The 57,373-nt window shown below is 55.9% G+C and carries 53 protein-coding genes and 1 tRNA gene (2 of these 54 cut by a window edge); 30 read left to right on the top strand and 24 right to left on the bottom strand.

From position 1 onward, the window contains the following. Both ACXAET_RS05215 and ACXAET_RS05210 read right to left on the bottom strand, forming a co-directional pair. Positions 1-958 carry the beginning of an ABC transporter permease gene (locus tag ACXAET_RS05215; protein ID WP_475182132.1) on the bottom strand. It extends 1,457 nt beyond the left edge of the window, so 958 of the gene's 2,415 nt are visible here — the first part of the coding sequence; the start codon lies at positions 956-958; the stop codon falls past the left edge of the window. Further along, positions 955-1,602 (bottom strand): ABC transporter ATP-binding protein, encoded by a 648-nt coding sequence (locus ACXAET_RS05210; protein ID WP_475182130.1) that lies wholly within the window; start codon positions 1,600-1,602, stop codon positions 955-957. Before ACXAET_RS05210 ends, ACXAET_RS05215 begins: the two co-directional genes overlap by 4 nt. Before the next feature lie 255 nt (positions 1,603-1,857). Between ACXAET_RS05210 and ACXAET_RS05205 the strand changes: the two genes are divergently transcribed. Beyond that, the gene (locus ACXAET_RS05205) at positions 1,858-2,190 is read left to right on the top strand and encodes an ion channel (RefSeq protein ID WP_475182128.1); all 333 of its coding nucleotides are present in this window, start codon (positions 1,858-1,860) and stop codon (positions 2,188-2,190) included. On the opposite strand, the gene cls is transcribed toward ACXAET_RS05205, so the two are convergent. From cls to ACXAET_RS05190, 3 genes are all read right to left on the bottom strand, one after another. Beyond that, on the bottom strand, positions 2,187-3,599 hold the full coding sequence (cls, locus tag ACXAET_RS05200; RefSeq protein WP_475182126.1) for a cardiolipin synthase: 1,413 nt from the start codon (positions 3,597-3,599) through the stop codon (positions 2,187-2,189). The two genes, ACXAET_RS05205 and cls, sit on opposite strands and share 4 nt — an antisense overlap. 23 nt (positions 3,600-3,622) lie before the next feature. Continuing rightward, positions 3,623-4,597, bottom strand: coding sequence for an HAD family hydrolase (locus ACXAET_RS05195; protein ID WP_475182123.1), 975 nt, complete (start codon positions 4,595-4,597; stop codon positions 3,623-3,625). Between the two features lie 68 nt (positions 4,598-4,665). Continuing rightward, positions 4,666-6,303, bottom strand: a complete 1,638-nt coding sequence (locus ACXAET_RS05190; RefSeq protein ID WP_475182121.1) for an arylsulfatase — start codon at positions 6,301-6,303, stop codon at positions 4,666-4,668. 196 nt (positions 6,304-6,499) lie between these two features. Between ACXAET_RS05190 and ACXAET_RS05185 the strand changes: the two genes are divergently transcribed. Next, positions 6,500-7,180 (top strand): Crp/Fnr family transcriptional regulator, encoded by a 681-nt coding sequence (locus ACXAET_RS05185; protein ID WP_475182119.1) that lies wholly within the window; start codon positions 6,500-6,502, stop codon positions 7,178-7,180. Positions 7,181-7,230: 50 nt separating this feature from the next. Here ACXAET_RS05185 and ACXAET_RS05180 read toward each other — a convergent pair whose 3' ends face one another. Together ACXAET_RS05180 and ACXAET_RS05175 are read right to left on the bottom strand one after the other, a co-directional pair. Continuing rightward, entirely contained in the window at positions 7,231-8,337 is a 1,107-nt protein-coding gene (locus ACXAET_RS05180; RefSeq protein WP_475182116.1) for an acetoin utilization protein AcuC, read from the bottom strand. Between the two features lie 3 nt (positions 8,338-8,340). Then, entirely contained in the window at positions 8,341-9,456 is a 1,116-nt protein-coding gene (locus tag ACXAET_RS05175) for an AI-2E family transporter (protein ID WP_475182114.1), read from the bottom strand. Positions 9,457-9,582: 126 nt separating this feature from the next. Between ACXAET_RS05175 and ACXAET_RS05170 the strand changes: the two genes are divergently transcribed. From ACXAET_RS05170 to ACXAET_RS05160, 3 genes are all read left to right on the top strand, one after another. Further along, positions 9,583-10,449 (top strand): YihY/virulence factor BrkB family protein, encoded by an 867-nt coding sequence (locus ACXAET_RS05170; RefSeq protein WP_475182113.1) that lies wholly within the window; start codon positions 9,583-9,585, stop codon positions 10,447-10,449. Positions 10,450-10,457: 8 nt separating this feature from the next. Further along, positions 10,458-12,347: a cytochrome c3 family protein gene (locus ACXAET_RS05165; protein WP_475182110.1), complete on the top strand. Its 1,890-nt coding sequence runs from the start codon at positions 10,458-10,460 to the stop codon at positions 12,345-12,347. A 96-nt stretch (positions 12,348-12,443) separates the two neighbouring features. After that, positions 12,444-12,632 carry a hypothetical protein gene (locus ACXAET_RS05160; protein WP_068331352.1) on the top strand — a complete coding sequence of 63 codons (189 nt, stop codon included), beginning with the start codon at positions 12,444-12,446 and terminating at the stop codon, positions 12,630-12,632. Position 12,633: 1 nt separating this feature from the next. On the opposite strand, the gene ACXAET_RS05155 is transcribed toward ACXAET_RS05160, so the two are convergent. Next, the gene (locus ACXAET_RS05155) at positions 12,634-13,350 is read right to left on the bottom strand and encodes an RlmE family RNA methyltransferase (protein ID WP_475182107.1); all 717 of its coding nucleotides are present in this window, start codon (positions 13,348-13,350) and stop codon (positions 12,634-12,636) included. Then, positions 13,350-14,462, bottom strand: coding sequence for a Ppx/GppA phosphatase family protein (locus tag ACXAET_RS05150; protein WP_068331347.1), 1,113 nt, complete (start codon positions 14,460-14,462; stop codon positions 13,350-13,352). Before ACXAET_RS05150 ends, ACXAET_RS05155 begins: the two co-directional genes overlap by 1 nt. 240 nt (positions 14,463-14,702) lie before the next feature. On the opposite strand from ACXAET_RS05150, the gene ACXAET_RS05145 reads away from it, so the two are divergent. The 4 genes from ACXAET_RS05145 (at position 14,703) to ACXAET_RS05130 (ending at position 17,977) form a co-directional block, all read left to right on the top strand. After that, positions 14,703-14,999 carry a virulence factor gene (locus ACXAET_RS05145; RefSeq protein WP_475182104.1) on the top strand — a complete coding sequence of 99 codons (297 nt, stop codon included), beginning with the start codon at positions 14,703-14,705 and terminating at the stop codon, positions 14,997-14,999. 26 nt (positions 15,000-15,025) lie between these two features. Next, a complete protein-coding gene (locus ACXAET_RS05140) occupies positions 15,026-15,952 on the top strand; it encodes a methylenetetrahydrofolate reductase (RefSeq protein WP_475182102.1) in 927 nt (308 codons plus the stop codon). A 9-nt stretch (positions 15,953-15,961) separates the two neighbouring features. Further along, positions 15,962-17,023, top strand: coding sequence for a methyltetrahydrofolate cobalamin methyltransferase (locus tag ACXAET_RS05135; RefSeq protein ID WP_475182100.1), 1,062 nt, complete (start codon positions 15,962-15,964; stop codon positions 17,021-17,023). Between the two features lie 126 nt (positions 17,024-17,149). Beyond that, positions 17,150-17,977, top strand: coding sequence for a polyphosphate kinase 2 family protein (locus ACXAET_RS05130; RefSeq protein ID WP_475182098.1), 828 nt, complete (start codon positions 17,150-17,152; stop codon positions 17,975-17,977). 48 nt (positions 17,978-18,025) lie between these two features. Here ACXAET_RS05130 and ACXAET_RS05125 read toward each other — a convergent pair whose 3' ends face one another. Beyond that, positions 18,026-18,889, bottom strand: coding sequence for a class I SAM-dependent methyltransferase (locus ACXAET_RS05125; protein WP_475182095.1), 864 nt, complete (start codon positions 18,887-18,889; stop codon positions 18,026-18,028). A gap of 24 nt (positions 18,890-18,913) precedes the next feature. Beyond that, entirely contained in the window at positions 18,914-20,959 is a 2,046-nt protein-coding gene (locus tag ACXAET_RS05120; protein WP_475182094.1) for an ASKHA domain-containing protein, read from the bottom strand. A 218-nt stretch (positions 20,960-21,177) separates the two neighbouring features. Between ACXAET_RS05120 and guaB the strand changes: the two genes are divergently transcribed. The 3 genes from guaB (at position 21,178) to ACXAET_RS05105 (ending at position 26,276) form a co-directional block, all read left to right on the top strand. After that, positions 21,178-22,626: an IMP dehydrogenase gene (gene guaB, locus ACXAET_RS05115; RefSeq protein WP_475182091.1), complete on the top strand. Its 1,449-nt coding sequence runs from the start codon at positions 21,178-21,180 to the stop codon at positions 22,624-22,626. A 96-nt stretch (positions 22,627-22,722) separates the two neighbouring features. Then, positions 22,723-23,880, top strand: coding sequence for an RsmB/NOP family class I SAM-dependent RNA methyltransferase (locus ACXAET_RS05110; RefSeq protein ID WP_475182088.1), 1,158 nt, complete (start codon positions 22,723-22,725; stop codon positions 23,878-23,880). A gap of 104 nt (positions 23,881-23,984) precedes the next feature. Next, positions 23,985-26,276 carry an ATP-binding protein gene (locus tag ACXAET_RS05105; RefSeq protein WP_475182087.1) on the top strand — a complete coding sequence of 764 codons (2,292 nt, stop codon included), beginning with the start codon at positions 23,985-23,987 and terminating at the stop codon, positions 26,274-26,276. Here ACXAET_RS05105 and ACXAET_RS05100 read toward each other — a convergent pair. Further along, on the bottom strand, positions 26,273-26,866 hold the full coding sequence (locus ACXAET_RS05100) for a gamma-glutamyl kinase (RefSeq protein ID WP_475182085.1): 594 nt from the start codon (positions 26,864-26,866) through the stop codon (positions 26,273-26,275). The two genes, ACXAET_RS05105 and ACXAET_RS05100, sit on opposite strands and share 4 nt — an antisense overlap. 192 nt (positions 26,867-27,058) lie before the next feature. Between ACXAET_RS05100 and recA the strand changes: the two genes are divergently transcribed. From recA to ACXAET_RS05080, 4 genes are all read left to right on the top strand, one after another. After that, positions 27,059-28,126 (top strand): recombinase RecA, encoded by a 1,068-nt coding sequence (gene recA / locus ACXAET_RS05095; protein ID WP_475182082.1) that lies wholly within the window; start codon positions 27,059-27,061, stop codon positions 28,124-28,126. Positions 28,127-28,264: 138 nt separating this feature from the next. Continuing rightward, positions 28,265-30,934, top strand: coding sequence for an alanine--tRNA ligase (gene alaS / locus ACXAET_RS05090; RefSeq protein WP_475182080.1), 2,670 nt, complete (start codon positions 28,265-28,267; stop codon positions 30,932-30,934). 1 nt (position 30,935) lies between these two features. Then, entirely contained in the window at positions 30,936-31,223 is a 288-nt protein-coding gene (locus ACXAET_RS05085; RefSeq protein ID WP_475182078.1) for a DUF1330 domain-containing protein, read from the top strand. A gap of 355 nt (positions 31,224-31,578) precedes the next feature. Continuing rightward, positions 31,579-32,202 (top strand): transglutaminase-like cysteine peptidase, encoded by a 624-nt coding sequence (locus tag ACXAET_RS05080; RefSeq protein ID WP_475182075.1) that lies wholly within the window; start codon positions 31,579-31,581, stop codon positions 32,200-32,202. 460 nt (positions 32,203-32,662) lie between these two features. On the opposite strand, the gene ACXAET_RS05075 is transcribed toward ACXAET_RS05080, so the two are convergent. The 6 genes from ACXAET_RS05075 to ACXAET_RS05050 all read right to left on the bottom strand — a co-directional run bounded on the left by ACXAET_RS05075 (position 32,663) and on the right by ACXAET_RS05050 (position 38,510). Continuing rightward, positions 32,663-33,400, bottom strand: coding sequence for a hypothetical protein (locus tag ACXAET_RS05075; protein WP_475182072.1), 738 nt, complete (start codon positions 33,398-33,400; stop codon positions 32,663-32,665). Positions 33,401-33,857: 457 nt separating this feature from the next. Next, a complete protein-coding gene (gene typA, locus ACXAET_RS05070) occupies positions 33,858-35,675 on the bottom strand; it encodes a translational GTPase TypA (protein ID WP_475182070.1) in 1,818 nt (605 codons plus the stop codon). A gap of 76 nt (positions 35,676-35,751) precedes the next feature. Further along, on the bottom strand, positions 35,752-36,087 hold the full coding sequence (locus tag ACXAET_RS05065; protein WP_475182067.1) for a DMT family transporter: 336 nt from the start codon (positions 36,085-36,087) through the stop codon (positions 35,752-35,754). A gap of 370 nt (positions 36,088-36,457) precedes the next feature. Next, positions 36,458-37,615 carry an HD domain-containing protein gene (locus ACXAET_RS05060; RefSeq protein WP_475182061.1) on the bottom strand — a complete coding sequence of 386 codons (1,158 nt, stop codon included), beginning with the start codon at positions 37,613-37,615 and terminating at the stop codon, positions 36,458-36,460. Then, a complete protein-coding gene (locus ACXAET_RS05055) occupies positions 37,612-37,857 on the bottom strand; it encodes a hypothetical protein (RefSeq protein ID WP_068331313.1) in 246 nt (81 codons plus the stop codon). The genes ACXAET_RS05060 and ACXAET_RS05055 overlap by 4 nt, the downstream gene beginning before the upstream one ends. Continuing rightward, positions 37,857-38,510, bottom strand: coding sequence for an alpha/beta hydrolase (locus ACXAET_RS05050; protein WP_475182052.1), 654 nt, complete (start codon positions 38,508-38,510; stop codon positions 37,857-37,859). Before ACXAET_RS05050 ends, ACXAET_RS05055 begins: the two co-directional genes overlap by 1 nt. Before the next feature lie 176 nt (positions 38,511-38,686). Here ACXAET_RS05050 and iscR point away from each other — a divergent pair, with 176 nt between their 5' ends. The 9 genes from iscR to ACXAET_RS05005 all read left to right on the top strand — a co-directional run bounded on the left by iscR (position 38,687) and on the right by ACXAET_RS05005 (position 46,319). Then, a complete protein-coding gene (gene iscR, locus ACXAET_RS05045; protein WP_475182047.1) occupies positions 38,687-39,145 on the top strand; it encodes a Fe-S cluster assembly transcriptional regulator IscR in 459 nt (152 codons plus the stop codon). A 59-nt stretch (positions 39,146-39,204) separates the two neighbouring features. Then, positions 39,205-40,248 (top strand): cysteine desulfurase family protein, encoded by a 1,044-nt coding sequence (locus ACXAET_RS05040; protein ID WP_475182045.1) that lies wholly within the window; start codon positions 39,205-39,207, stop codon positions 40,246-40,248. A gap of 18 nt (positions 40,249-40,266) precedes the next feature. After that, entirely contained in the window at positions 40,267-41,787 is a 1,521-nt protein-coding gene (gene sufB, locus ACXAET_RS05035; protein WP_475182042.1) for a Fe-S cluster assembly protein SufB, read from the top strand. Between the two features lie 71 nt (positions 41,788-41,858). Continuing rightward, the gene (sufC, locus tag ACXAET_RS05030; protein ID WP_475182040.1) at positions 41,859-42,614 is read left to right on the top strand and encodes a Fe-S cluster assembly ATPase SufC; all 756 of its coding nucleotides are present in this window, start codon (positions 41,859-41,861) and stop codon (positions 42,612-42,614) included. After that, on the top strand, positions 42,614-43,894 hold the full coding sequence (locus ACXAET_RS05025; protein WP_475182036.1) for a SufB/SufD family protein: 1,281 nt from the start codon (positions 42,614-42,616) through the stop codon (positions 43,892-43,894). The genes sufC and ACXAET_RS05025 overlap by 1 nt, the downstream gene beginning before the upstream one ends. Then, complete coding sequence (locus tag ACXAET_RS05020) at positions 43,894-44,379, top strand: YIP1 family protein (protein WP_475182031.1); 486 nt, start codon at positions 43,894-43,896, stop codon at positions 44,377-44,379. The genes ACXAET_RS05025 and ACXAET_RS05020 overlap by 1 nt, the downstream gene beginning before the upstream one ends. Next, positions 44,376-44,942 carry a YIP1 family protein gene (locus tag ACXAET_RS05015; RefSeq protein WP_475182028.1) on the top strand — a complete coding sequence of 189 codons (567 nt, stop codon included), beginning with the start codon at positions 44,376-44,378 and terminating at the stop codon, positions 44,940-44,942. The genes ACXAET_RS05020 and ACXAET_RS05015 overlap by 4 nt, the downstream gene beginning before the upstream one ends. Before the next feature lie 13 nt (positions 44,943-44,955). Then, positions 44,956-46,176 carry a cysteine desulfurase gene (locus ACXAET_RS05010; protein WP_475182025.1) on the top strand — a complete coding sequence of 407 codons (1,221 nt, stop codon included), beginning with the start codon at positions 44,956-44,958 and terminating at the stop codon, positions 46,174-46,176. Positions 46,177-46,242: 66 nt separating this feature from the next. Then, a tRNA-Arg gene (locus ACXAET_RS05005) sits at positions 46,243-46,319 on the top strand. Between the two features lie 133 nt (positions 46,320-46,452). Here ACXAET_RS05005 and mepK read toward each other — a convergent pair. Then, positions 46,453-47,022, bottom strand: a complete 570-nt coding sequence (mepK, locus tag ACXAET_RS05000) for a peptidoglycan L,D-endopeptidase MepK (protein ID WP_475182024.1) — start codon at positions 47,020-47,022, stop codon at positions 46,453-46,455. A 354-nt stretch (positions 47,023-47,376) separates the two neighbouring features. On the opposite strand from mepK, the gene ACXAET_RS04995 reads away from it, so the two are divergent. Genes ACXAET_RS04995 through ACXAET_RS04980 form a run of 4 tightly spaced genes read left to right on the top strand, consistent with a single transcriptional unit; the run spans position 47,377 to position 51,614 of the window. Beyond that, positions 47,377-48,981 (top strand): L,D-transpeptidase family protein, encoded by a 1,605-nt coding sequence (locus ACXAET_RS04995; protein ID WP_475187100.1) that lies wholly within the window; start codon positions 47,377-47,379, stop codon positions 48,979-48,981. 33 nt (positions 48,982-49,014) lie between these two features. Beyond that, on the top strand, positions 49,015-50,106 hold the full coding sequence (lpxD, locus tag ACXAET_RS04990; RefSeq protein WP_475182020.1) for a UDP-3-O-(3-hydroxymyristoyl)glucosamine N-acyltransferase: 1,092 nt from the start codon (positions 49,015-49,017) through the stop codon (positions 50,104-50,106). 32 nt (positions 50,107-50,138) lie between these two features. Beyond that, a complete protein-coding gene (locus ACXAET_RS04985) occupies positions 50,139-50,396 on the top strand; it encodes an acyl carrier protein (RefSeq protein ID WP_475182017.1) in 258 nt (85 codons plus the stop codon). A 9-nt stretch (positions 50,397-50,405) separates the two neighbouring features. Continuing rightward, entirely contained in the window at positions 50,406-51,614 is a 1,209-nt protein-coding gene (locus ACXAET_RS04980; RefSeq protein ID WP_475182015.1) for a beta-ketoacyl-[acyl-carrier-protein] synthase family protein, read from the top strand. A 57-nt stretch (positions 51,615-51,671) separates the two neighbouring features. Here the strand turns inward: ACXAET_RS04980 and ACXAET_RS04975 are convergent, their stop codons facing one another. Continuing rightward, on the bottom strand, positions 51,672-52,265 hold the full coding sequence (locus tag ACXAET_RS04975) for an invasion associated locus B family protein (RefSeq protein WP_475182012.1): 594 nt from the start codon (positions 52,263-52,265) through the stop codon (positions 51,672-51,674). 437 nt (positions 52,266-52,702) lie between these two features. Between ACXAET_RS04975 and ACXAET_RS04970 the strand changes: the two genes are divergently transcribed. Next, positions 52,703-54,244 (top strand): helicase HerA-like domain-containing protein, encoded by a 1,542-nt coding sequence (locus tag ACXAET_RS04970; RefSeq protein ID WP_475182009.1) that lies wholly within the window; start codon positions 52,703-52,705, stop codon positions 54,242-54,244. Positions 54,245-54,285: 41 nt separating this feature from the next. Here ACXAET_RS04970 and ACXAET_RS04965 read toward each other — a convergent pair whose 3' ends face one another. The 4 genes from ACXAET_RS04965 to ACXAET_RS04950 all read right to left on the bottom strand — a co-directional run. Beyond that, positions 54,286-54,540, bottom strand: coding sequence for a hypothetical protein (locus ACXAET_RS04965; protein ID WP_224888972.1), 255 nt, complete (start codon positions 54,538-54,540; stop codon positions 54,286-54,288). A gap of 188 nt (positions 54,541-54,728) precedes the next feature. Then, a complete protein-coding gene (locus ACXAET_RS04960) occupies positions 54,729-56,042 on the bottom strand; it encodes a branched-chain amino acid ABC transporter permease (RefSeq protein ID WP_475182003.1) in 1,314 nt (437 codons plus the stop codon). Next, positions 56,039-57,049, bottom strand: coding sequence for a branched-chain amino acid ABC transporter permease (locus ACXAET_RS04955; protein WP_475181997.1), 1,011 nt, complete (start codon positions 57,047-57,049; stop codon positions 56,039-56,041). Before ACXAET_RS04955 ends, ACXAET_RS04960 begins: the two co-directional genes overlap by 4 nt. Next, positions 57,049-57,373 carry the 3' portion of a hypothetical protein gene (locus ACXAET_RS04950; protein WP_475181994.1) on the bottom strand. The gene runs 152 nt beyond the window's last position, so 325 of the gene's 477 nt are visible here — the last part of the coding sequence; the start codon falls outside the window, past its right edge — the gene reads right to left on this strand; it ends in the stop codon at positions 57,049-57,051. Before ACXAET_RS04950 ends, ACXAET_RS04955 begins: the two co-directional genes overlap by 1 nt.

Here is a 57,373-nt window from a genome sequence, read left to right as displayed (position 1 = left end):
CCACCGGCGCGCCGTACAACCCGCGCAGAGTTGCGGCGACGTCAGGCAAAAGCGCTCCGGCCAAAAAGAACCCAAGGACCAACCCCAACGCACCGCCGATCAAGGCTAGCAAGGTCAGCTCTCCCGTGATCATCCAAACCAGCCGTCGCATCGAGACACCCAGCGCCCGCAGCGTGCGGATCATCGCGCGCCGCTGTGCGAAGGCCAGTCCGACCGTGCCGTTGACGATGAACAGCCCCACGGCAAAAGACAGAAGGCCAAAGGCCGTGAGGTTCAAATGAAAGCTGTCGGTAAGGCGCTGTGTATCCAGTTGGGCCGAGGCTTCGACCCTTTGCAGGTCTGGCGCGATCTCGGACAGCGCAGGCACGCCGCGCGGCTGATCCGGCAAAATAACAAGCCGCGAGATCTGTCGGGGCCTGTTCAGCAGGGTCTCGGCCACGCCGATATCTGTTAAGATTAAGTCGGGCGGAACCGCGTCTGACACAACGATGGGCGGTAATTCAGTCTGCGATTTCAGGTGCTCAGCCAATTCCGGTGTAGCCAGCAAGCGTCCGGGTGCAGTCAACATATCGGATGGGTCTGGGGGCGCGTCGCTTTGCTCAGTCTGCGTCATGGCGGGAAGCGCAGGATAGGTCACCATGTCGACCCCCATCACCTGAACCGTGCGCCCGGCAATCCGTACCGGCCCTTCCAGAACCGCGGAAACCTGCCATCCAGCCCGGCGAAGCGCAACATACCGGTCAACCGCAATTGTTCCGGACGGATCGCGCAAGGTGTCATAAAGGCCAAGGGCAAGCTGATCGCTTGCCCGCTGATAACTGGCACGAGCTTCCGCATTGATGGCCTGAACAGCCGACCACAAACCGGTCGCCAGTGCGATGCCAATCAACAACGTCGCCAATTGCAGCCGATGCCGCCGCCAATGCGATAGCAGAGCCTGTACTATGGCAAAGGTCATACGATATGTCCGCCAGCCAAATGTGCCTGCCGATCCAGACGCGCCGCGATGTCTTGTGAATGGGTGACCAGCAGTAAAGCAGCCCCCGTTTCCGCAACAAGCGAGAGCATCAGGTCCAGTACATTCGCACTGGCCATTTCCTCCAGATTGCCGGTTGGCTCATCCGCCAACAGAAGTTTCGGTCGCACGGCCATCGCGCGCCCGATGGCGACGCGTTGCTGCTGTCCGCCGGACAGATTTTCAGGATAGCGGGTCAACAAGTCGGCTAAGCCGAGCCTTTCGGCCAGCTGTGCGCTCCAACCTGTGTCTTCGCGGTTTGCCAGTCGTGCGTGGAATGACAGGTTCTGTCCAACAGTCAGCGACGGGATCAAGTTGAACTGCTGAAAGACCAACGACACGCTTTGCCGTCGCAAGGCAGCGCGTCCTCGATCATCCAGCGGCGATAGGGCAGTTCCGTCCAAGGTGATCTCGCCGCCGTCAGCGCTGTCTAAGGCGGCAGCAAGGTTCAAAAGCGTGCTTTTGCCACTGCCGCTTTCGCCGGTCAGCGCAAGCGTCTGCCCATGGTCCAGCGTCAACGACACATCCCGAAGAACCGGACGCCCGCCGGGATAGGATTTCTGGACCTTGTCGATATTCAGCAGCATTCAAAACCCCTTGCACGGTGCAAGCCACAATGTGCAGCGCCGCAGCGCAGAGTCCAGCACCAACGCGTTCACGTTTCGCTTTGTCACAGCCTTGTTCTTTTGCGGACAAATCGCCATTGTGACCGCACTTTTTTGGAACCGGGGTACAGCTTTATGACATTAACGCAGCAGATTGTATGGGGGAGTATTTATCTCGGGATCTGCTTTCTGATTGAGATTGCCCTTTTGACGTGGTGCACCCAGGTGGTCCGTCAAATGTCCATTCGATTAGAGAACAGCAAGCGGTTCCTTACCATCGCTGGGCCGATCAGTATGGCCTTGGGCTTCATCGTAGCGATCCATACATTCCAGGTCTGGCTCTGGGCCATTGTCTGGGTGCTGAGAGACGTTCTGCCGGATTGGAATACAGCCCTGTATTTCTCGTTGGTGACGTTCACGACGCTGGGCTACGGTGACGTCGTGCTGGGCGAAGATCTTCGCATATTTGGGGCATTCGCGTCGGTCACCGGGCTTTTGGCCTTTGGGCTGTCTACTGCATTCATGGTTGCGCTGTTTACCCAGGTGTTCAAGGAAGAGTTGATCTCTTAAAGGATCGGCGCAAATAGCCGCGCCAGTGGCGAGCCGAACCGGATGTATGCGGGTTGCTCGGGCAGGTTGCGCGTCAGTTCATAACTCTTCTCAAAATCAGCGCGCAGCATTTTGTCCACGGCATCAGCCGCGCGCTTATCGAAAAACAATGCCATGGCTTCGAAATTCAACCGAAATGAGCGGTTGTCCAAATTGGTTGTGCCCACCGCAGCCAAGGTATCGTCGACGACGAAAACCTTTTGATGCAAAAAGCCATCGGTGTATCGAAACACCCGGGCTCCGCATTCGCGGATTTCGTCGAAATAGGCATAGGCGGCCAGCCAGGGCAGGCGATGATCAATCACATCCGGCACCAGAAGGCGCACATCGACACCGCGCAGCGCGGCATGTTGTAAGGCTGTCATGACGTCGATATCGGGCACGAAATAAGGCGACGCGATCCAAATTCGGTTTTTGGCCGCAGTGATGGCCGAGAAAAACATCATCGCGCCGGTTTCCGTGTCATCTCCGGGACCCGTTGCGACCAACAGTGCATTCATGTCCTGCTCGGATTCATCCCCGGCCCAATCAAGCAGGTCGATCAGATCCTCTTCGTGTGCCCAGTGCCAGTCTTCGACAAATATCAACTGCAATTGCCGGACGATATGGCCGGTCATTTTCAGGTGTGTATCGCGCCAATGCCCGAAATGGCTGTTCTGACCCAGATATTCGACGCCGACATTGTGACCCCCGATAAACCCGATTTCGCCATCTATGATCACGGTTTTGCGGTGATTGCGGTAATTGAGTTGAAAGCGATGCTGTGGGCCACGCCGGTCGCGCGGGTTGGCAACCTCGACCCCGGCTGTGCGCAAAGTGTCCAGATAGGCTGTTGGAAGGCCATAGCTGCCCACCGCATCGGTCATGAAACGAACAGAGACGTTGCGCTTGGCCGCCGCGATCAGCTTGGACTGAAGCTTTTTGCCCAGTGCATCGTCGCGGACAATATAGAATTGGATCAGGACATAGCTTTTTGCGGCGTCGATGGCATCAAATATGGCGTCAAACGTGGCCTGTCCGTCGATCAACAGTTCAGCCCCGTTGCCACGGGATACGGGCAAATGCGCCAGCGCTTCGAACGGGCGGGGGTTGATGGACATCTTTGTAAGATCAGGCTGTGAGAAATCCGCAAAACTCTTGATACCTTCGACAACCCGTTCGCTTTGCTTTCGCGCGATCCGGTACCCCCGGAATCTGTGATGTCCGAGAAACAGGTAGAAAGGTACCGCAAAGAACGGCGCCGAGATCAGGAACACCACCCAGCCAACCGCACCCTGAGGCGTGCGCGCTGTCTGAGCCGCCCGGATCGCAAAGACCGCGGCCGTCAGGTACAGGAAGAAGACGGCTGCGGAAACTAGCAATGTCCACATGAAGTTATCAGTCTCTGAGTGTCTTATTCGCCCCCAGTGTAGATGCGATCCCAGTCTTGCGCCATATCAACTATGACCCAGCCCATTTCAGGGCCTTTGTCCAACCCGTCGACAAGTTTTCCGATCGGGCTTTCGCGGTCATAGGCCCATTCACGCTGGGCGTCTGTGTGGTGAACCAGAATGCCCAGACGCGGCCCAGAGCCCGCGGTCGTCCATTCAAGCATTGCAAAATCGCCATCGGAATTTCCGCCAGCCAGAATAGGACGACGTCCGATTGTACGCTCGATATTGATCGGCTTACCTTCCTTGTCGTCGATAAATGCAATTCCTGGTGCCTTGATAATTGCGGGGGCTCCGTCACCGGTTTCATATGTGGTGTCCGTATAAGTGCCAAGTATCTGTTCCGGGGGGATGCCATAGGCTTCCTCGGCGAACACTCTCATGAAATGCAGCCCACCGCCTGAGACTATATAGGTGCGAAACCCTTCGTCTCTGAGATAGCGCAGCAGCTCGACCATTGGCTGATACGTCATCTGGTCATAGGGCAGACCAGTATCGGGATGCCGCGCGGTGTCGAGCCAGTTCGCGACCGAGTCCTGAAACTGCTCGACACTGACACCGGCGTGAGAGGCGTTGACAACCTCGATCAGCGCGTCATGACCGCCGTCGACGATGGCCTGCAGGTTCCCCTTAGCCGCCGCTTCCAGTGTCGGGCTGGACAGGATTGAAGGGTCGGCCTGAGCCAACTCGGCCAAACGGTCCATCGCGAAGGTCAGCTGAAAATACACCGGCTGTTCTGCCCATAGCGTTCCGTCATTGTCGAACACAGAGATACGGTCTGCCGGTGTCACATAATCGGGACTATCCGGATCAGTGACCGCGTTTACGAACTCGATAATGCGGGTTTTCGTGTCCGATTCAGTCCAGCTAGGCAACGGGTCGGCCAAGACAGCGAACGGAGCCATGAAAACGGCAGTGGCGAGAAGGGCGACCTTCATGAGGGACTCCTTTTATCAATCTAGAAAGGGCCACCTTTTGACGGGCGGCCCTTTGTTCTCAAAAGTTGTTAGTTGCTGGTTGGGGAGCTCAGTTTTTCCATCACCTTGTCGAGGCTGAAGCTCGCTGCTTCCTGCCGTGGCGGATACTCCGCAAAGGTGGCAAGGAATTGTGCGACGTACTGCTGCGCGGGCACCAGCATGAAGGCGCGGTCGAGCAGCCAGTCATTGTAGGTGTTTGACGTCCGGTAGCCGCGCTCATAGGGATCGCGACGCAGGTGGAAGATCAGTGGTACACGCAGCGGCGTGAGCGGCTCCTGCCAGGCGCGCAGGGTTGCCCATGCTTTCTGCTCGAGAAAGGTGATCTTCCAGTTACGATACCGCAGCGCCGCCAGATCTCCATCATCGGTGAAGTAGAAGATCTCGTCACGCCCGCTTTCGTCGGTTTCGCCGGTCAGCATCGGCAGGATGTTGTAGCCGTCGAGATGCACGCGGTATTCGCGCCCCGCCATCTCATCAACCGTGACGCCCTCTAACAGATCCTCCTTGATCGTTTCGTTGCCGGCGGCAGCGAGGAAGGTCGGAAGCCAGTCCATGTGATGGACGATCTCATTGGTGACAGCACCCTCTGCGATCTGACCGGGCCACCGGACAAAGGCCGGGACACGCCATCCACCTTCCCACTGAGTGTTCTTCTCGCCCCAGAACGGTGTCATGCCCGCATCGGGCCAAGTGTTCATGTGCGGCCCGTTGTCCGTAGAGTAGAAGACAATGGTGTTGTCGGCGATGCCAAGTTCGTCCAACACGTTGAGGAAGTCGCCGATGTGCATGTCATGCTCGATCATGCCGGCGGTGTATTCATCGGCGTTTTCCCCATTGTAGAGGCCATTCGCCACTTCCCGCATCTCGTCTTTAACGTGGGTACGGAAGTGCATCCGAGTGCCCGACCACCAAACGAACCATGGTGTACCGGCCGCAGTCTGCTCGCGAATGAAGGCAATGGCCGCCTCGGAGGTTTCATCATCGACAATCTTTTGCCGTTCTATGTCGAGCGGACCGGTGTCTTCGATATTCTGCGCAATCTCTGTTTCAGAATAGCTGGCCGAGGACCGGATCACGCCACGCGGTCCAAAGCGCTCGACAAAGGTTTCGCCGTCTGGCAGCACCAGGTCACGCGGATAATCCTCGTTCTCGGGCTCTTCCTCTGCGTTGAGGTGATAAAGGTTGCCAAAAAACTGATCAAAGCCGTGGTTCGTGGGCAAATGCTCATCCCGGTCGCCAAGATGGTTCTTGCCGAACTGTCCCGTCGCATACCCTTCGGCCTTGAGAAGGCCCGCGATGGTCGGATCTTCGACCTGCATGCCTTCTTCCGCACCGGGCAGGCCTACCTTCGAAAGACCTGTGCGGAACACCGACTGACCCATGATGAAGGACGACCGCCCCGCGGTGCAGGATTGCTCACCGTAGTAGTCAGTAAACATCATGCCTTCTGCGGCGATTCGGTCGATGTTGGGTGTCCTGTAACCCATCATGCCCATCGTGAAGGCCGAGATATTGGACTGCCCAATGTCGTCACCCCAGATAACAAGAATGTTGGGCTTTTGATCTTGCGCCCAAGCGGGAATTGCCAGCGTAACGGCGATTGTAGCCACAGCAAAGCGACGCAGGTTTGTACGCCAACTGTCTGCAAACGGACGTGGTGGTGACATGATGTGCTCCTGTTCTGGAATGGGCTTGATGAGCCCGGAACATTGATTTGTTTGATGGCTGGCAAAGTCAGCCCAAAAGCTCTCTGAAAATCGAAAACTAAACGGCACGGTCTCAGCTTGCCGGGAATCGAACACTAATAGCTTAGGATATCAGCGGGATTGAAAACCAATCATATGATGATATTGAAAGATACAAATGTTAGAAAAATCGAATAACAAAAAGCTTTTGCAAGAGAGCCGGTGGTTCAGTCGTCGCCCTGAGGGTTTCCAAAGGGACTTGCTGGATTGTGGGGTTCCAAAGACGTTTGACGCTTGGGAAACGCTCTACCATTATGGTGATCCTGCAAACGGTATATTTGCCGTTCTCAACGGCGGCGTTCAGATCACCGCTCCGGCTGATGACGGGCAGGAGTTTGTGTTGCACCGCGAAGGAGCGGGGTTCTGGATTGGTGACTTGGCCTTGTTCGCCGATGCCCCACGCCTTGTCAGCATCGTAACAACACAGGAAACAGACACCCTGTTTTTTCCCAACTCGCGGGTGGCAAAAATTGTTAAAGCTAATCCGCACTATGTCCGAGAGTTCTATGCGCTCACTCAGGAAAACATGCAGACAGCGCTGCGAATAATGGCAAATCTGGCCGTCACCGGCAGTGAAAAAAGGCTTGTGTTGCGGCTGCTCCATCTTGATGAAGGAACCAGCAAACAAGGCGATTGGATCGTGGTGAGCCAGGAAGAGCTGGCCGGAATGATTGCCGTGTCACAACCCACATTACATCGCAGTTTGCACCGTCTTGCGGATTTGGGTCTGATCGAACTTGGCTACGGGCGCGTGCGTCTGAAAGACAGGCAAGCGCTGATCGCCAATTGTCAGACCTGATAGGCGGAGGGTCAGAGGTGGACGTGCTTGCGATCGGTGCAATCCAACAATCAAATGCGGTCTGCAAGAGATTTTAGATCGTTCCGCAGCTCAGAGCGTATCTCCCCGTGGTTGGGCGCATCACGCAAGGTTTCGAACCAGTGCCGCGGCGGCTGTTTCCCGGCCACGCGGTCCCATGTCAGTTCACGCAGCACAGCCTGAGCACTGGGGTTCAGGACGTCTGGAATATCGATCCTGTTCAGTGTCGCCCACACGCCCGTCCATAGCCGCGCGACCGACCAAGGGTTATACCCGCCGCCGCCCAGGACAAGCAGACGGGGTGCCACATCACGGAGTTGGGTGACAGCATGCCAGTGGGCGTTGTTCGACAGCGTCAAACGTGACAGCGGGTCTTCTGCCACGGCATCAGCACCGCATTGCAAAACTATGGCCTGAGGGGCGAACGACGTCGTGGCCGGTAGGATCAACTGGTCGAGTATCGCATAGAACTCATCGTCATTTAGATTGCGCCCGACGGGCAGATTGAAAGCAGCCCCGCCGGCGTCATTGTCCAGAGTTCCGCTAAACGGCCAACGATACGCCTCATGAACCGAAATCATCCGAACTTTTGTCGACCCGTGAAAGGCGGCCTCGACCCCGTCACAATGATGGGCGTCGATATCGATGTAGACAATGCGGTCGAGCCCGGCATTCAGCAGGGTCAGGATGGCCAGCACCGGGTCATTGAGATAGCAAAAGCCATTTGCCCGGTTTGCAAGGCCATGATGCGTACCACCTGCTGGGTTGTAGACGATGCCTTTGTCACGGATCAGTTCGGCACCCAGCATCGAGCCGCCTGCAGCGGTCGCGGGGCGCCGGTACATTTCAGGAAAAACAGGATTCGATAGGGTGCCCAGCGCGTATTTCTGCCGCGTTTCGTGCGACACTGCCTGCTCTCTCTCGGCCTGTTGCAAGGCGGCGATATAGTCTGGCGTGTGAAATGCCATGAGCGCAGAGGGCTTTGCGCAAGGACTGACACGATAGTTCGAAGACGTTAGCCATCCCTGCGCCCTGCACAGGTCAATAACGGTCGACACGCGCGGGATCGCCAAGGGGTGCTTGGATCCGTAGGTCGAGCTGCGATAAATCTCTGATCCGATGAACAGGGGCGCGTGCATCGTCTAACCGGAAGGTTCCGAGTGGGTCTCATCACCCAGTCTTCCGTCCAGAGACATCATGATTGCGACCGGGCGGAGCGCTGGAATGTGACTGAATACGATCAGGATACAAACGGTCAGCGGCACGCTTAGAAAAGCTCCGATCAGCCCCCAGATCGTGGTCCAGAACATAAGCGCCAGAATGACCAGGAAGGTCGACATGTTCAGCGAACGACCCAACAGGGCAGGGTCCAGAAAATTACCGATCACAAATTGAATGGTGCCACAGCCGAGTACGATAATCAGGAACGGCACGATACTTTCGAACTGAACCAGTGCGATCAGAGATGGAAAAACCACCGCGATGATTGAGCCAATGGAGGGAATAAAGTTCAAGGCAAACGTCAGAACGGCCCAGGTTTCGGCAAACTCGAGGCCCAGCAACCTAAAGACCGAATAGCTGATGCCAGCCGTGATCAGGCTGATCAGGGTTTTTACCCCGACGTATCGTTGCAGGCTGAACGTGATCGCATCCAGTATGGCAGCAAAATCGGCCCCGGTTTTGGGATCGCGTGCGGCCAGCCGTAGTTTTTTACGAAAGGCCAATCGTTCGGCCATTAGGAAGGCGACATAAAGGCTTATGAGGAAGAATTGATTCAGCAGTGACGTTGCACTGCCTAACAAAAGGCGCGCGATATAAGACATATCGATGTTAATCAGGTTGTCGCGTATGAACGTGGTCACGTCATTGCCGACGAAGCCGGTCACGCGGCTGACCGTTTCGTCGAACTGGTTTTCGTATGTGCTGATGGTCCGGGCGAACTGTGTCGCCTGGCTGCCCAGAATATACATGATGACGAACAGCCCTGCCAAAACAACTGTGACGCCCGCGGCATTGGCCAGCCAGACCGGCATAGGGGTCAATGCATTGATCCGGTCGCTGAGCGCAATGATCAGAACATTCACCAGCAGCGCCATGGTTAACGGGATCAAAAACGTGGCGCCAGCGTAGAGCCCTAGCACAACGAGCGTCGCAACAATCGTCACGTCCCGCACGACTGAGAGTTTGAGCGTGGTCGGTGCTGAGGTGCTGTCGTTGTCCGGTGTCATCGCATGGCCCGAGTTAGGAAAAACGCTCATATGAAGGGGTGATCCTGCACGGCAACGACGGATTAGGCAATGCGACCAAAGATTTGTATTCGAATAATTATGTAACACGTGGGATTGCCGGTTCTTTGAGTACGACTGACGCGCTAGGCTTTGACTATGAACGCGCGTGTGATTCCCTACGTTAGCCGCCCGGTTCAGGCGCTTTGGTTGGCTTTGACCCGTTTCGACGCAAAGAGCGGTTTTGTCATGAGCAGCCACGTCGCCATGTCGATGATGTTGGCGCTGTTTCCCTTTGCGTTGTTCACCGTGGCATTGGCCGGGTCCTTGTCGCAAGACTATATCACGAACGACCTGATCGAGCTGATTTTTGGTGCGTGGCCCAGTGATGTGGCCGAGCCAATCGTGGCCGAACTGCGCGCGGTTCTGGAGGAATCCGGCTCGGGCGTGATCACGTTGGGTGGTTTGCTGGCAGTATTCTTCGCCTCGAATGGTGTGGTTGCGGTCCGGATGGCGATGAACCGAGCGTATCACGACAAAGACAGTTGGCCCTTTTGGAAAACGCGTTTGCTCTGTCTGGGCCTGGTGGTTGCTGGCGGCATCACCATCATGATGGTTGCAGCAGTTGAGGTTGTCGTGCCCGTCTATACGCAGCTTGTGTCAGAGAAGACGGATGTAAATGTATCTGAATGGCTGTCCGTGGATCGTCTGCGCTGGACCTTCACCGTTGGTGTACCAATAGGTGTGGTGCTTGTTGCACATTTGATCCTGCCGACTGGTCGTCACAAACTGCGTCAAATCCTGCCAGGAGTTGTATTGACCCTAGCTCTGTGGGCAGCAGGTGGATGGGGGTTTTCCGTCTATATCGCGCAGTTTGCGTCCTATAGCGCAACCTACGCAGGCTTGGCCGGGGCGATGGCGGCGCTGATTTTCTTGTATCTTTGCGCCGCGATTCTGATTCTGGGGGCTGAGTATAACGGTGCTTTGATGGATATGCAGAATGATCCAGACGGGCACACTGCGTGAGGGCGGTTGTGGTTGTCCTTGCGTCACTGGCGCCGGTTCTGACCGTCGCTCAAACACCTGACTATGTCGGATCGGAGCAATGTGTCGAGTGCCATACGGCCGAGACCGAGGCATGGGCCACCTCCCATCATGCCCTCGCCTGGACACAGGTCGAAGATGGCCATGTGGTTGCTGACTTTTACGGTACCCGGTCTGAACTCGACGGTATGTCGGTGGACTTCAGCAAGGCGGGCGACGCGCTGCAAGCGCACGTGACCGAAAAGGACGGTTCAACAACGCCCTACGATGTGCACTCGGTGGTTGGCATTGAGCCGTTGCAGCAATATCTGTTCGAAACCGAACCCGGCCGATTGCAGAGTTTCGATGTGGTATGGGACACCGAGACCCAACGTTGGTTTCACCTTTATCCCGATCAGGACCTTCCACCGGATGACGGGCTGCATTGGACCGGTCCATACAAGAACTGGAACGCGCGGTGTGCAGAATGCCATGCCACAGGGTTCGAAAAAAACTATGACGTCGAGACGCGCAGCTATGGCTCGGTTCAATCCGAGGTCGGGGTCGGGTGCGAGGCCTGCCACGGCCCCGGATCTGCTCATATCGATTGGACACAGGATCAACCCATTTCTTCCGATCTGAGCGAGTATGGCTTCACCATGAGCTGGGGCAGGGGCCGGACCGAGGCCGAAATCCAGCAATGCGCCGGCTGCCATTCCCGGCGCGAGGCGCATGGCGATGGTAACCCGCTTCCCGGGACCTCCTACCACGACGCCTATAATCTGGCAGTGCTGCGCCCCGGTCTATATCACCCCGATGGGCAGATTTTGGATGAGGTCTATGTTTACGGCTCGTTCCTGCAATCCAAAATGTATGCGCAGGGTGTTGGTTGTATGAACTGCCATGATCCGCACAGTGCGACGCTAAGGGCCGAGGGGAATGGCGTTTGCACGCAATGCCACTCCCCCGCAGGCAATCCCGATTTTCCGACCCTGACGGGTAGGGAGTATGATACTCCGCAGCACCATCACCACCCGGAAGACAGCGAAGGGGCGCAGTGTAAAACCTGCCACATGATCGAGCGCGTCTATATGGGCGTTGATGGAAGACGAGATCACAGCTTTCGTATCCCGCGCCCTGATCTAGGGTTGGGTGAGGACGCCTGCACCGATTGTCACGAAGGCGAAGATCAGGCCTGGGCCGCGCAACAGATCGCGGCGTGGTTCCCTGACTCGGCGCATAGAACACCGCATTTCGGTACGGCGTTTCATGCGGCCTCAACTGGTCAGGCCGACGGACCGGATGCGTTGCTGGAAATTGCGACTAACGCTGAGGCGGCAGGCATCGTGCGCGCGACGGCTGCTTATCTATTGCAGCCCTTTGCATCGGCTGAGGTCGCAGCACAAACCGCGCCCCTGCTGCTGGACCCTGACCCCTTGGTGCGCGCCAATGCTGCGCCGCTACAACGTCAGGCAGTGTTGCAGGATCAGGTCCAACGGCTTGAGCCTTTGCTCTCGGACCCGACGTTGAATGTTCGAATTTCGGCGGCCAAGGAGTTTCTGAGCATTCCGGCTCAGGTCCTGGCGCCAGAACAGCAGATGCGTGTGGCGCAGAGCATGGCAGAATGGCAGGGTGCAATTGCCAATCGTCTGGATTTTCCTGAAACCCATCTTGTTCTGGGCGGAATGGCGTTAACGTTCCGCAACGCCCCGGCCGCTGAACGCGCTTTCCGCGAAGTCGTCGCCCTTGATCCGCAACGCGTTGAGGCATGGCCGATGTTGGTACAGTTGGCACAGATCAATCGCGGTACCGGAGCCGCGCGGGACGTGCTGAATGAAGGCTTGGAAATTCTGCCGAAAGATCCGAACCTTTTGCAGCTCAAAACGCAGCTTTTTCCATAAAACGGCATGTCGCGGCCCGGATTACGCCACGTTCCCGGCAAATTTCTGGGTTAACCACGGGCAAGTTAGAAACTCCAAAAGGCCCTGAGGTGACGTATGTCTGAGAAGCCGGTCCATACATCGCAATTGCAGAACCCATCAAAGCTTAATCAGCGCATCGCAGATTTGCAGGCCAGAAAACCAAAATACATTAACCATGGTGAGGCGCTGCTGCTGCAACGTACTGCAGCGGATTCGCTGCGCGAGCAATTCCTGACCGGTGATCGGCGTTGGATTGACGACTAGCTCAACCGCGAAAGCCTGTCGCGACCACAAATTTTTCAGAGCTGTTGGATCGGGACGCGGGTGGTTTTACATTCGCAACCTTTTCGAACTTCTGCTTGAGCAGCTTCTGCAAATCGCCCTCGGCACCGCCGGCCAGAACCTTGGCAACAAAGGTGCCGCCCTCCTCTAGCACATCAAAGGCGAAATAGGCCGCTGTTTCACATAAGGCCATGATCCGCAGATGGTCGGTTTGCTTGTGTCCTGACGAGGCTGCCGCCATGTCGGACATGACAACATCCGCCTTGCCACCCAGCCAGTCTTTGACCTTTTGGTCGGCGTCGTCCTCCATGAAATCCAGCACATGAGTTTCCGCGCCAGCCACGGGTTCAATCTCTTGCAGATCGACACCCAAAACAGTGCCGACGCGTTTACCGGACCGTTCGCCCAGCGCGTTCACACGTTTTACAGCGACCTGACACCAGCCGCCGGGCGCACAGCCAAGGTCGACAACACGCGCACCGGGGACGAGAAAGCGAAACTTATCGTCCAACTCAAGAATCTTATATGCCGCGCGCCCGCGATAGCCTTCGGCCTGCGCGCGTTTGACGTATGGGTCGTTCAATTGCCGCTCAAGCCAGCGGGTCGAGCTGAGCTTTCGCCCGCGCGCGGTCTTCACCTTGACCTTCAGGTCGCGTTGTCCGCGGCCCGAGGTATTCTTGCCGGTCGGTTTTTTCGCCATCAAAACGGTCCGTCTTCCAATACGCCGTCCGCGCTCATCTGGGCATAAAGCAAACCTTCGCGCAGCCCACGGTCCGCCACGGAAAGGCGGTCAGTGGGCCAGCAACGCAGCAATGCCTGCAAAATGGCCGAGCCGGACATGATCAGGGCTTGCCGGTCGTCACCGATACGCGGATCGCGCCGTCGCCCAAGTGGGCCGAGTTCTAAGTATCCGCGTATGACTTTGTCAATCTGATCGCTGGTCATGCGCAGACCGTCAACCTTGGTCCGGTCATAGCGCTTTAACCCAAGATGAGAGGCGGCCACGGTCGTCACCGTCCCACTGGTTCCAACAATCTGAAACCTTTCCCGGGCCTGCTCGTCCTTGTAGGGCGCAAAGTCGGCCAGGTTTTCTTCGAAAAACCAGCTCATCAAGGCAAAGCGGGCTGAGTCGTCTTCGACATCGTTAAACTGGTCCCTCAACGTCGCGACACCAAGCGGAACGCTGATCCAATCTACGACCTTGGCTGCGGGAAACGGGCTTTCGACCGTGTGAAACCCATTGTGCAAACGCATGATCGCAGCAGGGCGATCGCGGCGCGGAACAGACGAGATATCAATCCACACCAACTCGGTCGAACCGCCACCGATATCCACGACCAACAACTGCTCGGTCTTGGTCGACACCAGCGGTGCGCACGAGATGACGGCCAGACGTGCCTCTTCCTCGGGCTGGATGATTTCAAGTGTCAGGCCGGTTTCGCGTTTTACCTGACGAATGAAATCGCGTGAGTTTTTTGCACGCCGACACGCCTCGGTCGCGACAAGGCGCATGCGTTTGACCTTGTTGCGTTTCAGTTTTTGCTGACAGATGCGAAGCGCTTGAATAGTGCGCGCCATCGAGGACCGAGACAACCGTCCGGTCCGTTCCAAACCCGCGCCCAGCTGCACGGATTTGGAAAAACTATCGACCACATGAAACCCGCTGCCCTTGGGCTGGGCTATCAACATGCGGCAGCTATTTGTTCCCAAATCCAGTGCCGCATACAACGCGTCTGGATCGGGTCTTGCCGGCGCGGGGCTTTCGACCGCCTTCGGGAACGCGCCCGCACCTTTGGGACGCTTGGGCGCCATCTTCCACGCCCTCCGATTTTCGAGTTACCCCGACCATATGTCGGCCCAATCCAACCTGCAAGACGCTCATTAAGGTGATGAGTATTTTGAGGTGCGCATTTGTTTGTGTTTTCGATAGAAAGCGCGGACAGCATCCAAGGCAAAAGGTCGTTTGAAATACGCCGTGTGTCGAAAACCGACCGACCTTGGCCCATATAGGTGTTTAGAACCGTCACATCTGGTTAGGAGGAATCAAAGGCAATGCCTGACGTCACCATCGTATACTGGCGCGATATCCCGGCCCAAGTCATCGTCGGCAAAGGTCGTCGCGGTGCAAAGCGGCAGTTGGAGGAACGGTTCGAACAAGCCATCGACCGGGCTGCCATGAAGGTGAACGCCAAGGACAGTGATGCCTATCTGGCCGAGTGGCGCAAAGCCGAACCCTTTGCAGTTGAGGGCGACCCGTCCGAGATTGCCGAGGCGGAAGCCCTGCGTTTGGAAAAGGAATTCGATCAGGACCGTGTCAAGGCACTGATCGCCAATGACGGTTGGGCATGAGCCCCAGATTTTTATGGGAGGCCGCAATGGCTTTGCTGAACTTCAAGAAACGTGATGCGGCTGAAAAGGCCCCGGTAAACCCGACCGTCGAAGCCTTTTTGAAAGGATATTCGATCGAGGTGATGCCACGCACCGCCGAGAAGGTCGAAGATTTTCGCGCACTTCTGCCCGAAGGCACGCGCGTCTACATCGCCCATATCGAGGGCACGCCGATCGAGGACATGGTCAAGACGGCAAAACGGATTGCGGATGAGGGCTATCCGGTCATGCCGCATTTTCCCGCGCGTATCATCAAGGACGCGGCAACGCTGGAAAACTGGATTTCCATGTATCAGGGCGAAGCAGGCGTTGATCAGGCGCTTTTGCTGGCCGGCGGCGTAGAAAAACCGCACGGTGCGTTCGACAGTTCGATGCAGTTGCTGGAAAGCGGGCTGTTCGACAAGGCGGGCTTCAAGCGTCTGCACGTGGCGGGCCACCCCGAGGGCAACAAGGATATCGACCCGGACGGTTCGACAAAGAATGTCGAGGATGCGCTGCGCTGGAAACAGAAATTCAGCGAAACCACGGATGCCGAGATGGCTTTGGCTACGCAGTTCGCATTCGACGCTAAGCCGATCATCGCCTGGGCAGACGGCTTGAAAAAAGCAGGCATCGACTTGCCGATCCATATCGGCATCGCGGGACCGGCCAAGCTGCAAACGCTGATCAAATTCGCGATTGCGTGTGGCGTAGGCCCGTCCCTGAAGGTTCTGCAGAAACGTGCGATGGATGTATCCAAATTGCTGCTGCCCTACGAGCCGACCGACGTGTTGACCCAACTGGCAGAGCACAAGGCGGCCAACCCGGACTTTAACATCACCAATGTGCATTTCTTCCCGCTTGGTGGCATCAAGACCAACGCCAATTGGGCAATCGACAATGGCGGCGCTTCGGCAAAGCCAGCTAACTCTTAAGGAACGGATATGACTCGTACAGTCGTAGAATCAAAAACAAAAACCGCGGTTCTGGGCTTTGACGAGCCGTTCTGTGTCATTGGTGAGCGGATCAACCCGACCGGCCGAAAAAAACTGGCGGCCGAGCTTGAGGCAGGCGATTTCTCAACTGTCGAAAAAGACGCGCTGGCTCAGGTGATGGCGGGTGCGACCGTTCTGGATATCAATGCTGGCGTTGTCTATAACTCGAACCCCAACCCGAACGAGACCGAGCCGCCGCTGATGCGCAAGATCGTTGAGCTGGTTCAAGGATTGGTTGATGTGCCGCTTTGCATCGACTCTTCGGTTCCAGGGGCGCTGGAAGCAGGTCTTGAAGCAGCTGAAGGTCGGCCTTTGCTGAACTCGGTCACGGGTGAAGAAGAGCGTCTGGAACTGGTTCTGCCGTTGGTCAAAAAGTTTAACGTACCGGTTGTTGCAATTTCGAACGATGACACCGGGATTTCCGAAGACCCGGATGTCCGTTTTGCGGTTGCGAAAACGATCGTAGAACGTGCTGCCGACTATGGCATTCCCGCCCATGACATCGTTGTTGACCCGCTGGTGATGCCGATTGGCGCGATGGCAACGGCTGGTCAGCAAGTGTTTGCCCTGGTGCGCCGTTTGCGTGAAGAACTGGGTGTAAACACCACATGCGGTGCGTCCAATATCTCGTTCGGTCTGCCGAACCGTCACGGTATCAACAATGCCTTCCTGCCTATAGCTATGGGTGCAGGTATGACTTCGGCGATCATGAACCCGGTGGCTTTGCCGGTGACGCAGAAAAAGATTGCTGAAAAGAAAGAAGCTGTCGCCGCTGCAGGCATCATTCTGCCCGAGGGCATGGACGATGAGACATTCGTTCAAATGTTCGGCTTGGGCTCAACAAAGCCGCGCCCTGGTAAAGAGATGGAGGCCATCCGCGCCGCCAATCTGCTGACCAACAACGACCCGCATGGTGGTGAGTGGATCAAGTTCAACAAAGCGCCAGAAGAGGCTGGCGCCGCTGGCGCTGCTGGCGGACGCCGTGGCGGTGGCCGTCGTCGCCGCGCGTAATCGCTGCAACAGGATGATCACAGGCCGGGTACTACGCCCGGCCTTTTTCATTGACCCTGATCAATGACATAGAAATTTCGGCATGCGACACTGCCGGGATTCTCGCGGCAAGGATCAGGTTTTGAAATGAAAAAACATACCCCTCCGAAACTGGCGGACGCCGACTTAAGTAAGCGTCTGAAGAAAAAGGCTTATTTTCAAGAACTGGTCAATCTGCAAGCGCACTTGGCCTTGATCCAGCAAGCGTTTTTGTTTCACGGTGTGAAAGGTGTGCTTGTTTTTGAAGGTTGGGATGCGGCCGGCAAGGGCGGCACTATTCGACGGATTAGTCAGGCATTGGATCCTCGAAGTTTCAAGGTCTGGCCGATTGGAGCGCCCAGAAACTACTATCTGAACCGCCATTATTTGTTGCGTTTCTGGGAGCGTTTGCCCCCGGAAGGTGCCATCTCGGCCTTCGATCGCAGTTGGTACGGACGCGTAATGGTGGAGCGACTAGAAAAATTCACTCCGGAAGAACGCTGGCGGGCGGCCTATCGCGAGATCAACGATTTTGAGCGGATGTTGATCGATGATGGCGCAAGGATCGTTAAGCTGTTCTTCCACATTTGCCCGGACGAGCAGATGAGGCGGTTCACCGAGCGTTTGCGTAACCCGATGAAACGCTGGAAACTGACCTATGAAGATTTTCGAAACCGAGAGCGTTGGGCGGAAGCCAAGGTTGCGGTCGATGAGATGTTTGCACGAACGTCAACGGATATTGCTCCGTGGCATGTGATCCCGGCCAACAACAAGAAATACGCAAGAGTCGCCGCCATGCGGGCCATTGTGGACACGTTTTCTAAGGATATTGATCTGAACCCTCAGCATTTGGACAAGCGCACATTGGACGCGGCTTGCAAGGTTCTGAATGTTGATCAGTCTCTGATTGATAGTCTGCATGCCAGGACAGAGTAGTTGAGGCCCAGCGAATAGTCGCTTTGCGCAAAACGACGCGTTGTTGGCCTAATCAGTCTCAGGTCGACGCGCCTGAAACAGATTGATCAGCGCCGGAATTTCAACGGTGTTTTCGGTGGCAAAGGGTCGAAAGGCTTCAGCCACTGACTGTTGAATCGCCAGAACGTCTTGGTCATCGCCTTCGAAAAGGGTGATCAGCCGGGCAGCAGGCCCGATCCGCGTGCACAGTTTGGCGCACTCTTCCAGCGTGCTGCGAATGTGCAGATGGGTGGGTACTGGTTCTACAACGATTTCGGTCAGACCAGCGTCCGCCAAGAGACCCGACACCCGATCTTGATCGTGAAAGGCCAGAGGGCCGGGGGCGTTTCGGTCCATGGGCGGTGGGTTGCCCAACCGCGCACAGGCAGCGATATGCGGCGTCTTGAACCAAGGGTTTCCGTTTAGCGGCCCCCAAGCGGCAAAGGTCATCAGACCGCCCGGCTTCAAGGCGCGACTTATGTTGGCAAAGGCCGCAACCGGGTCTTCGAAGAACATGACCCCGAAACGCGAGATCATCGCGTCGCGATCAGCCTCTGGAAACGGATAGGTTTGAACGTCTGCGTATTGAAAATCTACGTTGACCAACCCATGCTCTGCGGCCCGTTGCGCGGCGCGGGTCACAAATGGCTGCGCCAAATCTGCGGCAAGGACATGCCCGGTGCTGCCGACAATCTGCGCGGCCCTTACCGAACTTGCCCCGGTGCCGCAGCCGATATCCAGCACACGCATGCCGGGCCGCAAATTCGCGCGCTCGAAGACCAGATCGAGAACTGGTTCAAGCAACTCATCCATTTGCTCCTCATAGGTCAGCCACTTGGCACCAGAGGGCGAGCTACCCCAGTATTCCGCCTGTTCTTCGTTCGCAACTTGCATGATGACCTCCTGCCGGTGGGGCGACTATGACCGGCGACGGCGACGGCGGCCAGACTTTTCCTCATCCCCTCCGCCCGCGTTGAACGTGGGCGAGGGCAAGCTGACCACTTGCGCCAGTTCCGGGAACGGATCGGTTTTGTGCGGGATAGCGTTGGCGGCGACGAAATGGTCCTGAAATTTGGGCTCAATTGCGGTTTCGACCTTGGTGATTTCACGCACAACGCGCTCAATCTCGGCCCGGGCTGCGATGTTGCACAGGGCGATCCGCGCGCCAGTACCCGCGGCGTTGCCCGCGCTTGTCACGTGGTCCAGCGGCGCGTCCGGGATCATGCCCAGAACCATGGCGTGTTTGGTTGAGATATGGGCACCAAATGCCCCGGCCAGCACCACTCGATCCACTTTGTCGACTTCCATCTCGTCCATCAGCAGGCGGGCACCTGCGTAGAGCGCTGATTTCGCCAGTTGGATGGCGCGAATATCTCCTTGGGTCACAGTAATACGCGGGCCGCCCTCGGCGCTGGCATCGTGGATAAGGTAAGCATGCGTGCGACCTTCGGGAACGCAACGAGAGGTGCCTGTTTGATCCGCTGATCCGATCAGCCCGCTTTCGTCCACCAAGCCAGCAATACGCATTTCGGCGACAGCCTCGATGATGCCGGATCCGCAGATGCCAGTAATACCGGTCGTTGCAACATCCTGATCAAAGCCTTCTTCGTTGGACCATTTTTCGGATCCGATGACGCGAAAGCGCGGCTCTTTGGTTGCAGGGTCGATCTCGATACGCTCGATCGCGCCGGGTGCCGCGCGTTGGCCGGAACTGATCTGAGCACCTTCGAATGCCGGACCCGTCGGCGAGGAACATGCCAGAACGCGGCTGGTGTTGCCAAGCAGAAGCTCGGCATTCGTACCCACGTCCACGATCAGCACAAGGTCATCGGACTTGCCCGGTTCTTCTGATAAGGCCACGGCGGCGCAGTCCGCACCGACATGACCCGCGATACAAGGCAGGATGTAGACCTGCGCGCGCGGATTCATATTGGTCAGGTCCATTTCGCGCGCGGGTAGCGAGATGCTTTCAGAGGTTGCCAGCGCGAAAGGTGCCTGGCCAAGTTCTACCGGATCCAACCCAAGCAGCAGGTGGTGCATGACCGGGTTGCAGACAAAGACCGTCTCGACAATCAGGTCGGCGTCGATCCCGGCCTCTTGAGCAATCGAGGTGGTCAGGTCATTTATCGCCTCGCGCACGGCTTTCGTCATCTCTTGATCGCCGCCGGGGTTCATCATGGAGTAGGACACTCGGCTCATCAGGTCTTCACCGAACCGAATCTGTGGGTTCATCAGCCCTGAGGAGGCTTTGACCTCTCCGGTTTCAAGATCGGTCAGGTGTGCAGCGATGGTGGTTGAACCAAGGTCGATGGCCAGACCGTACAAACCGCTTTCATGCAAGCCGGGCCAGATTTCAACGATGCGCGCGACCGGGTCCTTGTGACCCTTGTGAAGGGCGACCGTGACTTCCCATTTTCCTTTTCGCAGAACCGGTTGCAGCTTGGACATCAGTGACAGATCGGCAGTTACGGCGTCGATCTGCCATTGCTCGCGCAGGGCACGCTCCAAACGCTCCAAATCGCCGGTGGGTGAGTGCATGTCGGGCTCTTCCACGACAACGAAATACAGCCGGGTTGCCGGGTCCATCGTGATGGCGCGCGCCGTTGCGGCTTTGCGGACGACCTGGCGGTGTACCTGACTTTCCGGCGGCACATCAATCACGATATCGCCCTGGACCGTGGCCTGGCAGCCCAGACGACGGCCCGGTTTCAGACCGCGCTTGTCATCATAGCGTTGTTCTACCGCGTTCCATTCGCTCAGCGCGCCATCGGATACTGTCACACCGTGTTTGGGAAACTCGCCATAGCTGGGTGTGATCTGACATTTCGAACATATTCCGCGCCCGCCGCAGACCGAGTCCAAATCTACGCCCAACTGCCGGGCCGCAGTCAGAACCGGGGTGCCAACAGGGAAATGCCCGCGTTTGCCCGAAGGGGTGAAGACAACAAGAGGATCGGTGGTCATGTCTGGCCTGCCTTTTTGTATTCGCGCGTATGCCCGGCAAGATATGGGTTTGAGCGCAAAGGGAAAGGCCATTCAGCGGCACCTTTGAAACTGTGAGCGTCGTTTTTTGGCGTGGCATCTGTCTGCAGGAGAAAACTAGTTTGGGTCAGGGGCTTTTACTTGGCGTAAATCCATGCAATAGGGTCACCGCCAAACGGGCTTTTGCATGAGGGTAGCAGATGCAGATTCGTGAGGCACTCACCTTTGACGACGTACTTTTGGTTCCGGGGGCATCCACGGTGCTGCCTGCCAAGGCAGACACGACCACGCGCGTGACCCGTGCGATCAAGATGAATATCCCGTTGCTCAGCTCGGCGATGGATACTGTGACCGAGGCGCGCATGGCCATAGCCATGGCGCAGGCCGGCGGGATTGGCGTCATTCACAAGAACCTGACGATAGAGGAGCAGGCTCGCGAGGTGCGCCGGGTCAAGCGGTTTGAATCGGGTATCGTCTACAACCCCGTCACGCTGCGCGCCGATCAGACCTTGGCAGACGCTCAGGCGCTGGTGCAGCGGTATAACTTCACCGGTTTTCCGGTTGTTGACGATGGGGGCCGTGTGGTTGGCATCGTGACCAACCGTGACATGCGGTTCGCGACGTCGGACGATACGCCAATCAAGGCAATGATGACCTCGGACAATTTGGCGATGCTGCAAGAACCCGCCGATTTGGAAGAAGCAAAAAGTCTGATGCGGGCGCGGCGTATCGAAAAGCTGTTGGTGGTAGATGGTAAAGGCAAGCTTACCGGTCTTCTGACGCTTAAAGATACCGAACAAGCCGTTCTGAACCCGACCGCCTGTAAAGACCATTTGGGTCGGTTGCGAGTGGCCGCGGCGACCTCGGTCGGGGATGAAGGATTTGCTCGGTCAGAACAACTGGTGGATTCCGGCGTGGATATCATCGTTGTGGATACGGCACATGGACATTCGCAGGGCGTTATAGACGCGGTGAAGCGTGCAAAGACACTGTCGAACGAGGTGCAGATTATCGCCGGTAACGTCGCCACGGGCGAGGCGACCAAAGCACTAATCGACGCTGGTGCGGATGCAATCAAAGTCGGTATCGGACCCGGCTCTATCTGTACCACGCGGATGGTGGCTGGGGTCGGCGTGCCTCAGCTGACGGCAATCATGGACTGCGCGACCACCGCTGGGGATGTTCCGGTGATTGCCGATGGCGGTATCAAATTCTCGGGCGATTTCGCCAAGGCGATTGCGGCGGGCGCATCCTGCGCCATGGTTGGCTCGATGATTGCAGGTACGGACGAAAGCCCGGGCGAAGTGATCCTGTACCAAGGCCGTTCGTTCAAGTCATATCGCGGCATGGGCAGCCTTGGTGCAATGGCGCGCGGTTCGGCGGATCGTTATTTCCAGAAGGACGCAGCAAATGACAAGCTGGTGCCCGAAGGGATCGAAGGACAAGTGCCGTATAAAGGCTCGGCCAGCGCAGTGGTTCACCAACTTGTCGGCGGCCTGCGGGCGGCAATGGGCTATACTGGCTGTGCGACAGTGGAAGAGATGCGCAGAAACTGCAGTTTCGTTAAAATCACGGGTGCGGGCCTGAAGGAAAGCCATGTGCATGATGTGCAGATAACCCGTGAAAGCCCGAACTACCGTGTGATGTAAACGCAGGTCTCTGCGCAACGCGACGTCCGGACTGTGGCGCCGATTTGCTATCGTGGCGCTGGTTTTTGTGCCCTTGCGAAAAAAATGGAAGAAACCATGACCCCGGCCGCGCGTATTCAAGCTGCGATAGAGATTCTTGACGAGATACTTGGCGGCATACCCGTTGAAAAGTCGCTGACCAATTGGGCACGTCGAAGCCGATTTGCAGGGTCGAAAGATCGCGCAGCGGTACGGGATCACGTTTTTTCCGCAATTCGGTGCAAGCGGTCTTATGCAGCGCTTGGAGGGTCAGCGACCGGGCGTGGCCTGATGATTGGAGCTGTGCGGGCGGCGGGTGAACGGCTGGATGACCTGTTCTCGGGTGCGCGCCACGCGCCATCAGTCGTGACCGCAGCTGAGGTGGGGCGTGATTTTGATACCGACGCTGAACGCTTGGATATTCCGGAATGGTTATGGCCCAGATTTCAGTCTTCGCTTGGAAATCAGGCAATTTCGGAGGCGCAGGCGTTGCAACATCGTGCACCGGTACATCTGCGGGTCAATCTCATCAAGGCGGACGTGTCGACGGCTATCGCGGCCTTGGCTGCGGAAGATATTTTGGCTGTTTCACACCCGGCTTGTGCTACAGCTTTGGAAGTTAAAGACGGTGCTCGCAAAATCGGTCAGAGCACAGCTTACCGGGACGGCCTTGTCGAGCTTCAGGATGCGGCCAGTCAAGCGGTTGTAGCTGCGCTGGATTTGCGTCAGGGTCTGCGTGTACTAGACTATTGCGCCGGTGGTGGTGGAAAGTCATTGGCGTTGGCAGCGCATCAGGGTATCAAGGTGTTTGCGCATGATGTTAACCCCGACCGGCTGCGTGATCTTCCGTCACGGGCTGAGCGCGCTGGCGCGCGGGTCGAGCTTGTTTCAACGGCAGAGCTTGATCAACACGAACCGTTTGATGTCATACTTGCCGATGCACCATGTTCTGGCAGCGGCTCGTGGCGTCGGGCTCCGGCAGGGAAATGGGCGTTGACAGAGACGCGGTTGATGGAGTTGACCGAGATTCAGGCCGCTATTCTGTCGAAACTGTCTTCGCTGCTGACCCACGACGGCGTTCTGGCATATACAACATGCTCCATGCTCGACGAGGAAAACGGCGCGGTTGTCGACGCGTTCCTCTCCGCAAATCCGGCCTGGTCCGAGACCTTTCGCAAAACCTGGCTGGTCACAAACGGGACTGATGGATTCTTTACTGCACACTTGACGCGCTAGCGTACCTGAGCTTAGCAACTTAAACGAAAGTACTCGGCCTTTCTTAAGCGGATGTTAACCATATGTCGGCTGACTGAGAAAAAGCCCACCGACTTGAGTTGTTTATGACTGACGCCACTGACGTTTTCACGGACCCTTCACTAAAAAAGACACCCTCTGGCCTGCGCCTCGTCTCTTTGGTCGTGGTCGGTGAGCTGTTGGTCCTTTCGCCTATCGTGGGTCTATTGCCGAAGATGTGGCACACCGGATTCATCGTGGCCGGGATTTCCCTTTTGGCGGCTGTTTTCCTAGTCGTTGTACGCGGAGTAATTGCAGACCACATTGCGCAGCAGGTGGTTAAAACCATGGCTGTGTTTTCGGAACAAGAGCTGGTTCCCTGCGTGATCGCAAATGCTCAGGGCGACATTCTGACTGCGAACCCTGAGGCGCGCACGCGCATACACGCCTTTCCTGGCAATCGGTTGGAGCAGTGTCTTAAATCCATGTTTGCGAACCCTCCAGCGATATTGTTACGGTTGCAGTCACGAGCAGAGATTTACGGCAAAGCGCGCGAAGAGGTTGTAACGATCGGGTCAACCATTCCCGTTTCTGTGTTCGATGTAGGTAGCGGGCGGTTTTGCTGGCGTTTCCATCTGGATGTTCCGGGGCAGTGGGATGAGGTAAGGGTGCCGGTTGTTACCGAAGGGCGCAACGGAACCTTGTTGCGAGTAAACCATGCAGCGGCACATTTTTTGGGGCGTCAACCTGAGAAGCTTCGTGATGTGTTTACCAGCGAACCAAGTGAAAAAGACAACATCACTGAGGTGCAAACGGTAGAAGGCCCGGCGTCTGCCGCCGTGTACGAGCTTGGCCGCTCGGGAATAGTGCGGGATTTGCTGATTTTACCGATGGTGCAGGCTGAAAAGAATAGCAATGCAACATCCTTTGCCGATCTACCTGTCCCCATCATGTGCCTGTCGCCGGATGGTCGTATTCTTGAGGCCAATCGCCTGGCCGTCAAACTGATTGGCAATATCGAGCCTGGGGAAACCAAGGTCGATCAGATTATGCAAGGTCTTGGGCATCCAATCCTTGATTGGCTCGCCCGCACAGCCGCGCAAGAGCCGACAATGCGGTCAGAGTTCCTGCGTCTGGCCCGACAGGACAAAGAGGTTTTTGTTCAGGTCACACTGGCTCGTGTCGTGAACAAGGGTCAGGTCTGCCTTATTGCCGTGTTAAACGATGCAACGGAACTCAAGACGCTTGAGGCACAGTTCGTGCAGGGGCAAAAGATGCAGGCCGTCGGACAACTTGCCGGCGGAGTTGCACATGATTTCAATAATCTTCTCACTGCAATTTCGGGACATTGCGACCTGCTGTTGCTTAGGCATGACCAGGGTGATCCCGACTATGGTGATCTTGTTCAGATAAACCAAAACGCAAACCGGGCTGCTGCCTTGGTCAGTCAATTGTTGGCATTCTCTCGGAAACAAACGCTCCAGCCTGAGGTATTGGACCTTCGGGATACGATCTCGGACTTGATCCACCTTTTGAACCGATTGGTTGGCGAGAAAATTCGCCTGATCCTCAGTCATGATCCGGTATTGAAACCCGTTCGGGCGGACAAAAGGCAGTTAGAGCAGGTGCTCATGAACCTTGTTGTGAACGCTCGGGACGCCATGCCGGATGGTGGCGAGGTCCGGATTGAGACCGAGGTGGTCGTGCTGAACACGCCTTTGACCCGTGACCGCGCGACTGTTCAGCCTGGCGAATACGTCACAGTCAAAGTGATCGACAGCGGCGTCGGCATCCCACCAGACAAGCTGCAAAAAGTGTTCGAGCCTTTCTACACCACCAAACGCACCGGCGAAGGCACCGGGTTGGGATTGTCCACGGTCTACGGGATCGTAAAGCAGACAGGTGGGTTCATTTTTGTCGACAGCTTTCAAGGGCATGGGTCTGAATTCACGGTCTTTTTGCCTGTGTCCACTCACACCCCGCAGGGGCAGGTTGAAAAACTGTCCTCAGCCAACGTACACAGCGCCCGTCAAGGCGAAGGCGTTGTATTGCTGGTTGAAGATGAGGCTCCGGTGCGTGCTTTTGCGACACGCGCCTTACGGCTGAAGGGGTACACTGTGCTAGAGGCCGGGTCTGCAGAAGAGGCTTTGCGATTGCTTGAGGATGGTGCGCTGCATGTCGATGTATTTGTCACGGATGTGGTCATGCCGGGAATGGATGGCCCTACTTGGGTGCGGCAAGCTAAAGAAACGCGACCAGATGTTCAGGTGATTTTCATGTCCGGGTATACAGAAGGTGCCTTTGGCGATTCTGGTCCGGAAATTTCAAACTCGACCTTCTTGCCAAAGCCATTCTCGTTGAATCAACTGACCGAAGCGGTTTTTCAGCAACTCAACTAACGCGCTGCTGCGTGACACGCAAACTCTGCCGCATGCCGTTTGCGAAATTCTTCCTCGGTTGCACGCGAAAGAACAAGCTCGCGTTGGGGCGAGACGTTTTCCCTCTGCAGATTGATCTGCATGTTCAGCCGGTCTTGCAGAAAATCCTGAATCTTGTCCTGATTTTCATATTTAAAGACGTGACTTGCACCTAGGCCGTTGCTTCGAGTGCGAAAAAACTGGCTTTGGCTGCCGACATCCGCAAATTCCGGGCGTGGGGATTTCATATAAGCCTGTACAAAATCATCAAAGCCAAGGTTCCGCGTGGAGTGTGGATGCCCGATCCGCTCGTCGCGGCTGCGAAAACGATACCAACTGCCCAGCCAATCCAACGGTTCGCGCACGACGGCCATAATCTCCATCTCGGTATCGTACATTTTTCGGAAAATGTTCTGAAAAAAGCGATCATAGCGACGGACAGGGGCGTGTTTCAGGTCGGGCGGACCAGCTACCACCAGATCGGCGCGGTCGCGCAAGGCGCTGTGGTAAGCCGTGCTACCGGTCTTGGGAACTGCTAGAAACGCGAGGCGTTCCTTATAGAAAACAAGCATTTATTGGCCTTGTTTCGATCTAACTTACCAGAGCAGATTGGCGTAAACGACTTCTTAACACAATTCCCCAACAGTGAGTTTTGTAAGTTTTAGTTGAAATGTTCTCTTTTTGGTCTCATAAGGAACAAGAGGCGAACAAAGCAGCGATTGCCGCCCGATCAAGGGTGTGACAAAAGGGAAGGCGACAGGACAATGGCGGATCTTCTGACAATGAGCGATAAGAAAAACGCAGACAAGCAAAAGGCGCTCGATAGTGCGCTGGCACAGATCGAGCGGCAGTTTGGCAAAGGCTCGATCATGAAGCTGGGCGAAAACGCCAAGCAGGACATTGATGCAAGCTCGACCGGTTCGTTGGGTTTGGACATCGCGCTGGGGATCGGCGGTCTGCCGATGGGCCGGATTGTTGAGATTTACGGCCCAGAAAGCTCAGGTAAGACAACCTTGACCCTGCACTGTATTGCCGAGCAGCAGAAGCGCGGTGGCGTCTGCGCGTTTGTCGATGCCGAACATGCGCTGGACCCGCAATATGCACGCAAACTGGGTGTTGATCTGGACGAGTTGCTGATCTCGCAGCCGGATACCGGCGAACAAGCGCTTGAGATTACCGATACTTTGGTGCGATCGGGTGCGGTGAACATGGTCGTGGTCGACTCGGTGGCGGCATTGACGCCGAAATCCGAACTTGAGGGCGATATGGGCGACAGCAATGTCGGCGTTCAGGCCCGATTGATGAGCCAGGCGATGCGCAAGCTGACAGGTTCGATCAGCCGCTCGAACTGTATGGTCATTTTCATCAACCAGATCCGCATGAAAATCGGTGTGATGTTTGGCAGCCCGGAAACCACGACGGGCGGTAACGCGCTGAAGTTCTATAGCTCGGTCCGACTGGACATTCGCCGTATTGGGGCGATCAAAGACCGTGATGAAGTGGTCGGCAACCAGACCCGTGTCAAGGTTGTAAAGAACAAGGTGGCGCCGCCTTTCAAACAGGTGGAATTCGACATCATGTATGGCGAAGGTATCTCGAAAATGGGCGAGCTGTTGGACTTGGGCGTCAAGGCTGGCGTCGTTGAAAAATCGGGTTCGTGGTTCAGCTATGGCGACGAACGGATCGGGCAGGGGCGTGAGAATGCCAAGCAATATCTGCGTGAGAACAGCCGCGCGGCGCTTGAAATAGAAGATAAAATTCGCGCGGCCCACGGTCTGGACTTCGACATGCCCCCGGGCGCGGCAGAGGATGACGATATCCTCGAAGCTTAATAGATTTGAAAACAGTACGAGCGGGGCGGCCTTTCGGGGCCGCCTTACGTCGTTCAGGGCCGCCAATACTGTGGACTATCCGAAGGGAGGGGGCTAAACCCGTTTCAACACAATATGATTGCGCGCTGAGAGAGCCTTATGCCAACGCTGAATGATATCCGTTCGACCTTTCTGAACTACTTTGCCAAGCAGGGGCACGAGGTGGTCGCGTCCAGCCCGCTGGTACCGCGCAATGACCCGACGCTGATGTTCGTGAATTCCGGCATGGTCCAGTTCAAGAACCTGTTTACCGGAGTAGAAACCCGAGACTATCAGCGCGCAACCACCGCGCAGAAATGTGTACGCGCAGGCGGGAAGCACAATGATTTGGACAATGTCGGCTATACCGCGCGCCACCATACTTTCTTTGAAATGCTGGGTAACTTTTCGTTCGGAGACTACTTCAAGAATGAAGCGATTCCATTTGCCTGGGAGTTGATTACAAAGGAATTCGGAATCGATAAAAATCGCCTGCTGACCACGGTTTATCATACCGATGATGAAGCGTTTGAGATCTGGAAGAAGGTTGGCGTACCGGAAGACAGGATCATTCGCATCCCGACGAATGATAACTTCTGGCAAATGGGCCCGACCGGTCCCTGCGGCCCCTGTACCGAAATTTTCTATGACCACGGTGATCATATCTGGGGTGGCCCTCCGGGTTCGGCTGAGGAAGATGGCGACCGCTTTATTGAAATCTGGAACATCGTTTTCATGCAAAACGAGCAGTTCGAGGACGGCTCGATGGTCGAACTCGACATGCAGTCGATCGACACCGGCATGGGGTTGGAACGGATCGGCGCGTTGCTACAAGGCAGCCACGACAATTATGACACCGACCTGTTCAAAACGCTGATTGAGGCTTCGGCGGATGCCACTGGCGTTGATCCTTATGGCGACCAGAATGTACATCATCGGGTCATCGCGGACCACCTGCGTTCGACATCTTTCCTGATTGCGGATGGGGTGATGCCGTCGAATGACGGTCGCGGATACGTACTGCGTCGGATCATGCGTCGTGCGATGCGTCACGCGCATTTACTTGGCGCAAAGGACCCGGTGATGCACCGCCTGGTGCCGACTCTGGTGCAGCTGATGGGCGCACAGTATTCGGAACTGGGCCAGGCGCAGGCGCTGATCGAAGAGACTTTGTTGCTTGAGGAAACGAGGTTCAAGCAAACGCTTGATCGCGGCTTGAAACTGCTGGATGACGAAGTGGCTAATCTGCCCGACGGCGCGGCATTAGCGGGTGAGGCGGCATTCAGGCTTTACGATACGTATGGATTCCCGTTGGACCTGACGCAGGACGCACTGCGTGAAAAGGGCCGGACAGTGGATACGGATGGTTTTGACGCAGCCATGGCCGAGCAAAAGGCCAAGGCCCGTGCAGCATGGGCAGGATCGGGCGAGTCCGCGGATCAAGCCGTTTGGTTTGATGTGCTGGACAGTGCCGGAGCGACGGATTTTCTGGGCTATGAAACCGAGAAGGCCGAAGGGCAAGTTGCTGCTCTGGTCGTCGATGGCACTCTGGTCGACAAGATCGAGCAGGGTGAAACCGGTTGGGTTATGGTAAACCAAACCCCGTTTTACGGCGAAGCCGGTGGCCAGGTTGGAGATACCGGTGAAATTCGTCGCCTTGAGAACTTGCAAGATGTGGCCAAGGTTGAGGACACGCGCAAGTTTGCTGAAGGTAAAGTCTATGCGCATCGGGTGACTGTCAGTCAGGGTACGCTGTCTAAGGGCGACGCGGTGGAGTTAGAGGTGGATCACGCAAGACGCACCGCGATTCGTGCCAACCACTCGGCCACACACCTGCTGCACGAGGCCCTGCGTGAAACGCTGGGCGATCACGTGGCGCAGCGTGGTTCGTTGAACGCCGCCGATCGGCTACGTTTCGATTTCAGTCACTCCAAGGCACTCAGTCACGATGAAATTCAGAAGGTTGAGCGTGAGGTAAACGCGTTTATCCGCCAGAATTCAGCCGTTGAGACGCGGATCATGACGCCAGATGATGCCCGGGAATTGGGTGCTCAGGCCTTGTTTGGCGAAAAATACGGCGACGAGGTTCGCGTTGTTTCAATGGGCAAGGCGCCCACCGGCAAAGGGCAGGATGGAGAAACCTGGTCAATCGAACTGTGCGGCGGCACCCACGTGCGTCAGACTGGCGATATTGGAACATTTGTCCTTTTGGGCGATAGCGCCAGCAGCGCTGGCGTACGCCGGATCGAGGCTTTGACCGGGGACGAAGCGCTGAGGCATCTGTCCGCGCAAGATCAACGGTTAGGTCAGATTGCGACAGACCTAAAGGCGCAGCCAGATGATGTCGTAAGCCGGGTTAAGTCGCTGCTGGACGAACGTAAGGCGCTGCAAAACGAAGTCGCTCAACTGCGTCGTGAACTGGCCATGGCTGGCGGTTCAGGGCAGGGCGGGGCTGAGGCGCGCGATGTAAATGGTGTGCAGTTTCTGGCTCAGGCTTTGACGGGTGTGTCGGGCAAGGATCTGCCCGCGCTGATCGATGAACACAAAAGCCGTTTGGGCTCGGGCGCGGTGCTTTTGATTGCCGATGCGGGCGGTAAGGCAGCTGTGGCTGCTGGGGTTACTTCGGACCTGATTGACAAGGTGTCAGCGGTCGATCTGGTGCGGGCAGCGGTTTCCGAACTCGGCGGCAAGGGTGGCGGCGGACGTCCTGATATGGCGCAAGGCGGTGGCCGCGATGCGTCGAATTCCGATGCGGCAATTAAAGCTGCCGAACAAGTTCTAGGAGGATAAGATGCCCGCACTCTGGATTGCCCACGTTACCGTAACCGACGACGAAGCTTACGGTAAGTATGCCGAGTTAGCAGGCCCCGCGATTGCCAAGCATGGGGGCGCGTTTATCGCACGTGCCGCCCGTTATGTGCAGTTAGAAGGCAAAGAGCGTCCACGTAACGTGGTCGCCCGTTTTCCGTCGGTCGAAGCTGCTGTTGAGTGTTACAATTCGCCCGAATACCAGCAAGCGCTAAGCCACGCTCGGGGCGCAAGTGAGCGTGAACTAATGGTTGTTGAAATAACAGAGTAACAAATACGCGTGATTCATCCACACTTATAAGTTGTGTGGGCGGATTCTAGCCAATCCAGTAGGCAGTCGGCACACTCGACTGCCTTAAATTTTTCTAGTTCGATTTAATCTCATTTTTACAGTTAGTTAATAAGAAATTTATGGGGGTCTTCTACGTGAACCCTCGTAGAATTGTGGCCGTGCGCCCTCAATTCTTACCTGAAATGGTCAAAGTGTGGAACGGATTTCCGCCTTTTTTCGCCTGCAACTTCACCTCTGATTGAACAGACGATCCGCTCGATTGATAGTAGGCTACATCAATCTACGGTCCCGTTTGTCTGCAATCGAGTGGGTAAATTTTGACCGGGGAACAGGCATGAAACCGTTGAGCACTAAAGCCAGAGCCGCACTTGCGCGCTGGAAATCACCTTTAGGTCGACTTGCTGTCATTTGCGCCGTAGCGGTCGGAGCGATGGTTGCAGGCACGAGCGCGGACGCAAGCGAAGGCCGCTTTATCAAAGCGGTCGCAGTCTCACCTCCGCCTTCGGGTGCGCGGCAATTGTGCCGTAAATACAGTTGGGCCTGCTCGACCAAAACCTCGGCTGCTTTGACGAGCCAGCAGGAGATGAGGATTATTCAACGGGTCAATCGCCAAGTGAATGCAACAACGCGCTCGGTCACTGATTTTTCCCAGTACAGAACTGCTGAAAGATGGGCGCTCCCTACCTCGCGCGGTGGTGATTGCGAAGACTTTGCGCTGCTAAAGAAGCGCGATTTGATACGTGCGGGTATTGATCCGAGCAAACTGCTTATCGCTACGGTTCTGGATGCGCGGCGAAATTCGCATGCCGTTCTTGTCTATCGCTCGGGTGCGGGTGATTTGGTTCTGGATAACCTGACAAACAAGATTAAACCTTGGTCGGCGACGCGATATCTGTTTCTTCGTATGCAGAATCCGGATCGGCCAAGCGGATGGGTTGGCGTCTACGGTCGGAGTTAGGCCGGGATCGCCAGATTGTTGTTGGTGCGCAGCGCCTCTTTAAACAAGGGCGATGCCAATGTCGCCCTCCTTTGTTGTCTTTTCGACGTCAGGGGTTGAATCGTCAGGTCGCGCTAACCACCATAACTGCTTCTGGCAGAGATACGCTTGAGGAGCAGATGTTGAAAAGAGTCTTGGTGATTTGCGAAGTAGCGCGTGTGTTTAGCTATCGAAAGACTTCTTGCACTGCTTCATGACAAAGGACCAGTATGCGCCGAAAGTCTATTTTTGGTGCGCCGCTTGTTTTGTTGAAATTTGGCCGAAGACTCTATTTGCCATTACCAAACGAAATTGAGCATATCAGTTGCACATTAACGTTAAACCGGACAACCACAGGGTCGTCCGGCATTTCTGTTAAGGTCAGCCTTTAAAAGCTGCGCGCATAGGCGTCTTGTAACGACAGCCGATATTGCTGTGGTGTTTAGAAAACACCGCCGCTGCCAGGGCCACCAGCATTTCCGCCACCGGCACCGCCACCGCTGCCTGCGCTTCCACCTTGGCTGCCACCGCCGCCACTGCCGGCACCGTTAGAGTTTCCGCCGGTTCCGGCGCCATTGTTACCGCCGCCGCCGTTGCCGGTGTTGCCGCTGTCGCCGTTGTTGCCACCATTGCCATTGCCGCTATTACCGCCGCTGCCATTGTTGCCGCCGTTGCCATTACCGTCATTGCCACCGGCGCCACTGTTGCCGCCGTTGCCATTGCCGCTATTGCCGCCGCTGCCACCGTTGCCGCCGTTGCCATTGCCGCTGTTGCCACCGCTGCCGTTGTTACCGCCGTTGCCAGTGCCGTCATTGCCGCCGCTACCATTGTTACCGCCGCCGCCAGGTCCTGATGCGCCGCTGCCGGTGCTGCCGCCGCTGCCCGGGCCGTCATTGTTCCCGCCGCCGGGCCCTGATCCGCCGCTGCCGTTGTCGTCACCACCGGAATCACTACCAGAGTCATCGCCACTGGTTGGGGATGGGGACGCACTGCCATCGGAACTGCCACTGCCGTCTGAGCTGGCACCCGAAAGGCCAGAAGTTGCATCTTCACCGTCTCTTTGTGCGGCTGTGGTGGCAGTCGGAATATCTGTTAACACCGCTGCAAAGGCTGGGCAGGCCTCAAGCGTGCGGGACAAAATATCCTCAAAATCATCTCTGCGCTGAATGTATCGAAGCATTCGGGTGTCAACGACTGTACAACTGCACAAGGTGTCGGTCGACACGGACTGACGCGCTGTTTTGATGTTGCACCTTTCGGCAAGCGCCACGTCAGCAGTGACCAGCGGAAATGTTGCAGATACAAAAACAACCGATAATAAACGTGACTTTAAGCGCATGGCGCTACTCCTTCAAACTCGTTACTAACTCAAACGCACTAAAATTGTGCTACACGCTTTGGTACAAAAATAGTGCCACACTTCAACCATAATTACACCCGCTTTGCGTCTTATTTTCAAGGGGTGATTACGCGAGCCATTTCACGTGGCCGTTGGTGTGTGAGAAAATATTCATGAAAAACAATTAGAAAGCCCGCCGAAGTGGCGGGCCCTACGCTTTTTGAACTTTTTCGCGTGAGTATAAATTTGACAAAAGTGTGACATTGTTGCCATTGTCGCAACAATCGCATCAAGTACGTCAGGCCGATTTCGCCATGCGTTTGCGTTCGTGCGGGTCCAGAAAGCGTTTACGCAGACGCACGGCGTTCGGCGTAACCTCGACGAGTTCATCATCATCGATATATGCGATCGCTTCTTCGAGTGAAAACTGGACATGCGGTGTTAAACGAACAGCGTCGTCAGACCCGCTTGCGCGGACGTTTGTCAGCTTCTTGCCCTTCAGAGGGTTCACCTCAAGATCGTTGTCGCGAGAATGCTCGCCGATCACCATGCCCTGATAAACATCCGTTTGCGGGCCGACGAACATGCGGCCACGTTCTTCGAGGTTCCACAGAGCGTAGGCCACGGCTTGACCATTCTCCATTGAGATCAAAACGCCTGCACGGCGACCTGGGATTGGACCCTTGTGCGCAGCCCATCCGTGAAATACGCGGTTCAGAACACCAGTGCCGCGGGTGTCGGTAAGAAACTCACCGTGATAGCCAATCAATCCGCGGGACGGCACATGCGCGATGATCCGTGTCTTTCCAGCGCCGGCAGGACGCATTTCAGCCAGTTCACCCTTGCGCGCCCCAGTGATCTTTTCAATGACCGCGCCCGAGAATTCATCGTCGACATCAATAGTGACTTCTTCGATGGGCTCCAGACGTTGTCCGTCTTCTTCGCGGAACAGGACCTGTGGGCGCGAGATGCTGAGTTCAAAGCCCTCGCGGCGCATGTTTTCGATCAAGACGCCCATCTGCAATTCGCCACGACCGGCGACTTCGAACGCCTCGCCGCCGGGTGTGTCGGTGACACGGATGGCGACGTTGGATTCAGCTTCTTTCATCAGGCGATCGCGGATCACGCGCGATTGCACCTTTTTTCCGTCACGACCGGCAAGCGGTGAGTCGTTGATACCAAAGGTCACTGTGATAGTGGGTGGATCGATGGGTTGGGCGGGCAAAGCCTCTTCGACCTGGGGCGATACCAGCGAGTCGGCCACCGTCGCCTTGCTCATGCCTGCGATGGTAACGATGTCGCCCGCTTCGGCTTTGTCGATGGGTTGCTGTGCGAGGCCGCGGAAGGCCAGAATTTTCGAGGCGCGGAAGTTCTCGATCAGTGTCCCGTCACGGCTGAGCGCCTTGAGGCTGTCACCGGCTTTCAGCGTCCCGCTTTCGACTCGCCCGGTCAGGATGCGGCCAATGAAAGGGTCGTTGCCCAAGGTGGTGGCCAGCATGCGGAATGGCTCATCCTTACGCTCGGCTTGTTTTGGCGCAGGAACGTGGTCAACGATCAGGTCGAACAGGGCGGTCAGGTCCTTGCGTGGCCCGTCCAGTTCCATATCCGCCCAGCCCGAACGACCCGAGGCGTACATGGCCGGAAAATCAAGCTGGTCATCATCCGCGCCGAGGTTGGCGAACAAATCAAAACACTCATCCAGCGCGCGATCAGGTTCGGCATCGGGTTTGTCGACCTTGTTCAAAACAACAATGGGACGCAAACCCAGCGCTAGCGCCTTGGAGGTCACGAATTTCGTTTGAGGCATTGGACCTTCGGCGGCATCGACCAACAGGACCACACCGTCAACCATGCTGAGAATACGCTCGACCTCACCCCCAAAATCGGCGTGGCCCGGGGTGTCGACGATGTTGATCCGCGTTCCCTTCCACTCGACCGACGTCGCTTTGGCCAGAATGGTGATCCCACGCTCGCGCTCAAGATCGTTGCTGTCCATGGCGCGTTCGGCCACGGCCTGATTTTCCCGGAACGCACCGGATTGTTTGAGCAGCTCGTCCACCAGGGTCGTTTTACCGTGGTCCACGTGAGCGATGATTGCGATATTGCGCAGGTCCATGAGAGGTCAGCCTTTGAACGGGAAGTTGCCGCGCGCATAGCGTGGTTTGAGCAAATAGACCAGCCCTAACCGGTGATCAGTGACCAACCGTTTTGGAAAACAGGTGAATGATCAGAATACCGCCTAGAATCATCAGCAATCCGATGACAGCTGGCCAATCGAGCCTTTGCCCAAAAACGATGAAACCGATGACCGCGATAAAAAAGATCCCGAGCCCGGACCAGATAGCATAGACAATTCCGACCGGCATATATTTCAGGGTAAGGCCAAGTAGGTAAAAAGCGATGCCATAGCTGACGACAACCAGAACGGACGGCCAGAAACGGCTGAATTGCTGGCTGGCTTGCAAGGACGTGGTGCCAATGGTCTCAGCGATGACCGCCAGCAGCAGGAGAAAGTAGGCTTTGGGCACGATGAAAATCTCAACTAAAGTTTTGTGAGGTTGAGCATGAAAAAAGCCTGGCGAGCAAGAAAATTCTGGGCTTTGTCCACGTTTGATAAGAGCCGTCAGATGATGTGAAGTATGGATAACCTGACTAGCAGTTCGGAACACTTTCGGATAGAAAACTCATGATTTTAAAGGTTTTTGTTGGGCGGCTTTTTGTTACACGAAACTCACGGGTTACTTCGTCTTTGTTTCGGTGAAAAATGTGGCGCTTGGGTGGCTAACTGACGGGGGGTCCGTCGACAAAACGCGACCATTTTGTTGAGTGGGTAATGGTTTTCAGGTTTAAGCGTCTGCCGAAACAGGGAAAAGGGGCCATTGTGCCCCTTTTTCTTTGCTAGTTACTGACCGTGGTCGCGAAATAGGTATCGAGCTGCGGTTTGAGCCACGCCCACAGACCCGGAGCGCCACGTCGAATCGGAATTCCAACGCGGTTGTCGAGCTGTACAAATGTCACATCGTAGTCCGCCCAGGTCCCACCTCCGGTTGCCAGATTTCCGACCGGAGCCTGAAACCGGTCCACTGCTTTCGCAAAGCGGGCGTCTGGGCTGTCAGCTGCTTCGAACTCTTGCCACAATGACAGGAACTCAGCTTTTTGTTCACTGGGCAACAACCCGAACAGACGCTCGGCGGCTGCCTGTTCCTCGGCTTCCTGAGCAGCGTGGTCGACCTGACCATGAATGGGGTGATCCCCGGCGTCGATTTCAACGATGTCGTGCAACAGCAGCATTTGCAAAACGCGGTCGATTGAGACGTCGGGCGCTGCCTGTCCAGAAAGAACCCAGGCAAACATCATGATGTGCCACGAATGCTCGGCCGAATTCTCGCGCCGGTCTCCGCTGAGCAAACGCGAAGCCCGATAGACGGATTTCAGTTTGTCAGTCTCTGCAAGAAAACCAAGCCTGATCGAGAACTCCGTTTCTGAGGGTGGATGCCCGTTCAGCAGGCGTTGAGCTGCGCTGTAGGCGTCTGGGAACTCGGACTTGAGATATGCCGCCCGCCCACGGTTCAGGTTTTCTTGTACAATCGTCCGATGATCCGGATCAGCGTGCGGCGCGCAGAGCACCTGGAACATCGGTTGGCAGCGATCAAGGTACTTGGCAAATCTGGCGTCAGGCGTTTGATCGGCCTCAAACTCACGCCAAAGGTGCAGGCATTCCGCAGCCTGGTCTGAGGGCAACAAGCCAAACACCTCGACCGCTGCGGCTTGTTCGGCCTGTTCGACGGCTTGCCAATCGGTCTTCAGATGTATCGGATGATCACCAACGACTATCTCGACAAGATCGTGCAGCAACAACATGCGAATGACGCGGTGGATCGACACAGCTTCATCGGCAAGCGGCTGCATGACCAAAGCCCAAAGCGCAAGTTGCCAGCTATGTTCTGCTGCATTTTCGGGGCGGGACTGGTCAAGCAGAAAGTTGGCGCGGTCAACCGATTTCAAGCTGTCCACGCGTTTCAGAAATTCGATTTGCGCAGACAGTCTGTCGCTCATTGTTTTTCAATCGCTTTTGTCTTTGCCCGGTGGTCTGACAGTCTTTTGATCACGAAGTTCCTGGCTTTGCGTTCAGCCAACCTTACGCGAATCTCTGTCAGAAACGCTTCTTCCAACGTCTGAGAGGACGCACCCAAAAGTTCGCCCACTTCGACAAAGAACCGATCGTCACCGGTTTCATCCATGACTTTCATCGTGTCCTCGGCCAGTTTAGAGGCGAGGGTAATGATGGTGTCGGACATCAGCGCGTATTCTCGGTCAAGCGGCGTTTCACATAGTCGCTAACATCGGTAATCAGCGTGTCCATGTGGCGGTCCTGGAAAAAGTGGTCCGCGCCTTCAACTTCGTTATGGGTAATTGTGATTCCCTTCTGCTCATGCAGCTTACCGACCAGCGATGTCGTATCGGCCGGAGGCGCCACCCGGTCCGCAGATCCGTTGATTATCAGACCAGACGACGGGCAGGGGGCCAAAAACGAAAAGTCGTACATATTTGCAGGGGGCGATACGCTGATGAAGCCCGTAATCTCGGGGCGACGCATCAACAGTTGCATTCCGATCCATGCACCGAACGAGAATCCGGCAACCCAGCAATGTTTGGAATTGTTATTCATAGATTGCAGATAATCCAGCGCTGATGCTGCGTCGCTAAGCTCACCAACGCCCTGATCATATTCGCCCTGGCTGCGGCCCACACCACGGAAATTGAACCTCAACACGGTGAAGCCCATATTATAAAAGGCATAGTGCAGGTTATACACGACCTTGTTATTCATCGTCCCGCCGAATTGTGGGTGCGGGTGAAGCACGATGGCGATCGGTGCGTCTTTTTCCTTTTGCGGGTGGTAACGGCCTTCCAGGCGGCCTTCGGGTCCGGGAAAAATCACCTCGGGCATGTGTGCTTCGGTCCTGTCTTGTTTTCTGGATGCTGCGATAGGCTTGACGGCTATCTTCCAGCACCTTAGAACGGTTCTAACTATGATGCGTCGCGCACGGCGCTGCTTGTCGGAGATACGCACTGGCAACGGCGGCGTCAATGTTTTCGCGCGATATCAGCCATAAGGGGACTGGAATGAAGCTTTCAACCAAAGGTCGCTATGCCATGGTTGCACTGGCCGATATCGCGCTTCAGCCAGACGATAAGACTGTAACGCTGAGCGAGATATCAGAGCGTCAGGACATCTCTCTCCCTTATTTAGAGCAGTTGTTCGTAAAACTGCGCCGTGCCGACGTTGTTTCTTCTGTGCGGGGACCCGGTGGGGGGTATCGTCTGGCGCGCGCTGCTTCTGAAATCCGTGTGGTTGAGATTTTGTCGGCTGTGGACGAAACGGTTGATGCGTTGCAAAAAGGGGCAGGGGCGTCTGGTGCGTCTTCGGGAAGCCGGGCGCAATCTCTGACCAACCGACTGTGGGAAAGCCTGAGCGCCCATGTCTACGTTTTCCTGCATCAAACGCGGCTATCCGACGTGATCAAGAACGATCTTGCCCCGTGCCCTGCAGTTCCAAGCCTGTTTGCCGTTGTTGACGAATAAAATGGTGCAAGTGTTGTGCTCATCACCGCTGAGTTTGGCATTTGGGAAAAGATGAATCCATGACTCGTGTTTATCTGGATCATAATGCAACGACCCCTCTGCGCTCTGAGGCCCGAGAGGCGATGATCGCGGCGATGGATTTGTGCGGCAACCCATCTTCGGTACATGCCGAAGGGCGTGCCGCGAAAGCTCTGATTGAGCGTGCCCGGGCGCAAGTCGCTACGGCATTCGGAGCAGATGGTGCCGATATCGTGTTTACATCCGGTTCGACCGAAGGTGCGTCGCTTGCGCTGGCCGGTCGCGGTCTGCATGGCTCGGCCGTGGAACATGACGCGGTCAGGTCGTGGATCACCGAGGATCTTATCGCGGATGCGTCTGGCCGGGTTGGCGTCGTTGATCCCGAGGCTTCGACTCTGCAGCTTGCCAACTCGGAAACCGGGATTGTTCAGACGCTGCCAGCGGGTCTGGCGGTTACCGACGCGACGCAGGCATTTGGCAAGCTACCGGTTGCCTTCAACTGGTTGGGCGCGCAGATGGCGCTGATTTCGGCCCACAAACTGGGCGGTCCGAAGGGTATTGGCGCAGTCGTAATGAAACGTGGAACGGATTTGGCCGCCCAGATCAAAGGTGGCGGTCAGGAAATGGGGCGTCGTTCGGGGACGGAAAATGTCATTGGAATTGCGGGATTTGGGGCTGCGGCTGAAGCGGCTGCCCGCGATCTGGCCAATGGTGTTTGGGAAGAAGTCAAAGAATTTAGAAATATTCTAGAAATGGCTCTTGAGGCCGGTTCTAAATCTACTATTTTTATCGGGAAAGATCAGAACCGCCTTCCAAACACCCTGTGCTTTGCCACCCCTGGTTGGAAGGGCGAAACTCAGGTGATGCAGATGGATCTCGCCGGATTTGCGGTAAGCGCTGGTTCGGCATGCTCAAGCGGAAAGGTGCGCGCCAGTGCCGTCCTGACCGCGATGGCATTCGACGAGGTTACAGCCGCAAGCGCGATACGCGTGTCACTGGGACCTTCGACAACGGAAGAGAACGTATTGCGCTTTGCTGAAGCGTGGTTGGAAAAAGAAAAGAAACATCGCGCGCGTGCCGCGTGACCTGACGGAGAAAACGACATGGCCGCATTGGACCAGACCCAGGTAAAAGAAGGCGTCGATCAGGAAACCGTTGACGCGGTGCGCGAGGTCGGAACCTACAAATACGGGTGGGATACTGACATCGAGATGGAATACGCACCCAAGGGTGTGAATCCCGATATTGTTCGACTGATCTCTGAAAAGAACGAAGAGCCCGAGTGGATGACCGAGTGGCGTCTGTCGGCCTTCGAACGCTGGACCAAAATGGACGAGCCGAAATGGGCGATGGTCCATTATCCGCCAATCGACTTTCAGGACCAGTATTACTACGCCCGTCCGAAATCGATGGAAGAAAAGCCGAAATCGCTGGATGAGGTCGATCCCAAGCTGCTGGCAACCTACGAAAAGCTTGGCATTCCCTTGAAAGAGCAGATGATTCTGGCCGGTGTTGAAGGCGCGGAAAATATTCCCGCCGAAGGGCGCAAGGTTGCTGTCGATGCTGTTTTCGACTCCGTGTCTGTCGGCACGACGTTCCAGGATGAGCTGGCAAAGCATGGCGTGATCTTCTGCTCAATCTCAGAGGCAATCAAAGAGCACCCTGAACTGGTCAAAAAGTACCTTGGTACTGTTGTTCCTGTGTCAGACAACTTCTACGCCACATTGAACTCGGCTGTGTTTTCGGATGGTTCATTCGTTTATATTCCGCCGGGCGTTCGCTGCCCGATGGAGTTGAGCACCTATTTCCGCATCAATGCGGAAAATACGGGTCAGTTCGAACGGACGCTTATCATTGCGGACAAGGGATCTTACGTCTCGTATCTGGAAGGCTGCACCGCACCTCAGCGTGATACGGCGCAGCTGCATGCCGCTGTGGTCGAAATCATCGTCGAGGAAGACGCCGAGGTTAAATACTCGACCGTTCAGAATTGGTTCCCCGGGGATGAGAACGGCAAGGGCGGCATTTACAACTTCGTAACCAAGCGCGCCGATTGTCGCGGTGATCGGTCCAAGGTGATGTGGACGCAGGTTGAGACAGGCTCTGCAGTGACCTGGAAATACCCGTCCTGCATCCTGCGTGGCAATGAAAGCCAGGGCGAGTTCTATTCGATCGCGATCACGAACAACATGCAACAGGCAGATACCGGCACGAAGATGGTGCATTTGGGTAAGAACACCAAGTCGCGCATCGTGTCTAAGGGTATCAGCGCGGGCAAAGCACAAAATACCTACCGCGGGTTGGTTTCGATGCACCCCAAGGCAAAAGAAAGCCGGAACTACACGCAATGCGACAGCTTGTTGATCGGCGACAAATGTGGCGCCCACACGGTTCCGTATATCGAGGTTAAAAACAACTCGAGCCGAGTGGAGCATGAGGCGACGACATCCAAAGTGGATGACGATCAACTGTTCTATTGCCGCCAGCGCGGAATGGACGAAGAAGAAGCCGTGGCGCTGGTTGTCAACGGGTTCTGCAAGGACGTCCTGCAGGCACTGCCGATGGAATTTGCCATGGAAGCACAGCAATTGGTCGCCATCAGCCTCGAAGGGTCTGTGGGCTGACCCCCTGCTTTCTATCTACTCAATAAAAGGGGGGCCAAGCGCCCCTCAAGTGATACCCCAAAGGACAAAACATGCTGGAAATCAAGAACCTGCACGTACGGCTGGAAGAAGAAGATAAGCGGATCCTCAATGGAGTGGACCTGACGGTCGAGGCCGGTACAGTACACGCGATAATGGGGCCGAACGGCTCGGGCAAGTCGACGCTCAGCTACGTGCTGTCTGGTCGTGACGGGTATGAAGTTACCGAGGGCACGGCCAAGCTGGACGGGGAAGACCTGCTTGAGATGGAGCCGGAAGAGCGCGCCGCTGCTGGCATCTTTCTGGCATTCCAATATCCGGTCGAAATTCCTGGTGTAGGCAATATGACCTTTCTGCGCACTGCGGTGAACGCGCAGCGCAAGGCTCGTGGCGAAGATGAACTGTCAGCGGCGGAATTTCTGAAGGTTATTCGTGAGAAAGCGAAATCGCTGAAGATTGATGCTGACATGCTTAAGCGTCCGGTGAACGTCGGGTTTTCGGGCGGTGAGAAGAAGCGCAACGAAATCCTGCAAATGGCGATGCTTGAGCCCAAGATGTGCATCTTGGACGAAACCGACTCGGGTCTTGATGTGGACGCGATGAAGCTGGTGTCCGAAGGTGTGAACGCATTGCGTGACGCGGGCCGGGGTTTTCTTGTGATTACCCACTATCAGCGTTTGCTGGACCACATCAAACCAGACGTCGTTCATATCATGGCGGATGGGCGTATCGTAAAATCTGGCGGCCCTGAACTGGCACTGGAAGTCGAGCATAACGGTTATTCCGACATCCTGGCCGAGGTGAACTAATGGCCCTGCCGCAAGCAAATCAAACCGCAACCGAGGCGCGGCTAGCGTCCCTGACCTTGCCGGATCCGGGCTGCACGAAGGCAGCGCGTGAGGGTGCTTTGGCTCGTGTAAATCAAATGGGCCTGCCGGGTCGCCGTGATGAATACTGGAAGTATACCCAACCCGACACGCTCGTTTCACCCGATGCACCTCGTGCGGCGGTTCTGGACGCCGGTGAACCCTTGGTGTTCAGCGATGTGGATCGTTTGTCTATCGTCTTTATCGACGGCGTTTTCAGCCCGGAAGATTCGGACGACCTGACCCTTGAGGGTGTAACGATCGACCGTCTGGAGGATATCTGCTGCAAGGATATCCATTGGGCCAAAGAGTTGTATGGCAAGCTGGAAGAGCGGGGCCAGACCCCGGTGCAACGACCGTTGGCAGCGCTGAATACGGCTTACGCTACGGATGGTGTTGCCATTCACGTAACGGGTAGGCCGTCTAAGCCGATCAACTTTGTGTATCGCCATGAATCAGAGACATCAGATGCGATCTTGCATCACGTCATCCGTGTCGAAAGCGATGCGGAGGTGACCATCTTGGAAACCGGTCCGGCGGCGTCTCGGTTCAACAAGTGCATGGAGATTGACATTGCGGACAATGGCACGCTGCATCACATCCGTGCGCAGGGTCGCGACCACGAGCGGCGCGCTGTTACGCATATGTTCACTCGGCTGGGCAAGGAATCGACGTACAAGTCATTCACCCTCACCGTGAATGGCGTTCTGACCCGTAACGAACAGGTCGTGGAACTGACCGGTGATGATGCGGTTGCCCATGTGGCTGGCGCGTGTGTTGGGGATGGAGATTTCCTTCACGATGACACGGTGTTTGTCACCCATGACGCAGTGAACTGCGAAAGCCGCCAGGTATTCAAGAAGGTCCTGCGCAACGGAGCAACCGGCGTTTTCCAGGGTAAGATTCTGGTAAAAGAAGGTGCTCAGAAAACGGATGGCTATCAGATCAGTCAATCTCTGCTTCTGGATGATGACAGCCAGTTCCTCGCCAAGCCCGAGCTTGAGATCTATGCAGATGACGTTGCCTGTTCGCACGGCTCGACATCAGGCGCAATCGACGAGACTGCGTTGTTCTACCTGCGCTCGCGGGGCGTTCCGTACAAGGATGCAACGAACATGCTGACCCTGGCCTTTCTGGCCGAGGCGGTAGACGAGATCGAAGACCGCGCGTTAGCGGAAGAGATCGTGACCCGTCTGGAAGGCTGGTTAGCGCGGCGTAGCTGATGCCTCTGACATCGGATATCGTGGCCACGTATCGGGGGCCGGGGCGGGTGGTGCGCCGGCTGCTTGATCTTGGGCAGCGGGAAGACAGGGCGCTCATCTTCGCCATGGGGTTCTGCGTGGTAGCCTTTATCGCGCAACTTCCGGCACTTGCGCGCAGGGCACATCTGGAAGGGCTGGAGTTGAATATGCTGATGGGCGGAGCTTTGTTGGGCTCCGTAATCATCCTGCCTTTGGTTCTATATGTGCTTGCGTTTGTGTCCTATGGTGCGGCACGTTTGGTTGGTGGACGCGGTTCGGCCTATGGTGCCCGATTGGCACTGTTTTGGGCTTTGCTGTCATCCACACCTCTGGTGCTGCTGAATGGCCTTGTCGCCGGGTTCCTGGGACCCGGTCCCGCTTTGACACTTGTTGGGGTTACATGGCTTGCGGTTTTTATCTGGTTCTGGCTGGCGGGCCTCCGACAAGCGCAAAGGCAAGCGGAATGACTAGCATAACTTTGGGCAACCTCGCGGTGATGACCCTGACCAACCCGGCTGAGGCTGCGCGTCATTTGCTGGCCTTTCACCCCGGGCGCGAAGTACTGTGGCTTGGCTTTTTTCTGGCCGTCGTACTGAATGGTCTGGTGCAGTTCGGTTTTGACAACCTTATGCCCGTTCCGGATGGCTTCGAAGCCCCGCCGCCTGAGCCAATTTTCATGGGTTTGGTTCGTTCCGGTGCTCTGATCTTGTTCAGTATTGTCGCGTTCCTATTAGCTGGGCGCCTGCTCGGCGGAATCGCCTCTTTCACTGAGATCATGACGCTGACAATCTGGCTGCAATACCTGCAGATTACGGCAATGTTCATCACCCTGGTGCTTGCTATTGCGATGCCTTTTCTGATGGTCCTGTTTCTGTTTGCCACCGCGATAGTGAGCCTTTACGTCACGCTCCATTTCCTCAATGAAGCGCATAAATTCGGAACGCTCTGGAAGTCTTTCGGGGTCATTATGCTGTCTGCCTTGATCGCATTGCCGTTTGTCCTCGCGCTGACACCCAGCGGCCCGGTATAGGGATAGAAATATCATGTATGACGTAGAAAAAATTCGTGCTGACTTTCCAATTCTGTCGCGTGAGGTCAACGGGAAACCGCTAACCTATCTCGACAATGGTGCCTCGGCGCAGAAACCACAGGTCGTGATAGATGCTGTGACCCGTGCATATTCCGAGGAATACTCGAATGTGCATCGCGGTCTGCACTACCTGTCGAATCTGGCAACCGAGAAATATGAGGCCGTGCGCGGAACGATTGCCAAGTTTCTTGGGGCAGTGAACGAGAATGAAATCGTGCTGAACTCCGGAACGACCGAAGGTATCAATCTGGTTGCCTACGGTTGGGCCATGCCGCGTTTACAAGCGGGTGATGAGATTGTCCTAAGCGTGATGGAACACCACGCCAATATCGTGCCCTGGCATTTTCTGCGTGAGCGTCAGGGCGTTGTCCTGAAATGGGTCGATGTGGATGCGGATGGCGGGCTGGATCCAAAGGCCGTGATTGATGCGATTGGCCCCAAAACCAAGCTTGTGGCTGTAACACATTGCTCGAATGTTCTGGGAACAGTAGTTGACGTTAAGACAATTACCGAAGGCGCACATGCCAAGGGTGTGCCAGTACTGGTCGATGGCAGCCAAGGGGCCGTGCACTTGCCTGTCAACGTTAAGGATATTGGCTGCGACTTCTACGCGATCACGGGCCACAAGCTCTATGGTCCGTCTGGTTCAGGTGCGATTTATATCAAGTCCGAGCGCATGGCCGAGATGCGCCCCTTCATCGGCGGCGGAGACATGATCAAGGAGGTCAGCAAGGATCACGTGATATACAATGATCCGCCCATGAAATTCGAGGCTGGTACGCCAGGCATTGTCCAGACGATAGGTTTAGGTGTCGCGCTTGAATATATGATGGATCTGGGGATGAAGAACATCGCCGCGCATGAGGCTGGTCTGCGTGACTATGCGATGCAAAAGCTAACTGGTCTGAACTGGTTACAGATGCAAGGCACACGTCCCGACAAAGCCGCGATCTTCAGCTTTTCGCTGGACGGGGCAGGTCATGCGCATGACGTTTCGACTATTCTCGACAAAAAAGGCGTTGCCGTACGGGCGGGCCACCATTGCGCTGGTCCGTTGATGGACTTCTACGGCGTCACTGCGACCTGCCGCGCGAGCTTTGGCCTGTACAATACCAAGGATGAAGTCGATACCCTGATCGATGCGCTTGAATTGGCCCATGATCTCTTTGCGTGAAACTTGGCTGGTCCGGGCTGATTTGCAGTTGCGCCCGGATCGGAACAAGGTTAGCTAACGGGCAAGGCACCTGTAGCTCAGCTGGATAGAGCGCTGCCCTCCGAAGGCAGAGGCCAGAGGTTCGAATCCTCTCAGGTGCGCCATTTTCTTGTATTATGAATGCCTGCTTGACGCAGTGGAGCGGTGCACTTGTTGCGCTTTGATTGCGGTACAACCCCTCCACAAAAACAAAGAGCGCCCAAGGGCGCCCTTTGTTTAGAAGTCTTTATGGGGGCGTTAACCGCCCCAGCTGCGAACATCACCGCAATCCATATGGACAAAATTTGAACGTGAATACTTGCCTACACCTCCGGCGCGGCAGGATATGGCGGCCCTTGCCATTTGAGACACCGAACGCGATGAAAGACGCAGGTCTGCGGCCTGACCTTTCATGTGAAGCGAGTTTTTGGCGACCCTGCGCGACCGGGACCGCAACATCGCGTTTGTCTTAGGCGAACGGTAGCCGGACAGCAACGTATAAGGCTCGTTCACATCCAATAGATTATGCGCGGCTGCCATAATGTCGATCGTGCGTAGATCCATGTCTTTGACCTGATCGGTCCGCCAGTCGCGCATGAAGTAGTTCACTTCTTTGACGGCATCTTTGATGTACTTTCCGTCCACCCAGTAAACCATGTCAATCCGCTCGCCCGTGCGACCGGAGTACATGCGAATACGCCTAATGTCTCCTCCTCCACGAAGGAAACCCGCTGCATTGGAATAAGTCGGTGAAGCCACTATTGCCGTAGCTGCAAATGCACCCAATAGGGCACGCCGGGTTAAGCCCGAAGTACTGCTCATCGTCATTTTAGTTTCGTCCCGTACTGTTCCTGCCTGCACACGATGTTACGCGCGCCTTCTTAATTTTTTCCCATCCCAGATGCGCAATTTATGCCACAGTCGGATTCGCCCGCCAAGAAGTCTTTCAGATTCAGCTTTTCTAGGGGGAATTTTCGGCGACTTTTTGCGCAGGTGATGAAATTATGTATAATAATGGGGCATTAAGCGGCAAGGATCCGCCGTGCGATGCAAACACGCATCACGCATTTGAAGATGCGCTTTGTTAGTACATTTGTGAATAGACAAGCCATCGGGGCCGCCACAATATTTGGCGAAGGCGCACCCCAGCAGCAGAAAATAACGATTAATCAAGGCGATCTTATGATTTCAGGTTTTCGAACGTGTACTGTTATTGTCTTCACGGCACTTTTTGTGTCTTCGGCTTCCCTGGCGAACACTGAGCCTCGGTCTTCAACGGCGTTTCAGATGGCCGTGGCCGAGTTCGTACCTACGGGCTCGGGGGTTGCAGAGTTTTACCGTGAAAACGGGTTTGCCCCGGTTTGGGTGGGCGAAACGCCTCAGCACAAGGCACGCCGCGCACGTTTGATTCAGGCACTGGCCTCGACGGATATGCACGGTTTGCCGCAAGGATCGTATAGCGTTCAAACACTTGTTGATAAGATGCAGGCGGCGCGTACAACGCGAGACCTTGGTGCTGTGGAAGTCAAATTGACTAAGGCGTTTGTGGAATATGCGCGCAACCTTCAATCTGGTGCGCTGCGCCCGTCTCAGATCGACGATGGCTTAGTGCGGAAGGTTGAGCGGACGTCAGCTAAGGATCACTTAACTCGGTTGGTGGCCGCGCAAGACGATTCCTATTTTGACCAGCTGGCTCCGCAATCGACGCAGTACCGCGCGTTGATGAAGCAAAAGTTGGCTTTGGAGACGCTTGTTAGCCAAGGTGGATGGGGGCCGACAGTTCCAGAGTCTAAGCTGGAATATGGTGATACCGGTCCTAGTGTAATTAAGCTGCGTAACCGATTGGTCTCGATGGGATATCTGCGACCAACTGCCAGCCCAGACTTCGATGGCGCGTTGCTGATCGCAGTAAAGGCATTTCAGGCGGACCACGGGCTTGCGACAGACGGCGTGGCCGGGCAAGGAACCATCACTGAGCTGAACCGGAGCGCGTCGGAAAGGCTCAAGGCCGTGTATGTCGCGTTGGAGCGGGAACGTTGGTTGCCGCGTGAACGCGGTGAACGCCACATTCTAGTAAATCAGGCTGATTTTTCAGCCAAGATTGTCGATGACGGGTTAGTCACGTTTGAAACACGCACTGTGATTGGCAAAAATACTCACGATCGTCGCAGCCCTGAATTCTCAGATGAGATGGAGCATTTGGTGATCAACCCCAGTTGGTACGTTCCGCGCTCGATCATTACAAAAGAATATCTACCCAAACTGCAGTCCAACCCAAATGCAGTTGGGCATATCCACATCACGGATCGAAGCGGCCGTCAGGTAAACAGGGCAGCTGTGGATTTCACTCAGTTCAATGCTCGGAACTTCCCGTTTGCGATGCGTCAACCGCCGAGCCAAAGCAACGCTTTGGGCTTGGTCAAGTTCATGTTCCCCAACAAGTACAACATCTATCTCCATGATACACCTCAGAAAAGCCTGTTCGCGCGCGAAGTGCGAGCGTTCTCACATGGGTGTATCCGCTTGGCAGATCCGTTTGAATTTGCCTACGCACTTTTGGCGAAGCAGGAAGAAGATCCAAAGGCGTTTTTCCATCGTATTCTGGCTACAGGCAAGGAAACCACCGTACAATTGGAGCAGCATGTGCCAGTACATCTGATCTATCGCACAGCCTATATCGGCCCGAAGGGTGAGGTTCAGTATCGCCGCGATGTTTATGACCGTGATCGGAAAATCTGGGAAGCTTTGCAAAAGGCGGGGGTGGCCCTGCCGGACGTTCAGGGGTAATCAGCGGGGCAGATCCTTAATCAGAGAAGCCCCATGCAGTATTCAATCCAGCAAATAGCCGAGGCCCTGGGCGCCGAATATCGCGGCGATGGCAACCTTGTTGTCGCGCGCGCCGCTGAACCGGCGGATGCCGGGCCGACGGACCTGGCGATGGCGATGTCTCCGAAATATGCCGAGGCGCTGAACGGTGGTTCAGCGAAAGCGGCTGTTTTGTGGGAAGGCGCAGACTGGCAGGCAATGGGGCTGCAGGCTGCGATTTTTGTTGTCAGACCACGCATGGCAATGGCTGGAATCACAGCGATGTTGGACCGAGGGCAGGGTGTTGAGCCGGGCATACATCCCTCTGCCGTGATAGACCCAAGCGCCGTAATTGGCGAAAACGCCTCGGTCGGGCCGCTTGCTGTTATCGGCGCGCGGGTTCGCATCGGAAAGGGGGCTGTGATCGGACCGCATTGCGTAGTCGGGGCGGACGCGGTTCTGAGCGAAGACGTGGTACTGCGTGAGATGGTCAGCATTGGCGCGCGTGCACAGATTGGCGACCGTTTTATCGCGCAACCCGGTGCGCGGATCGGTGGTGACGGGTTCAGCTTTGTCACACCCGAGGTGTCAGATGTTGAAAACGTCCGAAAAACGATGGGCGACAAGGGTGATGCGCAAGCGCAAAGCTGGCTGCGTATTCACTCGCTGGGCGCGGTTGAGATCGGCGATGATGTGGAGGTCGGTGCCAATTGCACTGTCGATAACGGGACAATTCGGAATACCCGCATCGGCAATGGGTCGAAGCTGGATAATCTGGTACATATCGGGCATAACACGCATGTTGGTCAGGACTGTTTGCTATGCGGTCAGACCGGTGTGTCCGGTTCGGTTAAAATTGGAAACAACGTGGTGCTGGGTGGCCAAACCGGTGTCGTAGACAACATCTTTATCGGCGACGGTGTGATTGCAGGGGGCGGCACCAAAATCCTGTCGAATGTGCCCGCGGGCAGGGTGATCATGGGCTACCCGGCGATCAAAATGGAAACGCATACAGACATTTACAAAACGCAACGCCGCTTGCCCAGACTGGCACGTGACGTCGAGGCGCTGAAAAAGGCTGTTTTCAAACAGCCGCCGAGCGATTAAATCACCCTCAACGAGATAACCAGAGGACCGATATGAGCATCACCGACCGCGTCATCGCAATCATTGCTGAGCAGGCCGTGCTGGAGCCTTCGGACGTCACTCCTGAAAGTACGCTTGAGGATTTGGGGATCGACAGTCTCGGACTCGTTGAGAGCATTTTTGCAATCGAGGAAGAGTTCGATATCTCGGTACCCTTCAACGCCAATGAACCGGATGCCAGCGATTTCGATATTTCAAATGTTGCTGCCATCATCTCCGGTATCGAAAAACTTGTGTCCGAGAAAGTCTGACATAACAGTATGAAACGCGTTGTTATTACTGGGGCAGGGACGATCAACTCGCTGGGTCATTCCGTTCCAGACACCTTTGAAGCCATGCGCGAAGGGCGTTGCGGTATTTCAGATCTTGAGTTCCGCGATGTTGAGCGGCTGTCCATCAAAATTGGCGGTCAGGTACGCGGGTTCGAGGCCGAAGGGCGCTTTAACCGCCAGCAAATGAGCCTTTATGATCGCTTCACGCAATTCACGCTGACAGCGGCGAAAGAGGCGATAGAACAATCCGGAATCGAATTCCACGGCGAACTCGCGGCCCGATCGGGTGTGGTGCTTGGTACTGCAGGCGGCGGCGTTTCGACGTGGGATGACAATTATCGTTCAGTTTACGAAGACGGTAAAAACCGTGTGCACCCGTTTGTCGTTCCCAAACTCATGAATAATGCGGCGGCCAGTCATGTCTCGATGGAGTACAATCTGAAAGGGCCAAGCTTTACCGTTTCGACTGCTTGCGCCTCGTCCAATCACGCGATGGCGCTGGCGTTTCAGATGGTTCGCAGTGGTGCGGCGCCGGCAATGCTCACGGGTGGATCGGAATCCATGCTGTGTTTTGGCGGCGTGAAGGCCTGGGAAGGGTTGCGCGTGATGTCCAAGGACGCCTGCCGTCCGTTCAGCGCCAATCGTAACGGCATGGTTCAAGGCGAAGGTGCCGGTATTTTCGTGTTTGAGGATTACGATCGTGCGCGTGAACGCGGCGCGGATATCCTGTGTGAAGTTGTTGGCTTTGCCATGTCGTCCGATGCCGCTGATATCGTGATGCCCAGCAAACAAGGCGCTGCCCGGGCCATGTCCGGAGCGTTGGCAGATGCAAGTCTGAACGCGGATCAGGTTGGCTACATCAACGCGCATGGAACTGGCACGGCCGCGAATGATAAAACCGAATGTGCGGCAGTGGCCGATGTGTTTGGGCCACACGCAGATGACCTGATGATTTCGTCGACAAAGTCCATGCACGGTCACCTGATCGGCGGCACTGGAGCAGTTGAATTGCTGGCCTGCATCATGGCGCTGCGCGACGGAGTGATCGCTCCGACCATTGGGTATGAAGAGCCTGACCCGGAATGCGCGTTAGACGTAGTGCCCAACGATGCGCGTGAAGCCAAAGTCACAGTAGCGCTTAGCAACGCATTTGCTTTCGGCGGCTTGAATGCTGTTTTGGCCCTGAAGCAAGTCTAAGGACCGCGCGTGCGAAACGAAAACGCCACCGGTTGAAAGCGGTGGCGTTTCTTCGTTTTAGTTCTGATTTATGCCCAGACCGTCAAAGGCCGATGTAAATCCGGACAACGACATCTCCATCTGCAACACTTGATCGGGGAAGCGGGCAGGGACTAGCGAAACCACCGCCGTTGAACCAGACTTCATAGCGTCGATTTCGGGCTGACTAAAGCCCAGCTGTGCGACGCATCCGACTGGAACACAGTGGTGATAGTTATACAGTTTACGCGGTGCGCCATCTATGGACAGGGCAAGCTGCGCCTGGAGTAGGGTTTCCAGAGGCACAATCACGTTAGCCCACGCAACCGCCGCGCCGCCTTCAGGCAGTTTTCCGATCGTCACCTCGGCCAGCGGTTCACCCTGCTGACCATTGAGGATTTGAACCATTGCACAGGGGTCTTCGCCGGTTTGTGCCTTGATGCACGATATTTCCCAATCACCGGAGGTTTCGCGAACGAACTGCTCTCCGACACGAGGGCCGGTGGTACCAAGGTCCAGCCCGTTTTCCGCAGGCGCGGTTTCAGTCTCTTGCGACTGCGCCTCTTGCGCGCTGACCGCGCCAGACATCAGCACAGCGGCCGATACAGTAAGCGATAGAAGTGTCTTGATCATGAATGCCTCAGCACGTTGGTTGAGCTTTTTTCTGGGTCTTACCACCCTTGGATCATGGTGTCAGGTGTTAAGCTACAAAATTGGACATATGTGATCGGATTTTTGCCGTTCCGGTGACCACTTCCATGCAATACACAGCAAAAAAGGGAGCCGGTGGAGCGGCTCCCTTTCGTAAAATTTTCTCCCCGTCGGACTGGCCGACTTAGTTATGCGCAGACGTTACGAAAGGCGGACGCAGCGGTCAACTGAAAACCTGAATTTTTAATGGAAAATCAAGTCTTGCTTAAAAAAAACCGCGCCCGAAGGCGCGGTCAGTCGACAGGGAGGAAGTTTGCCGTCTGTCACCTTGGGCAACGTAGTCGGCAAATTCACTATCGCAGTCAAAGGTTAACTTTGTATGTTAAGAGCAGACCGTTGGAAATTAAGGCCATATAACAATGGATAAAAATGTATTCTTGGGTGGTGCTGGCGACGACTACAACCAGCCCCAGTCATTGAGTTTGAAATATGCCAACCGACATGGGTTGATTGCAGGTGCTACGGGCACTGGCAAAACGGTAACTCTGCAAATTCTGGCCGAAGGGTTTTCGAAGGCGGGCGTTCCTGTGTTTCTATCCGATGTTAAAGGGGATTTGTCCGGGTTGGCAAAGGCAGGCAGTGAAAGCCAAAAGCTTCATCAGGCGTTTCAGGATCGTGCTTCGCGCATCGGATTTACGGATTATGCATATGCCGCGTGTCCAGTGACATTCTGGGATCTTTTCGGTGAACAAGGCCACCCGGTGCGAACCACCGTGACCGAGATGGGCCCGTTGCTTTTGTCGCGCCTCATGAACCTGAGCGAGGCGCAGGAGGGAATACTGAATATCGCTTTCCGCGTGGCAGACGAAGAAGGAATGCCTCTGCTGGACCTTAAGGACTTGCAGGCGTTGTTGGTGTGGATCGGTGAGAACCGCGCGCAATTGTCATTGCGCTACGGCAACGTCTCGACAGCTTCGGTGGGTGCGATCCAGCGGCGCTTGCTGGTCCTTGAAAATGAAGGGGGAACAAATCTGTTTGGCGAACCCGCGCTGGAATTGACCGATCTGATGCGGACAGATGAAAACGGGCAGGGGATGGTGAATATCCTGGCTTCGGACAAGTTGATGGGGTCGCCACGCCTGTATGCTACGTTTCTGTTGTGGCTGCTGAGTGAACTCTTCGAAGAACTGCCTGAGGTCGGCGACCCGGATAAGCCGAAGCTGGTGTTTTTCTTTGATGAAGCGCATTTGTTGTTTGAAGATGCGCCCAAGGTTCTTGTGGACAAGGTCGAGCAGGTCGCGCGGCTGATTAGATCCAAAGGGGTTGGGGTCTATTTCATCTCACAGAATCCGGCGGACATTCCAGAGGACATTCTTGGCCAATTAGGGAACCGCGTTCAGCACGCCTTGCGCGCGTTCACGGCGCGTGACCGGAAGAACCTGCGTCTTGCCGCCGAAACATATCGCGAGAATCCCGCTTTTGAAACGGAAACCGCCATCCGAGAGGTTGGTGTTGGTGAGGCGGTAACTTCCATGTTGCAGAAAAAAGGTGTGCCCGGGATCGTGGAGCGGACCTTGATCCGCCCGCCGGCCACCCACTTGGGTCCAATCGCCCCGGCCGACCGAGAAGCGGTTTTGGCCGCGTCGCCCATGCAAGGCAAATACGGCGAGCTTAAAGATCGCAAGTCAGCCTTCGAAATCTTGCAAGCTCGGGCTGATCAGGCCGCACAAGCTGCTGCCGAAGCGGAAGAAAACGAAGAAAAGCAAACCTTGGCTGAGCGTGAATTTGCCACAGCCCGGCGCTATTCCGGCAGTCGGGTCGGTCGGTCGTCCTCGCGGGCAACGCGGCAGAAAGATACCTTCGCCTCAGCGATGAGCGAGGCCGTGATCAAAGAGCTGAAGGGAACAACCGGTCGAAAGATTGTTCGCGGCATTCTAGGTGGCCTGTTCCGGGCCAAGTAGAAACACGGCCCGGCGCGACTGTAGGATTTCGATTGCCGATCTTATTGATTCAAGCGGCGTTGGCCTTCCTGCCGGCAATAGTTGTCCGCTTCGGGTACGGACATTTTTGTGGCCGGGAAGTCGATGGCGCGGTCCCATACGACACGGTTCTGACGGTAAAGCTGACAGGTCACCTCACCCTTTGGCGTTTGAACCTTTACTGGTTCAGTCTCTAGATCTTTGGGGGATGGGATACATGCGGCGAGGCTGGCGACAACCGGCAGCACAAGGATACAGCGGATAAACGATGTTTTCATGTGTCGTCTTCTTACTCTTGAGGGGTGGCCTGACGTCGAAATATTAAGTGTTTGTTTGACCGTAGGGGTGACTTTGCGGAGATCGGGGGCTTGCTGGATGTTGATTTGGTTTAGTCAGCTTTGGCTTTTGAATCAATAAACTGATCCGTTACCTCGCCTTGGTCTCCGGATATACCCCTCATCCCAGTTTATTTCTCTGGGATCAGACCTCTTGGACTGAACCTGAGGACAATCAGCAGAATCAAACCCATGGTGAGCAGGCGCATATGCGCGGCACTTTCGATCAAATGCGACTTTAGCGCACTGCCGTCAGGCATCCCCACGGTAATCAGGTTCATAAGCCACAACCCGATGGGCTCCACCTGAACCCACAGGAACCAGATCAGAAACGCCCCTAGAACGGCGCCAAAATTGTTCCCCGACCCTCCTACAATCACCATTACCCAGACCAGGAAGGTAAACCGCAGCGGCTGATACGCGCTGGGGGTTAGCTGCCCGTCCAGCGTGGTCATCATCGCACCTGCGATGCCGCAGATGGCGGAACCCAGCACAAAGATTTGCAGGTGGCGGCGGGTGACGTCCTTGCCCATTGCTTCGGCTGCAACCTCGTTGTCGCGAATAGCGCGCATCATGCGGCCCCAAGGGCTGCGCAGGGCTTTCTGTGCCATCCAAAGTAGTACTAGCAGTACAATCAGGAAAAGCAGCGAATAGCCGAGTTTTACCGAAAGGGTCGAGGCGGTGACCGCATCCAAGCCGAACAACTCGGCCCGCGCGACGAAGCCGGGATCATTTTGCAGGTCAACCTCATAGCCAACGACAGGGGCAGGGCGCGGAATGCCGTAGACATTCTTGACGCCACGGGCCAGCCAATCTTCGTTTTTAAGGATTGCGATGATAATCTCGGCAATCCCCAGCGTCGCAATCGCCAGATAGTCTGATCGTAGGCCAAGCGCCGTTTTCCCGATCAGCCAAGCGGCCCCGGCAGCCAAAAGGCCGCCCGCTGGCCACGCCAGCAACACAGGCAGGTTGAGACCCCCAAGGTTTCCCGCGATAGCAGGGTCAATCGCTTCGACCGCTGCTGCATTGGGGTCGAAGATCGCGCGATAAAGAAAAAAACCGATGATAAGAATTGCGATGATCGACAGGGTCTGCATCCGACCCTTTGACATTTTCTGCGCGACGAAAACGGCGGCGACGACAGTCGCCGCGCCCAGCAGTAGCGCCAGCACGATGCCGTACCCGCCGGCCGACCATGCTCCGGGCGTCACCGGTGTAGATATCAAAACAACCGCCAGCCCGCCCAAGGCGACAAAACCCATCACGCCGACGTTGAACAGACCGGCAAAGCCCCACTGAAGGTTCACCCCAATCGCCATGATGGCTGAGATCAGGCCCATGTTCAGGATCAGGATCGCGGCGTTCCAACTTTGGGTAAACCCGGTCAGAAGGATCAAACCGCCGACAAGGACAAAAAGCAGCGTGTTTTTGACGGGCTCGCTCATACTGCTTTCCCCTTAAACAGACCTGTGGGTTTGAACAGAAGCACAATCAGCAAAATCACAAAGCTGACGGCGAATTTGTAGTCGGTGGACAGAAGCTGAACCAATCCAGATGGCTCAAGGTTTTCCGGTGCCAGATAGGTCAGCACCTTTTTCCAAGCATAGGTGATGGTTACCTCGGAAAAGGCGATGATGAACCCGCCAGCGATGGCTCCGATCGGGTTGCCAAGGCCGCCCACGATGGCCGAGGCGAAGATCGGCAGCAAAAGCTGGAAATAGACGAAAGGCTTGAAGCTCTTGTCCAGCCCATAAAGCACACCCGCAGTGGTTGCCAACGCCGCGACGAGGATCCAGGTAATCATCACCACGCGTTCGGGGTTGATGCCTGACAGCAGCGCCAGATCCTCATTATCGGAATAGGCGCGCATCGACTTTCCCGTACGGGTTTTGTTGAGGAACCAGAACAGCAGCGCCACGGCGACAACGGCGACAACAACCGTGATCGCTTGCGAGGTGCGGATGGCCAGCCCCTCATCAAGACCTGTCAGTGTTCTGAAGTCGCGCGCAGATATCAGGAACCGTGCCCCGTCCGAGAAACGCTGATCATCCGGACCGATGATGAACCGCACAAGACCGTTCATGATAAACATCACGCCCATCGACACGATTACGAGGATCACGGGCTTGGCCTTTTGTTCCCTGTAAAAGCGATAGACCAGACGGTCCGTGATCAGCACCAGAACGATACAGCCCAGAATGGCAATAGGCAGGGCGAGCAAGGCGGTCGGCAGTGGTCCGAAACCGATCCCTGCTGCCTGCAAGCCCCACGTGACCAGAACCGCGATCATCGCGCCAAAGGCCATCGTGTCGCCATGGGCAAAGTTCGAAAACCGCAGGATACCGTAGATCAGCGTCACCCCCAACGCGCCCAGAGCCAATTGGCTGCCATAGGCGATTGCGGGAACAAGAACGAAGTTGGAGAGCGCCACAAGGGCGTTGAGAAAGTCCATCACTTATTGACCTTACAATTGCCAAGGTGGGTTGTTGTAAGGAAAGTTCTGACATTCTGAGTTGTCAGCGAAGCTGGCCCGCCAGTTAGCGAGACGACAAACGATGATCGCCATTCAGAGCTTTCGCCAGAAGCACCTATACCCCAAAAATGGTCCTTATTCCCTCCGCCTTCGAGATCGTAAAGATTTCCCTCCAAGAACAGCAACGCGTTTGAGGTAACAATTTCGCTTGATGGGATCTCGTTAAACCGTCGGTCTAGTGCGGTCGCGTAAACCACAAGCTCACCTTTAATGCTGTCCATCTCGCAGAAATCGTCTAGGCAC

The organism is Ruegeria sp. AWH4_226 (assembly GCF_056159225.1).
This window is presented reverse-complemented; position numbering and strand designations above follow the sequence as displayed.

Bases quoted from the DNA above. Each gene is read 5' to 3' on its own strand.
- sufC (WP_475182040.1), top strand. From the start codon at position 41,859: ATGCTGGAAATCAAGAACCTGCACGTACGGCTGGAAGAAGAAGATAAG.
- ACXAET_RS04965 (WP_224888972.1), bottom strand. From the start codon at position 54,540: ATGAAAACATCGTTTATCCGCTGTATCCTTGTGCTGCCGGTTGTCGCC.
- ACXAET_RS05195 (WP_475182123.1), bottom strand. From the start codon at position 4,597: ATGAAGGTCGCCCTTCTCGCCACTGCCGTTTTCATGGCTCCGTTCGCT.
- ACXAET_RS05020 (WP_475182031.1), top strand. From the start codon at position 43,894: ATGCCTCTGACATCGGATATCGTGGCCACGTATCGGGGGCCGGGGCGG.
- sufB (WP_475182042.1), top strand. From the start codon at position 40,267: ATGGCCGCATTGGACCAGACCCAGGTAAAAGAAGGCGTCGATCAGGAA.
- typA (WP_475182070.1), bottom strand. From the start codon at position 35,675: ATGGACCTGCGCAATATCGCAATCATCGCTCACGTGGACCACGGTAAA.
- ACXAET_RS04955 (WP_475181997.1), bottom strand. From the start codon at position 57,049: ATGGACTTTCTCAACGCCCTTGTGGCGCTCTCCAACTTCGTTCTTGTT.
- ACXAET_RS05105 (WP_475182087.1), top strand. From the start codon at position 23,985: ATGACTGACGCCACTGACGTTTTCACGGACCCTTCACTAAAAAAGACA.
- ACXAET_RS05025 (WP_475182036.1), top strand. From the start codon at position 42,614: ATGGCCCTGCCGCAAGCAAATCAAACCGCAACCGAGGCGCGGCTAGCG.
- ACXAET_RS05180 (WP_475182116.1), bottom strand. From the start codon at position 8,337: ATGCACGCGCCCCTGTTCATCGGATCAGAGATTTATCGCAGCTCGACC.
- ACXAET_RS05125 (WP_475182095.1), bottom strand. From the start codon at position 18,889: ATGCAAGTTGCGAACGAAGAACAGGCGGAATACTGGGGTAGCTCGCCC.
- ACXAET_RS05060 (WP_475182061.1), bottom strand. From the start codon at position 37,615: ATGAGCGACAGACTGTCTGCGCAAATCGAATTTCTGAAACGCGTGGAC.
- ACXAET_RS05040 (WP_475182045.1), top strand. From the start codon at position 39,205: ATGACTCGTGTTTATCTGGATCATAATGCAACGACCCCTCTGCGCTCT.
- ACXAET_RS05010 (WP_475182025.1), top strand. From the start codon at position 44,956: ATGTATGACGTAGAAAAAATTCGTGCTGACTTTCCAATTCTGTCGCGT.
- lpxD (WP_475182020.1), top strand. From the start codon at position 49,015: ATGCAGTATTCAATCCAGCAAATAGCCGAGGCCCTGGGCGCCGAATAT.
- ACXAET_RS04975 (WP_475182012.1), bottom strand. From the start codon at position 52,265: ATGATCAAGACACTTCTATCGCTTACTGTATCGGCCGCTGTGCTGATG.
- recA (WP_475182082.1), top strand. From the start codon at position 27,059: ATGGCGGATCTTCTGACAATGAGCGATAAGAAAAACGCAGACAAGCAA.
- ACXAET_RS05140 (WP_475182102.1), top strand. From the start codon at position 15,026: ATGGCTTTGCTGAACTTCAAGAAACGTGATGCGGCTGAAAAGGCCCCG.
- ACXAET_RS05205 (WP_475182128.1), top strand. From the start codon at position 1,858: ATGTCCATTCGATTAGAGAACAGCAAGCGGTTCCTTACCATCGCTGGG.
- ACXAET_RS05190 (WP_475182121.1), bottom strand. From the start codon at position 6,303: ATGTCACCACCACGTCCGTTTGCAGACAGTTGGCGTACAAACCTGCGT.
- ACXAET_RS04980 (WP_475182015.1), top strand. From the start codon at position 50,406: ATGAAACGCGTTGTTATTACTGGGGCAGGGACGATCAACTCGCTGGGT.
- ACXAET_RS05135 (WP_475182100.1), top strand. From the start codon at position 15,962: ATGACTCGTACAGTCGTAGAATCAAAAACAAAAACCGCGGTTCTGGGC.
- ACXAET_RS05175 (WP_475182114.1), bottom strand. From the start codon at position 9,456: ATGAGCGTTTTTCCTAACTCGGGCCATGCGATGACACCGGACAACGAC.
- ACXAET_RS05150 (WP_068331347.1), bottom strand. From the start codon at position 14,462: ATGGCGCCCAAGCGTCCCAAAGGTGCGGGCGCGTTCCCGAAGGCGGTC.
- ACXAET_RS05170 (WP_475182113.1), top strand. From the start codon at position 9,583: ATGAACGCGCGTGTGATTCCCTACGTTAGCCGCCCGGTTCAGGCGCTT.
- ACXAET_RS04995 (WP_475187100.1), top strand. From the start codon at position 47,377: ATGATTTCAGGTTTTCGAACGTGTACTGTTATTGTCTTCACGGCACTT.
- ACXAET_RS05075 (WP_475182072.1), bottom strand. From the start codon at position 33,400: ATGCTTCGATACATTCAGCGCAGAGATGATTTTGAGGATATTTTGTCC.
- ACXAET_RS05085 (WP_475182078.1), top strand. From the start codon at position 30,936: ATGCCCGCACTCTGGATTGCCCACGTTACCGTAACCGACGACGAAGCT.
- ACXAET_RS05015 (WP_475182028.1), top strand. From the start codon at position 44,376: ATGACTAGCATAACTTTGGGCAACCTCGCGGTGATGACCCTGACCAAC.
- ACXAET_RS05055 (WP_068331313.1), bottom strand. From the start codon at position 37,857: ATGTCCGACACCATCATTACCCTCGCCTCTAAACTGGCCGAGGACACG.
- ACXAET_RS05100 (WP_475182085.1), bottom strand. From the start codon at position 26,866: ATGCTTGTTTTCTATAAGGAACGCCTCGCGTTTCTAGCAGTTCCCAAG.
- ACXAET_RS05160 (WP_068331352.1), top strand. From the start codon at position 12,444: ATGTCTGAGAAGCCGGTCCATACATCGCAATTGCAGAACCCATCAAAG.
- ACXAET_RS04985 (WP_475182017.1), top strand. From the start codon at position 50,139: ATGAGCATCACCGACCGCGTCATCGCAATCATTGCTGAGCAGGCCGTG.
- iscR (WP_475182047.1), top strand. From the start codon at position 38,687: ATGAAGCTTTCAACCAAAGGTCGCTATGCCATGGTTGCACTGGCCGAT.
- guaB (WP_475182091.1), top strand. From the start codon at position 21,178: ATGCAGATTCGTGAGGCACTCACCTTTGACGACGTACTTTTGGTTCCG.
- ACXAET_RS05145 (WP_475182104.1), top strand. From the start codon at position 14,703: ATGCCTGACGTCACCATCGTATACTGGCGCGATATCCCGGCCCAAGTC.
- ACXAET_RS05050 (WP_475182052.1), bottom strand. From the start codon at position 38,510: ATGCCCGAGGTGATTTTTCCCGGACCCGAAGGCCGCCTGGAAGGCCGT.
- ACXAET_RS04960 (WP_475182003.1), bottom strand. From the start codon at position 56,042: ATGAGCGAGCCCGTCAAAAACACGCTGCTTTTTGTCCTTGTCGGCGGT.
- alaS (WP_475182080.1), top strand. From the start codon at position 28,265: ATGCCAACGCTGAATGATATCCGTTCGACCTTTCTGAACTACTTTGCC.
- ACXAET_RS05120 (WP_475182094.1), bottom strand. From the start codon at position 20,959: ATGACCACCGATCCTCTTGTTGTCTTCACCCCTTCGGGCAAACGCGGG.
- ACXAET_RS04970 (WP_475182009.1), top strand. From the start codon at position 52,703: ATGGATAAAAATGTATTCTTGGGTGGTGCTGGCGACGACTACAACCAG.
- ACXAET_RS05155 (WP_475182107.1), bottom strand. From the start codon at position 13,350: ATGGCGAAAAAACCGACCGGCAAGAATACCTCGGGCCGCGGACAACGC.
- cls (WP_475182126.1), bottom strand. From the start codon at position 3,599: ATGTGGACATTGCTAGTTTCCGCAGCCGTCTTCTTCCTGTACCTGACG.
- ACXAET_RS05110 (WP_475182088.1), top strand. From the start codon at position 22,723: ATGACCCCGGCCGCGCGTATTCAAGCTGCGATAGAGATTCTTGACGAG.
- ACXAET_RS05210 (WP_475182130.1), bottom strand. From the start codon at position 1,602: ATGCTGCTGAATATCGACAAGGTCCAGAAATCCTATCCCGGCGGGCGT.
- mepK (WP_475182024.1), bottom strand. From the start codon at position 47,022: ATGACGATGAGCAGTACTTCGGGCTTAACCCGGCGTGCCCTATTGGGT.
- ACXAET_RS05130 (WP_475182098.1), top strand. From the start codon at position 17,150: ATGAAAAAACATACCCCTCCGAAACTGGCGGACGCCGACTTAAGTAAG.
- ACXAET_RS05185 (WP_475182119.1), top strand. From the start codon at position 6,500: ATGTTAGAAAAATCGAATAACAAAAAGCTTTTGCAAGAGAGCCGGTGG.
- ACXAET_RS05080 (WP_475182075.1), top strand. From the start codon at position 31,579: ATGAAACCGTTGAGCACTAAAGCCAGAGCCGCACTTGCGCGCTGGAAA.